At 66.0% G+C, this 57,671-nt stretch carries 45 protein-coding genes and 3 pseudogenes (1 of these 48 running past the window's edge); 26 read left to right on the top strand and 22 right to left on the bottom strand.

Annotated elements, in window-relative coordinates:
* From ACPCJR_RS24125 to ACPCJR_RS24105, 5 genes are all read right to left on the bottom strand, one after another.
* Positions 1–731: the beginning of a sodium:solute symporter family protein gene (locus ACPCJR_RS24125; protein WP_391515492.1), read on the bottom strand. 784 nt of this gene lie to the left of the window's left edge; only the first 731 of its 1,515 coding nucleotides appear in the window; its start codon is at positions 729–731; its stop codon lies beyond the left edge, outside the window.
* Complete coding sequence (locus ACPCJR_RS24120; protein WP_391515490.1) at positions 728–964, bottom strand: hypothetical protein; 237 nt, start codon at positions 962–964, stop codon at positions 728–730. Before ACPCJR_RS24120 ends, ACPCJR_RS24125 begins: the two co-directional genes overlap by 4 nt.
* A 21-nt stretch (positions 965–985) precedes the next feature.
* Entirely contained in the window at positions 986–1,432 is a 447-nt protein-coding gene (locus ACPCJR_RS24115; RefSeq protein WP_391515489.1) for an SRPBCC family protein, read from the bottom strand.
* Positions 1,419–1,763, bottom strand: a complete 345-nt coding sequence (locus tag ACPCJR_RS24110) for an ArsR/SmtB family transcription factor (RefSeq protein ID WP_391515487.1) — start codon at positions 1,761–1,763, stop codon at positions 1,419–1,421. Before ACPCJR_RS24110 ends, ACPCJR_RS24115 begins: the two co-directional genes overlap by 14 nt.
* Before the next feature lie 331 nt (positions 1,764–2,094).
* The gene (locus ACPCJR_RS24105) at positions 2,095–2,343 is read right to left on the bottom strand and encodes a hypothetical protein (protein ID WP_391515485.1); all 249 of its coding nucleotides are present in this window, start codon (positions 2,341–2,343) and stop codon (positions 2,095–2,097) included.
* Between the two features lie 119 nt (positions 2,344–2,462).
* On the opposite strand from ACPCJR_RS24105, the gene ACPCJR_RS24100 reads away from it, so the two are divergent.
* Positions 2,463–2,693, top strand: coding sequence for a hypothetical protein (locus ACPCJR_RS24100; RefSeq protein ID WP_391515483.1), 231 nt, complete (start codon positions 2,463–2,465; stop codon positions 2,691–2,693).
* Positions 2,694–2,725: 32 nt separating this feature from the next.
* Positions 2,726–4,216, top strand: coding sequence for a carbohydrate porin (locus ACPCJR_RS24095; RefSeq protein WP_391515482.1), 1,491 nt, complete (start codon positions 2,726–2,728; stop codon positions 4,214–4,216).
* Between the two features lie 19 nt (positions 4,217–4,235).
* Here ACPCJR_RS24095 and ACPCJR_RS24090 read toward each other — a convergent pair whose 3' ends face one another.
* Both ACPCJR_RS24090 and ACPCJR_RS24085 read right to left on the bottom strand, forming a co-directional pair.
* A complete protein-coding gene (locus ACPCJR_RS24090) occupies positions 4,236–5,279 on the bottom strand; it encodes a transporter (protein ID WP_391515480.1) in 1,044 nt (347 codons plus the stop codon).
* A 5-nt stretch (positions 5,280–5,284) separates the two neighbouring features.
* Positions 5,285–6,913, bottom strand: a complete 1,629-nt coding sequence (locus ACPCJR_RS24085) for an inorganic phosphate transporter (RefSeq protein ID WP_391515478.1) — start codon at positions 6,911–6,913, stop codon at positions 5,285–5,287.
* Positions 6,914–7,141: 228 nt separating this feature from the next.
* Here ACPCJR_RS24085 and ACPCJR_RS24080 point away from each other — a divergent pair, with 228 nt between their 5' ends.
* Positions 7,142–7,495: a hypothetical protein gene (locus tag ACPCJR_RS24080; RefSeq protein WP_391515476.1), complete on the top strand. Its 354-nt coding sequence runs from the start codon at positions 7,142–7,144 to the stop codon at positions 7,493–7,495.
* Between the two features lie 45 nt (positions 7,496–7,540).
* Positions 7,541–8,464 (top strand): alpha/beta hydrolase family esterase, encoded by a 924-nt coding sequence (locus ACPCJR_RS24075; protein ID WP_391515474.1) that lies wholly within the window; start codon positions 7,541–7,543, stop codon positions 8,462–8,464.
* 132 nt (positions 8,465–8,596) lie between these two features.
* Here ACPCJR_RS24075 and ACPCJR_RS24070 read toward each other — a convergent pair whose 3' ends face one another.
* The 3 genes from ACPCJR_RS24070 to ACPCJR_RS24060 all read right to left on the bottom strand — a co-directional run bounded on the left by ACPCJR_RS24070 (position 8,597) and on the right by ACPCJR_RS24060 (position 11,395).
* Positions 8,597–8,875, bottom strand: coding sequence for a DsbA family protein (locus ACPCJR_RS24070; protein ID WP_391515472.1), 279 nt, complete (start codon positions 8,873–8,875; stop codon positions 8,597–8,599).
* 868 nt (positions 8,876–9,743) lie between these two features.
* Positions 9,744–10,733, bottom strand: a complete 990-nt coding sequence (locus ACPCJR_RS24065) for a zinc-dependent alcohol dehydrogenase family protein (protein ID WP_391515470.1) — start codon at positions 10,731–10,733, stop codon at positions 9,744–9,746.
* Positions 10,734–10,765: 32 nt separating this feature from the next.
* Entirely contained in the window at positions 10,766–11,395 is a 630-nt protein-coding gene (locus ACPCJR_RS24060) for an NADPH-dependent F420 reductase (RefSeq protein WP_391515468.1), read from the bottom strand.
* A 114-nt stretch (positions 11,396–11,509) separates the two neighbouring features.
* Between ACPCJR_RS24060 and ACPCJR_RS24055 the strand changes: the two genes are divergently transcribed.
* Positions 11,510–12,391, top strand: coding sequence for a LysR family transcriptional regulator (locus tag ACPCJR_RS24055; RefSeq protein ID WP_391515466.1), 882 nt, complete (start codon positions 11,510–11,512; stop codon positions 12,389–12,391).
* Between the two features lie 121 nt (positions 12,392–12,512).
* Here ACPCJR_RS24055 and ACPCJR_RS24050 read toward each other — a convergent pair whose 3' ends face one another.
* The gene (locus tag ACPCJR_RS24050) at positions 12,513–13,676 is read right to left on the bottom strand and encodes an NADH:flavin oxidoreductase/NADH oxidase (protein WP_391515464.1); all 1,164 of its coding nucleotides are present in this window, start codon (positions 13,674–13,676) and stop codon (positions 12,513–12,515) included.
* A gap of 165 nt (positions 13,677–13,841) precedes the next feature.
* On the opposite strand from ACPCJR_RS24050, the gene ACPCJR_RS24045 reads away from it, so the two are divergent.
* Entirely contained in the window at positions 13,842–14,456 is a 615-nt protein-coding gene (locus ACPCJR_RS24045) for a TetR/AcrR family transcriptional regulator (protein WP_238508358.1), read from the top strand.
* Positions 14,457–14,472: 16 nt separating this feature from the next.
* Here the strand turns inward: ACPCJR_RS24045 and ACPCJR_RS24040 are convergent, their stop codons facing one another.
* Positions 14,473–14,826 (bottom strand): hypothetical protein, encoded by a 354-nt coding sequence (locus ACPCJR_RS24040; RefSeq protein WP_238508357.1) that lies wholly within the window; start codon positions 14,824–14,826, stop codon positions 14,473–14,475.
* A gap of 102 nt (positions 14,827–14,928) precedes the next feature.
* Here ACPCJR_RS24040 and ACPCJR_RS24035 point away from each other — a divergent pair, with 102 nt between their 5' ends.
* Entirely contained in the window at positions 14,929–15,861 is a 933-nt protein-coding gene (locus ACPCJR_RS24035; protein ID WP_238508356.1) for a LysR family transcriptional regulator, read from the top strand.
* Between the two features lie 21 nt (positions 15,862–15,882).
* On the opposite strand, the gene ACPCJR_RS24030 is transcribed toward ACPCJR_RS24035, so the two are convergent.
* The 5 genes from ACPCJR_RS24030 to ACPCJR_RS24010 all read right to left on the bottom strand — a co-directional run bounded on the left by ACPCJR_RS24030 (position 15,883) and on the right by ACPCJR_RS24010 (position 22,355).
* Complete coding sequence (locus tag ACPCJR_RS24030; RefSeq protein WP_391515462.1) at positions 15,883–18,996, bottom strand: efflux RND transporter permease subunit; 3,114 nt, start codon at positions 18,994–18,996, stop codon at positions 15,883–15,885.
* Entirely contained in the window at positions 18,993–20,120 is a 1,128-nt protein-coding gene (locus tag ACPCJR_RS24025) for an efflux RND transporter periplasmic adaptor subunit (protein ID WP_391515460.1), read from the bottom strand. Before ACPCJR_RS24025 ends, ACPCJR_RS24030 begins: the two co-directional genes overlap by 4 nt.
* Before the next feature lie 49 nt (positions 20,121–20,169).
* Complete coding sequence (locus tag ACPCJR_RS24020; protein ID WP_238508353.1) at positions 20,170–20,733, bottom strand: TetR/AcrR family transcriptional regulator; 564 nt, start codon at positions 20,731–20,733, stop codon at positions 20,170–20,172.
* A gap of 1 nt (position 20,734) precedes the next feature.
* Positions 20,735–21,079: a DMT family transporter gene (locus tag ACPCJR_RS24015; RefSeq protein ID WP_238508352.1), complete on the bottom strand. Its 345-nt coding sequence runs from the start codon at positions 21,077–21,079 to the stop codon at positions 20,735–20,737.
* A 370-nt stretch (positions 21,080–21,449) separates the two neighbouring features.
* On the bottom strand, positions 21,450–22,355 hold the full coding sequence (locus ACPCJR_RS24010; protein WP_391515457.1) for a LysR family transcriptional regulator: 906 nt from the start codon (positions 22,353–22,355) through the stop codon (positions 21,450–21,452).
* A gap of 105 nt (positions 22,356–22,460) precedes the next feature.
* Here ACPCJR_RS24010 and ACPCJR_RS24005 point away from each other — a divergent pair, with 105 nt between their 5' ends.
* The 8 genes from ACPCJR_RS24005 to ACPCJR_RS23970 all read left to right on the top strand — a co-directional run bounded on the left by ACPCJR_RS24005 (position 22,461) and on the right by ACPCJR_RS23970 (position 32,087).
* Positions 22,461–23,561 carry a tRNA-dihydrouridine synthase gene (locus ACPCJR_RS24005; RefSeq protein ID WP_391515455.1) on the top strand — a complete coding sequence of 367 codons (1,101 nt, stop codon included), beginning with the start codon at positions 22,461–22,463 and terminating at the stop codon, positions 23,559–23,561.
* A gap of 73 nt (positions 23,562–23,634) precedes the next feature.
* Positions 23,635–24,261 carry a DsbA family oxidoreductase gene (locus tag ACPCJR_RS24000; RefSeq protein WP_391515453.1) on the top strand — a complete coding sequence of 209 codons (627 nt, stop codon included), beginning with the start codon at positions 23,635–23,637 and terminating at the stop codon, positions 24,259–24,261.
* Between the two features lie 56 nt (positions 24,262–24,317).
* Positions 24,318–25,199 carry a polysaccharide deacetylase family protein gene (locus ACPCJR_RS23995; RefSeq protein ID WP_391515451.1) on the top strand — a complete coding sequence of 294 codons (882 nt, stop codon included), beginning with the start codon at positions 24,318–24,320 and terminating at the stop codon, positions 25,197–25,199.
* Between the two features lie 53 nt (positions 25,200–25,252).
* Positions 25,253–25,579, top strand: coding sequence for a hypothetical protein (locus ACPCJR_RS23990; RefSeq protein WP_391515449.1), 327 nt, complete (start codon positions 25,253–25,255; stop codon positions 25,577–25,579).
* Positions 25,576–26,577, top strand: coding sequence for a CobW family GTP-binding protein (locus ACPCJR_RS23985; RefSeq protein WP_391515447.1), 1,002 nt, complete (start codon positions 25,576–25,578; stop codon positions 26,575–26,577). Before ACPCJR_RS23990 ends, ACPCJR_RS23985 begins: the two co-directional genes overlap by 4 nt.
* 1,124 nt (positions 26,578–27,701) lie before the next feature.
* The gene (locus tag ACPCJR_RS23980) at positions 27,702–29,393 is read left to right on the top strand and encodes a methyl-accepting chemotaxis protein (RefSeq protein WP_391515445.1); all 1,692 of its coding nucleotides are present in this window, start codon (positions 27,702–27,704) and stop codon (positions 29,391–29,393) included.
* A gap of 65 nt (positions 29,394–29,458) precedes the next feature.
* Complete coding sequence (locus tag ACPCJR_RS23975) at positions 29,459–30,529, top strand: HD-GYP domain-containing protein (RefSeq protein ID WP_391515443.1); 1,071 nt, start codon at positions 29,459–29,461, stop codon at positions 30,527–30,529.
* A gap of 529 nt (positions 30,530–31,058) precedes the next feature.
* Positions 31,059–32,087: a helix-turn-helix domain-containing protein gene (locus ACPCJR_RS23970; RefSeq protein WP_391515441.1), complete on the top strand. Its 1,029-nt coding sequence runs from the start codon at positions 31,059–31,061 to the stop codon at positions 32,085–32,087.
* 256 nt (positions 32,088–32,343) lie between these two features.
* On the opposite strand, the gene ACPCJR_RS23965 is transcribed toward ACPCJR_RS23970, so the two are convergent.
* Positions 32,344–32,733, bottom strand: coding sequence for a hypothetical protein (locus tag ACPCJR_RS23965; RefSeq protein ID WP_391515439.1), 390 nt, complete (start codon positions 32,731–32,733; stop codon positions 32,344–32,346).
* 1,533 nt (positions 32,734–34,266) lie between these two features.
* On the opposite strand from ACPCJR_RS23965, the gene ACPCJR_RS23960 reads away from it, so the two are divergent.
* From ACPCJR_RS23960 to ACPCJR_RS23935, 6 genes and pseudogenes are all read left to right on the top strand, one after another.
* Positions 34,267–34,524, top strand: a complete 258-nt coding sequence (locus ACPCJR_RS23960) for a hypothetical protein (RefSeq protein ID WP_391515437.1) — start codon at positions 34,267–34,269, stop codon at positions 34,522–34,524.
* Between the two features lie 387 nt (positions 34,525–34,911).
* Positions 34,912–35,352, top strand: a complete 441-nt coding sequence (locus tag ACPCJR_RS23955; protein ID WP_391515435.1) for a hypothetical protein — start codon at positions 34,912–34,914, stop codon at positions 35,350–35,352.
* 211 nt (positions 35,353–35,563) lie between these two features.
* On the top strand, positions 35,564–36,985 hold the full coding sequence (locus ACPCJR_RS23950) for a TAXI family TRAP transporter solute-binding subunit (protein ID WP_391515523.1): 1,422 nt from the start codon (positions 35,564–35,566) through the stop codon (positions 36,983–36,985).
* 96 nt (positions 36,986–37,081) lie between these two features.
* Positions 37,082–37,231 (top strand): annotated as a pseudogene (locus tag ACPCJR_RS23945) (arsenic transporter); the annotation flags it as partial.
* A gap of 178 nt (positions 37,232–37,409) precedes the next feature.
* Positions 37,410–37,658 carry a hypothetical protein gene (locus ACPCJR_RS23940; RefSeq protein ID WP_391515433.1) on the top strand — a complete coding sequence of 83 codons (249 nt, stop codon included), beginning with the start codon at positions 37,410–37,412 and terminating at the stop codon, positions 37,656–37,658.
* 186 nt (positions 37,659–37,844) lie between these two features.
* Positions 37,845–38,711 (top strand): acid phosphatase, encoded by an 867-nt coding sequence (locus ACPCJR_RS23935; protein WP_391515431.1) that lies wholly within the window; start codon positions 37,845–37,847, stop codon positions 38,709–38,711.
* 285 nt (positions 38,712–38,996) lie between these two features.
* Here the strand turns inward: ACPCJR_RS23935 and ACPCJR_RS23930 are convergent, their stop codons facing one another.
* The gene (locus ACPCJR_RS23930) at positions 38,997–39,257 is read right to left on the bottom strand and encodes a hypothetical protein (protein ID WP_391515429.1); all 261 of its coding nucleotides are present in this window, start codon (positions 39,255–39,257) and stop codon (positions 38,997–38,999) included.
* 601 nt (positions 39,258–39,858) lie between these two features.
* On the opposite strand from ACPCJR_RS23930, the gene ACPCJR_RS23925 reads away from it, so the two are divergent.
* From ACPCJR_RS23925 to ACPCJR_RS23915, 3 genes and pseudogenes are all read left to right on the top strand, one after another.
* Positions 39,859–41,550 (top strand): methyl-accepting chemotaxis protein, encoded by a 1,692-nt coding sequence (locus ACPCJR_RS23925; protein ID WP_391515427.1) that lies wholly within the window; start codon positions 39,859–39,861, stop codon positions 41,548–41,550.
* Positions 41,551–41,668: 118 nt separating this feature from the next.
* On the top strand, positions 41,669–41,866 hold the full coding sequence (locus ACPCJR_RS23920; RefSeq protein ID WP_391515525.1) for a hypothetical protein: 198 nt from the start codon (positions 41,669–41,671) through the stop codon (positions 41,864–41,866).
* Positions 41,811–42,095: pseudogene (locus ACPCJR_RS23915) on the top strand (hypothetical protein); the annotation flags it as partial. The gene ACPCJR_RS23920 and the pseudogene ACPCJR_RS23915, both read left to right, overlap by 56 nt.
* Positions 42,096–42,340: 245 nt before the next feature.
* Here the strand turns inward: ACPCJR_RS23915 and ACPCJR_RS23910 are convergent.
* On the bottom strand, positions 42,341–45,754 hold the full coding sequence (locus ACPCJR_RS23910; protein ID WP_391515425.1) for a PAS domain S-box protein: 3,414 nt from the start codon (positions 45,752–45,754) through the stop codon (positions 42,341–42,343).
* Complete coding sequence (locus ACPCJR_RS23905; protein WP_391515521.1) at positions 45,741–45,971, bottom strand: ribbon-helix-helix domain-containing protein; 231 nt, start codon at positions 45,969–45,971, stop codon at positions 45,741–45,743. The genes ACPCJR_RS23910 and ACPCJR_RS23905 overlap by 14 nt, the downstream gene beginning before the upstream one ends.
* Before the next feature lie 180 nt (positions 45,972–46,151).
* Between ACPCJR_RS23905 and ACPCJR_RS23900 the strand changes: the two genes are divergently transcribed.
* The gene (locus tag ACPCJR_RS23900; RefSeq protein WP_391515423.1) at positions 46,152–46,565 is read left to right on the top strand and encodes an anti-sigma factor domain-containing protein; all 414 of its coding nucleotides are present in this window, start codon (positions 46,152–46,154) and stop codon (positions 46,563–46,565) included.
* On the opposite strand, the gene ACPCJR_RS23895 is transcribed toward ACPCJR_RS23900, so the two are convergent.
* Positions 46,528–54,948 (bottom strand): ExeM/NucH family extracellular endonuclease, encoded by an 8,421-nt coding sequence (locus ACPCJR_RS23895; protein WP_391515421.1) that lies wholly within the window; start codon positions 54,946–54,948, stop codon positions 46,528–46,530. The genes ACPCJR_RS23900 and ACPCJR_RS23895 overlap by 38 nt on opposite strands.
* An 881-nt stretch (positions 54,949–55,829) precedes the next feature.
* On the opposite strand from ACPCJR_RS23895, the pseudogene ACPCJR_RS23890 reads away from it, so the two are divergent.
* Positions 55,830–57,352, top strand: a pseudogene (locus ACPCJR_RS23890) (carbohydrate porin).
* Positions 57,353–57,671: the final 319 nt, after the last annotated feature.

Raw genomic sequence — 57,671 nt, 5'->3', positions numbered from 1 at the left:
CCGGTGAACATCAGCGCGAACAGGTACAGCGGGCCTTCCTTGGAGCCGAAGCTTGGGATCGCGAACATCTTTGGATCGAGGGTGGTGAGCGTGCTGCCCTTGACGACCACGAGCCAGACGATCAGTCCAATGAGCATCAGGCCGCCGCCGATATAGGCCACGATGCCCTGTAGGTAGTCGGAGATCACCACGCCGCGCATGCCCATGCGCACGGTCCAGATCTGACGGATCGCGATGACGAGGACGCCCACGACGACGGAGCTGGAGAACGACAGCGCACCCAGCGACATCGCCTCGAAGAGGTTGCCCAGGGCCTGCATCCCGAGAACAAGCCAGGGTAGGCCGGACACGATGCCGATGAGCGCCGCCACCGTCCTGATGTGGCGGGAGCCGTAGCGCAGCGCGAACAGGTCGCCCTGCGTGCGCAGGTCGTAGGCCTTGCCCCAGATCCAGACCGGCCGGGCCAGGACGAAGAGCAGCACGACGGTCAGGAGCGAGTAGGACAGGACGTAGAAAGACATTACGCCGGCCGTCACTGAGAGGGCGCCGAAGGCGGTGAACATCGAGCCCGGATACCAGGTGTTGAGGAACGACATCGCCTGATAGCGGGCTCCGAACGAGCGGCCACCCACGGCGTAGTCGGTGAAGGACTGATCGACTGTGCGGTTGCGCTGGAGCACCCAGACGACGGCGGCGAAGAACAAGACGAGTAGGCCGAAGGTGATGATCATGCCGCGCTCCCCTGGTCAGCTTCGTCGAGCAGATACGCGGCGACTAGGCTCACGGTGATGCACAGACTGACGGCCAGGAAGTAGAACAACGCGGTTGGGATCCCGGCGATCGGGGCCGTGCGGCCGTCGGCCGCCCAGTAGAGTGGCGGGGCCAGCGCGACGACGACGTCGAGCGCGAACCACAGTTTGACGATCCCGCGCCGGAGTGGCGCAGGTGAACCTTGTTTCAGCATGGCGTTTCCTCGTTTTGATTTTTAGTGAAGCACGGGTTCGAGCTTGTCGAAGCAGCTCGGCCAATCCTCCCTGTAGGCCTCGCGGATGTCCGCACGGGCGATCCGCCTATGGGTTAGGCGCATCTCACTGGTACCGTCATCTCGTGGGATGAAGTCGATCTGCAGAAGCGTCTCCTCCCCGCGCAGGAGATCGAGGGGCCCGTCGTAGATCCACGTCTGGACGATGCGCCGGCCCGGTTGAAGGTCCCGGTAGCAGCCGCTGATGCGGTGCTCCGCCCCGTCGGGCCCGCGGGTCGCCAACCGGAAGTGGCCGCCGAGGCGAAGATCGGTCTCGGCCTGCTCGACCACGTTCGGGCCGGGCGCGAGCCAACGCTGGATCATCTTTGGGTCGGTCCAGGCCCGGTAGAGCTTGTCGCAGGTCGCCCGAAACGTCCGGACGAGGACGACGGCGGGCTCAGTGTCGGTCATCATCGTCCTCGGTGTTCAGCAGATCCTCAAGAGCATCAAGCCGCTCGTTCCAGAAGGTCGTGTAGGTGCGCAGCCAGGACAGCGCCTGAACGAGGGGCTGACGCTCAAGCGAGCAGCGATGCACCCGACCTTCAATCGTGCGGCTTAGAAGGCCGGCATTTTCGAGAACACGGACATGCTTGGAGGCAGCAGCCAGCGACATGGCGTGGGGCGCGGCGAGTTCGGAAACCGTGCGCTCACCGGACGCGAGTTGATTGACCATGGCTCTACGGGTTCGATCCGCGAGGGCATGGAAGACGCCATCCAGGGCCAAGGGCAAATGCTCAACCATTTGGTTGATAATTACAGGATGGTCCTGCTAGCGCAAGAGGCCGGCACGCATTCGTATGCGCGGCCTGAGGAGTGAGGTCTGCTTCGGTGGTTTTTTCGCTTAGAACCTGACGGGCTACTGTTCACCCAACACGGTCGTACCCTCCTTCCCGCCAAGTGGCCCGAAACCGGGCCTGCCAAGGGCCGGAAGCAGCCGCTCGTCGCCGGGACCAAGCGTCAGGTTTCGACCGCTGGAATCATCGGGGCGTGGCCGGCAAGGTTTTTGGGGAAAGATGGACCAGAGAACGGGCACTCTGCCGTGACCGACGGACGGGGCGGGACGGGATTGGCGGTCAATCTCGTTCGGGTACCGCCAACATGACCGCCGCCCGTACGGCGGCCCGCCGGAGTTCATCCACGGCCCAGGACTGGCGCATCAGGGTGCCGGCGAAAGGGTGCTCGGCGACGGCCGACGCCGGATCGATCCGATACCCCTCGCCGAACCGGACGGTGCCGCACGACGGATCGGCCAGGTAAGTGTCCACCACCGCCGTCACATCGTCATCCACGATCCTTAAGGTCACCAGCAGGTCCAGCGTCATCGGTCCGGGCATTGCATCGCCTTAGGGCGCCTCGGCGACGCCTGTAAGTCGGTCCGCCTCGCCAAGCCGGACCGTGGTCCGACCGCCCGGGTGATGGGTCCGCAGGAGACGAACGCATCATGCCAGTCGATCAGACAGCGCCGTTGGAGGTAGGGATCGAAGCGGCCGGGGATGGGGTCCAGCGTTGGGCCTGGGCCATCCATCGCGAAGCCAACCGTTGCCTCATCGTTCGCTCCCGTCCCGAGTACCGGGATCGGGCCGAAGCGCTGGAGGCCGGTCTGAAGGCCGCCGGCGGGGTGGGGGCCCGGTTGGGTGCCGAGGTCGTGGTGCGCGACGGTGTCCCGACCTGACCGTCGGCCTCCCACCTGGATCGGAGACCGAGGTGCGTTCCCCTTCCCGCACCATCCTCGTCACCCTCGTCGCGCTCGCCCTATGGCCGCAGCCAAGCCTCGTCGCGGCCCAGGCCGAGGACCGCGAGGCGCAGGCCACGGCCGCAAGGGTCGCGGCCGAAGGCATCGCCATCGGCTCGCCGACAGGCGCGGGCGGCGATCCGCAGACCTCGGTGGCCCAGCCGGTCTTCTCGGCGGGCCGGGCGGCAGAGGTGACGACCTCGTTCCAACCCCTGCTGGGACCAGCGGGCGACCCCGGCGGATACCGCGCGTTCCTGGAACGCCACGGGATCACCTTCGGGCTGATCACGGTGGGGGAGACCTACCGCAACCTGCGCGGCGGCCTGCGTCGGGGCTCCACGGGCCTGACGCTGCTCGACCTCGACGTCGACGTCGATCTCGACACCCTGGCCGGGTGGAAGGGGGCGAGCGCCCACGCCACGGTCTACCAGGTCCAGGGCAGCGGCACCTCGCGCTCCCGCGTCGGTAACCTCATGACCATCAGCGAGATCGAGGCCCTGCCTGCCTCGCGTCTCTCGGAACTTTGGCTGGAACAGAGCCTGTTCGACGACCGCCTTTTACTCCGCGTCGGCCAACTCTCCGCCGACACCGAATACATGGTCAGCCAGACCAGCATCCTTTTCACCAACGGCACCTTCGGCTGGCCGGCGATCTTCGCTGCAAACATGACCGACGGGGGACCGGCCTACCCGCTCTCGGCGCCGACCGTCCGCCTGAAGTACGTGCCGGCCCGGGAGCTCTCGTTCCAGGCCAGCCTGATCGACGGCACGCCCGGCGGAGGCAATCCGCGCTCAGGGGTCGATCCGCAGCGGCGCAACCCGAACGGCACCCGCTTTCCAGTCTCCGATCCGCCGCTCGCCATCGCCGAGGTCTCCTACGCCTACAACGTTCGCCCCGGCGACACGGGCCTGCCCGGCACCGTGACGTTCGGGGGCTGGCACCGGTTCGGCCGCGTCGATGCCCTCATGCCCGACCCCGTGGGCGGACTCGGCCGACGAGTTTCTGGCGATTCAGGAATCTACGGGGTGATCGACCAGACGATCTACCAGGAGCCGAACGATCCCAACGACGGAGCCAGCGTGTTCCTGCGGGCCTCGGCCTCTCCCGGCGACCGCAACCTCGTGGACCTCTACCTCGACGGCGGCATCGCCTATCGTGGCCTGTTTTCCGGACGCTCGGACGACACCCTCGGGTTCGGCGTCGGCGTCACGCACATCTCCCCCGTGGCGCGGCGGCTCGATGCGATGGCCGCCCTCCAAGGCACGGCACCCACCCCTCGCCGGAGCGCCGAGCTCTTGCTGGAGGCGACGTACCAAGCGGTGCTCGCCCCCGGCATCGCCCTGCAGCCGACCGTGCAGTACGTCGTCCATCCGGGGGGCGGGATCTCCAACCCCCGCGATCCCGACGGCAGCCGGGTGCGCAACGCCTTGGTGTTCGGCCTTCGCGCCATCACCCGCTACTGAGCCGGACGCGCTACCTTGCTCAATCCCGAGGCGGACGGATGCCCAGGACGCGGATCAGCGCATAGGCGACGACCGCCGAGAGGCAGGCGATGGCAATGGCCACGGTGGAGCCGGCTTCGTTCTCCGCGAGCGGCAGGCCCTTGGTGTTCATCCCGAACAGCCCGGTCACGAGCGTCGGCGGTAGGAACAGCGCGGTGAGCACCGACAGCATGTAGAGCTGCTGGTTCGAGGCCTGCGCGATATAGGAGGACAGCTCCTCCTGCATCAGCCGGCTGCGGTCGGCGAGCAGGACCATGTCCCGGTCGAGCGCGTCGAGCCTCTGCGCGATCCGCGTGGCGGCGGCGATGGCCGTATGCGGGACCTCCTCGTCCACCCCGGCGTTCTCAAGGCGATGGAAGACCGCGCGCAGGCCGAGCAACTGCCGGTGCAGCCGGACCGCGTCCCGGCGGATCGGCCCGAGCCGCCGCCGCTCGCCGCGTACGCGCTCATCGAGGATGTGGTCCTCGATCTCGTCGAGCTCGTCGGCCAGGCGGGCGCCGGTCTCGGCCATCGAGGTCACGACCCACTCGACGATGACGTCGAGCAGCTGGATCGGCGCCAGGATGCCGCGACCGTCGACGGCGGCGTCACGGGCCAGGTCCGGTCCGAGGACGGGATGCCGCCGGCCGCTCGCGAGCAGACGCGGGCCCATGACGAAATGCAGGCGCCCGCCGGCGTCGATCCTCGGGCTCTCGCCGGTCCCCCGGACGAGGTCGGCCACGACGCCGCCGATATGGCCAGACTCGACAACGAGGCGCTGGTGCGGGTCGCTGGCGAAGGCTGCGGTTGCGAGGCGAGGTGGGCCGAGGCGCCCTTCCTCGATCACGGCCGGCAGGCGCGCGTCGTTCAGGTTGAAGTGCAGCCAGGTGAACGCCTCGCCGAAGCTCCCCGGGGCGGGCAGTGCCTCCCCGTGGTCGACGAGGTGACCGCAGCCGCTCTCGTCGAAGCGCATCGCCCAGAGCAGACCCGGAAGCGCCGCCTCGTCGCACAGACGACGAGGGGGGGACGCGGTGGCGGCCTCCATCCGGTTCAGAACACGTGGCGCAGGATGAAGAACAACGTCCCGGCGATCAGGATGGCGGCCGGCAGCGTCATGATCCAGGCCAGCGCCATGTTGCGCACGGTCGACACCTGCAGGCCGGAGCCGTTGGCCGCCATGGTGCCGGCGACGCCCGACGACAGGATGTGCGTGGTCGAGACCGGCAGGCCGTAAAGCTCGGCCAGCCCGATGGTGCCGGCCGCGACGATCTCGGCCGAGGCGCCTTGGGCGTAGGTGAGGTGAGTCTTGCCGATCTTCTCGCCGACCGTGACGACGATGCGCTTCCAGCCGACCATGGTGCCGAGCCCGAGCGCCAGGGCGACGCAGACCTTCACCCAGCCCGGGATGTAGCGGGTGCCTTCGTTGAGGAGCTCGGTGTACCCTTTCAGCGTCTTGGCATCGCCTTCGGTCAGGGGCGCGCCGGACTTCGGCAGCAGCCGGATCGCGTCGGAGGCGAGGTACATGTCGTTGCGCACGTTCGAGGTCGCCCCCGCCGGGACCTGCTGGAGCGAGCCGTAGCCCTTCACCGAGGCGGCGATGTCGGTCGAGAGGGCCGACAGGGCACCGAAAACCTCCGGCTTGTTGAGCTCCTTCGTCTTGAGCGCGTCGGCCACCGTCTTGCGGGCCTGGGCGGCGTCGGGCCGTGCCGTCCCGCCGGCGTAGTTCGAGAACACCTTGCTGGCGGCCTCGGAGGTCTGGACGAAGGCCGGTGTTGCGTCGGCGTTCATGGTGCGGTTCAGGGCGTAGGCGGTCGGCGCGGCGCCGATGAGGATCAACATGATCAGGCCCATGCCCTTCTGGCCGTCGTTGCCGCCGTGGAAGAACGACACCAGGGTGCAGGTCAGGATCAGGACGCCGCGGATCCAGAGCGGGGGCGGCGCGTCCCCCTTGGGCGCCTCGTACAGGTCCTTGCGGCGCACGGCGAACTTGAGGGCGAGAAGCAGTAGGGCAGCCGCGACGAAGCCGCAGATCGGGCTGAAGGCGAGCGCCTTGAACACGCCGAGCGCCTGGTTCCAGTCGACGCCGGAGGTGCCGTCCTGGCCGCCCATGAGCTGGTTGGCGATGCCAACGCCGAGCACGGACCCGATCAGGGCGTGCGAGGAGGAGTTCGGCAGGCCGAGCGCCCAGGTCCCGAGGTTCCAAAGGATGGCCGCGATGAGCAGGGAGAAGATCATCGCGTAGCCGGCGCCCGACCCGACCTGCAGGATGAGCTCGACGGGAAGAAGGGTGACGATGGCGTAGGCTACCGCGCCCGAGGACAGCAGCACGCCGAGGAAGTTGAAGGTCCCGGACCAGATCACTGCGACCAGCGGCGGCATCGAGTGGGTGTAGATCACGGTCGCCACGGCGTTGGCGGTATCGTGAAAACCGTTCACGAACTCGAAGCCCAGGGCGATCAGCAGCGCGAGGCCGAGGAGGGCGAAGGCGCCGAGCGCCAGGGGCTCCTGGTGGACGGCGTTCATGTCCGCGATCAGGCTGAAGACGGCGTAGCAGAGGCCGGCGACGAGGACGAGCAGGAAGGCGATGATGCCCCCGGGATGGATGCCGTGGTCGAGCTTCGGCTTGCCGGCGGTTGCATGTCCGACCGTGCCGGTCGGTGCCAGGATCGCGTCGGACATGGTCGCTTTCTATAATTTGTATGGTTGTCCGAGGATTAAAACGTCTCGATGACGGACAAGTGACAATCTCCGAGGGATCTCAAACCCTTATTCGGATATCGCGATGCAACATTGGCCCGCATCCGGGGTTGATAGGTCGCTACCCTTGCATCGCTGCGTGAGGGACGGCCTAGGGTCATGCGCTCGTCGAGCGGAGCCGCGATGCTGCCATCTCCCGAGAGTCTCCCGATGCGCATCGTGCAAGCCCTCGCCACCATGGGTTTCGCCTTCGCGCCGTTGCCGGCGGCGGCCTCCTCCTGCGCCGAGCAGATCGGTACCATCGAGCGCCGCCTCGACAGCGCAGGTGCCGTCCAGGTCGCTGGCCTGCGGGCGGGCCACGCGCTCCGCACCGGATCGCCCCGCGGCGTGACCGTCGTCCGCCTGGATGGCCCGAGCGACCCGGACATGGTCTCCACGGCGGACCATGTCGCGCTCGCACGGGATCTCATCGGACGTGCGGGCGAAGAGGATCGGCGGGGCGACAAGCGTGCCTGCGAGCTCACCATGACCGAGGCCGAGGGCTTGATCGGCGCCCTGCCGTAGCCCTTTGCGCCCAACCCTTACGTCCCCGCACGAGAAGGCATCGCGATGACCGGATACCTTGGCGTCGGCCCGGCACGACCGCGGGGACGGCCCATCGGGCGACTCGATGCGCTGGAGCGTCGGTTCGGCAATCGAGCCGGCAGCAGGGCGTACGACCTGTTCGTCCCGTCGAGGCAGGGAGGGGGCGTCCAGCTTCCGCTCGTGGTGATGCTGCACGGTTGCTCGCAGACGTCGCGCGATTTCGCCATCGGCACCCGGATGGACGAGTTGGCCGAGGAACAGGGCTTACTCGTCGCCTATCCGGACCAGCCGAGGTCGGCGAACATGGGAAAGAGCTGGAACTGGTTCAGGGACGGCGACCAGTGGCGGGACCGGGGGGAGCCGTCGATCCTCGCGGGGCTGACGCGTCAGGTCATGCAGGACTTCGACGTTGATCCCGCGAGGGTCTACGTCGCTGGCCTGTCCTCGGGCGGTGCGGCCGCGGCCGTCCTGGCGATGGCCTACCCGGATCTCTATGCCGCGGTCGGTATTCATTCCGGATTAGCCTGCGGCTCCGCCACGTCGATGGCAGCGGCCCTCATGGCGATGCGCCGGGGCGCCCTTCTTCAGCCGCGGCGGGCGACGCATCCGATGCCGACCATCGTCTTCCATGGCGACCGCGACAGGACCGTGTCGCCGGTCAACGGCGATCAGGCCATCGCGCAATGCCTGCCCGTTGTGGATCTGGTCACGGCCATCTTCAACGGACGTTCCGACGGCGGGATGGAATATACTCGTACTGTCCTCACCGAACGGCAGGGGACCTGGTCGTCGGAGCAATGGGTCCTGCACGGTGGCGGCCACGCCTGGTCCGGCGGCCATCCGTCCGGCTCCCACACCGATTCGGTCGGTCCCGATGCCAGTCGCGAGATGCTGCGCTTCTTCGGGTCCCACGCGAGGTCGGACGGCCCGCACTTCGGGGGCCCGTGACCGGGGGATTTCCTGGCGCTTCAGGTCCAGCCCATCGCCATCGAGCAGGAGGATGTCCGTGGCCGCGTGGTCGCCACACGGCCATGGCCGCAGACGGTGCCTGATGCCGAGGTCGCACCCTGGAGGCAGGCTTCAGCCCGGTCTCCGTTCCAGGGCTCGCCCGATGATGTCGCCGAGCGCGTCCGCCGTCAGCGCGCCCTCGTGTCGGTCGTCGTTCACGAACAGGGTCGGCGTGCTGTGGACGCCCAGGGCCGAGGTCGCCTGCGCGAAGACGCCCTGCACGCCGTCGTAGAGGGCTTGGTCGCGCAGGATGGTATCGAACCGGCCGCCGTCGATTCCCGCCTGCCGCATCAGTTCCCGCAATAGGGCTTGCTCAACGGAACGGTCACGTTGGAAAATGGGCGCTGGCACTGCCCTGGTACGTACCCCGTTCGCATAAGCGGGTGTATGTAACCATTCACATTACGGCAAATTCTTTGTCGCTTTGCCGTAGCTATATGCCATATACATCACGTAAACTTGAATTCCAATTAGGATAGAAAATAGAAAAATCGATAAATACATCTCTTCGTAAGCATACGAGATGGCTGCAGCTAGCATTACTGCGCAGTTTAGCATCTCAAGCGAAGCTCTGTATGCGGAAACTACGCTTATATGGGCGTTTCCACTAACTACCCAAGCGTGAATACTTTCACTTTTTATGATAATCCTTCTTTTAAACGACCTATTTACAATCAAAAATTCCTTGACAGAAAGTATTATTGAAATAAAAACTCCAGATATTCCAATATAAATCCAGATCATATGTCCCCAACTCACTGCTTACCAATCGAACTCTCTGACCATATCAGGCACCTCCCTAAGGAGCGATTTGCCGCTCATCCATTCGCACAACTTCCAATATGGAGCCGCCTAGCCTCCGCTTTCCACCCTCAGCGGCCCTTCCGCTGCCGACCCCTTGCCGACCCTCGGAAGGTCCGCTTCGCGGCAGCTTGGTGGAAGACGCCCCGCGTCCGGATCGGGTGGTTTCTAGCCCGTCCGCTTCCAGGGAGCGGATGCATCAAAGCGGACATAGCCGAGGGGACCGCTACCGACCCAACCCGGCCACCCAGACCGTCATTGGCGCTTCTCCAGAGCGGTCGTTCGTCAACTGTCGGGTAACTTCGGCTCGGGGTGGGTATCGGACCGTGGTCATTGATCCGGAAGCAGACACACCTCGAAAGCAGATCGACCTCGCTCAGGCGAGGCAGATCCCGTCCATCGATGAGGTGACGCCCACTCAGACCGTGACGACGATCTTCCCGACCTGTTCGTTGCTCTCCATGAAGCGGTGAGCCTCGACGATCTGGTCGAGCTTGAACGTTTTGGCGACCACTGGCTTCAGCGCGCCAGAGGCGAGCCCCTTCACGATGTAGTCCTTGGCCTTTTCCAGACGGGCTGGGTCCTTGGTGATCTCGAACAGCTGGTAGCCGCGTACCGTGAGGTCTTTGCCAAGCAGCGGCATCACCGGCACCGCGAGCGGAGCCGTGTCCAGCGCCCCGTACTGGAAGAAGATGCCGAGGTAGCCGAGCGCCTCTAGGATCTTGGCGACCTCCGGGCCGCCGACCGGATCGAAGGCGACGTTCGCGCCCTTGCCGTCGGTGATGCGCGCCACCTCGGCGACGAGGTCCTGCTCCTCGGTCGCGATGACGTGGGCGGCCCCGTGCCGCAGGAGTTCGTCGCGCTTGTTGCTCCGACGCGTCAGGGCGACGGGCACGGCGCCGAGGGACTTTGTGATCTGAATGGCGGCTAGCCCCACGCTGCTGGACGCGGCGCGGATGAGCACCGTCTGGCCGGCCTGGACGTCCGCGATGTCCACGAGCGCGCCGTAGGCGGTCGTGAACATCATCCAGGTGGCGGCCGCCTCCTCCCACGACAGGTTGTCCGGATGCTTCACCACCCCGAAGGCCGGCGCGTTCACGAGCTCGCCGTGCAGGCCGTACTCGCCGAGCAGGAAGCAGGGCACGACGCTGACGGCATCGCCGACCGCGAAGCCCTCCACGTCCTGTCCGAGCGCCTCGACGGTGCCGGCCGCCTCGTAGCCGATGATGGCCGGGAAGGTCGGCTCGGTCACGTACTGGCCGGTCCGGAACATGACCTCGGCCCGGTTGAGGCCCATCGCCCTGACCCGGATCTGGACCTCGCCGGACTTCGGCGCCGGCACGGGGACGTCCTCGACCTTGAGGACCTCGGGACCGCCGATCCCATGGAATCGTACGACGCGTGTCATGATGTTCTCCTTGTCCGATGAGGGGGGGCCGTTCAGGCCGCCTTGAGCCAGGCCGGGGCCGCGGAGGTGCCCCAGCCGAGGAAGAACCCGAAGTGGATGTTGATCTCGCCGACCGGCTCCAGGTAGCGGGCGTTGCTCAGCGGACCCGCGTCGACCGGAGCGAACCCGACGGACGAGGCCAGCCCGGAGACGGCCTTCTTCGCCGCCTCGTCGTCGCCGGCCACGAAGACCTGGACCTCGCGGCCCTCGCGCGCCTCGGACGGCAGCAGCTGGGCGAAGATCGTGTTGAACGCCTTCACGACCCTCGCGCCCAGGACGAGCTTCTGGATCTCCTCCGCCGCGGACGTCGTGTGCCCCACGACGAGCGCCTTGTAGTCCGGGGTGATGGGGTTCGAGATGTCGACGACGATTTTGCCGGTCAAGTCGCCAGCCCCCTTCAGGGCCGACTCGGCGGTCCCGTAGTTCACCGCCAGGATGACGATGTCGGCGAGCCTCGCCGCCGCCTCGGAGCCGCCGCCCTGGGCGCGGGGGCCGATCTCACCCGCGAGCGCGGCGGCCTTGGCCGGGTCGCGGTGGCCGATGGCCACGTCGATGCCCTTCGAGGCGAGAAGCCTGGCGATGCCGCTTCCCATGTTGCCGGTGCCGATGATCGCGATGGTCATGTTCGTAACTCCCGAATTGGCCCTGTCGTGGGGTGCGTGGTGAGTTGTGCACTTCCATCACGGAGGGATAAATCGCTGCTCAGCATGCACACTTGAACCAACGGGTTTCAAATCATGGATCGTCTCGCCAGCATGGCCGTCTTCGCCAAGGCCGTGGAGGCGGGCTCGTTCTCGGCCGCGGCCGACGCGCTCTCGATGTCATCGCAGATGGTCGGCAAGCACGTCCGGACGCTTGAGGACCATCTCGGGGTCAGGCTCATCAATCGGACCACCCGCCGCCAGGGCGTCACCGAGATGGGACGGGCCTTCCACGACCGGGTCCGCACCATCCTGGCCGAGGTCGAGGCCGCCGAGGCCCTGGCGGCGGAGAGCCGGGCGGTGCCGCGCGGACGGATCCGGGTGAACGCCCCGGTCACCTTCGGCGCCCACGAGCTCGCCCGGGTGCTGCCCGCGTACCTCGACGCCAACCCCGAGGTCGACGTCGACCTGACGCTGGCTGACCGGACGGTCGACCTCGTGGACGAAGGCTACGACGCGGTGTTCCGCGTCGGTACGCTCGGCGACAGCGGCCTGATCGCGCGGGCGTTGCGTCCCCTGGAGATGGTCCTGTGCGCGGCGCCCGCCTACGTCGACTCGCGCGGCGCGCCGGCGACGCCCGAAGACCTGCGCGGGCACGAGTGCCTCGGGTTCGCCTACGGGACCACGCGCCACCGTTGGTCCTTCGCGGGGCCGGACGGCGTCGTGATGGTCGAGGTGTCCTGCCGCCACGTCGTGAACAACGGGCAGGCGCTGCTGACCCTGGCCCTGGCGGGGATGGGCATCGTCCTCCAGCCGGCGTCGCTGGTCCGGGACGACCTTTCGTCGGGCCGCCTCGTCCATCTCCTGCCGGACCACGAGCCCCCGACCCATCCCATGCATATCCTCTACGCCCCGGACCGTCGGATCACGCCGAAGCTCCGGTCCTTCATCGATTTCGCCGTGGGACGCCTGGGGTGACCATCATGCTGCGCCGGGGCCGTCCGATGACGTGACCGGCCTGCCCGACAAGGCTCCGCCCATGGTCGGTGCGGAGGTGCCATGGCATGGCGCCCCCCCCAAGGTCCGGCCTCTGCATGCCTCAAGCGGCGACGTCCTCGCCGCCCGACCACGCGCCGAGACGACGGATCTTGCGTTCGCGCCCGTTCAGCCACCAGCCGATCTGCGGCACCCAGCTTCCGTACGGCGCGTCCTTCGATGCCACCCCGAGGGCTTGTTCGGCGTTCAGCGCGAAGTTCGGATCCCGCAGCGCCTCGCGCCCGATGGCCACGAGGTCGGCGTGGTCGCCCGCGACCACCCGCTCGGCCTGGACCGGATCGACGATCATGCCGACCGCCATCGTCCGCAGGCCGGTGTCCCGCCGGATGCGGTCGGCGTATGGCACCTGGTGGCCGTAGCCGCTCGGATGCTCGTAGGTGGTCCCGACGCCGCCCGACGAGCAGTCGATCACGTCGACGCCGACCGCCTTCAGCGCCTCGGCGAAGGCGACGCTGTCCTCGATGGTCACGCCGGTCCTCAGGCCATCGACGGCGGAGACCCGGACGAACAGCGGCTTGTCGGCGGGCCAGATCGCGCGAAGCTCGCTGGCGATCTCCAAGGGCAGCCGCATCCGATTCCCGCGGCTTCCCCCGTAGGCGTCGCTCCGGTGGTTGGTGAGGGGCGAGAGGAAGGCGTTCAGGAGGTAGCCGTGGGCGCAGTGCAGTTCCACGACCTCGAACCCGGCCTTGAGGGCGCGCCGGGCCGCGGCGGCGAAATCGGCCTTCACCTTCCCGATGCCCGAGGCGTCGAGCGCCTCCGGCACCAGCCAACCCGCGTCGACGGGCTGCGCGCTCGCCGAGACGATGTCCCAGGGCCGGTCGCCCCGGTCCATGTCGACTTGGGTCAGCGGGCCGTCGCCGCCATAGGGCCGCTGCATGCTGGCCTTGGGGCCGGCATGGGCGAGCTGGATGCCCGGCACGGCGCCCTGGGCCCTCATGAACCGGGCGATCCCGGCAAGACCCTCGATTTGCTCGTCGCGCCACAGGCCGACGTCGCCATGGGTGATGCGCCCTTCCGGGGAGACCGCGGTCGCCTCGACGATGACGAGGCCGAAACCGCCGAGCGCGAGCTTGCCGTAGTGGACGGTATGGTAGGTCGTCACGAACCCGTCCTCGGCCTGGTACTGGCACATGGGCGAGACGGCGAGACGGTTGCGCAGGGTGACCTCGCGCAGGGCGAGGGGCTCGAACAGCTTGGCCATGGACAAGGGTCTCCGTCGCGCCGGACCCGGGGTCGCGGCGCCGATGTCTTCGATGGGATTCGATTGTTGTAACGGCCGCTACTGACGCTATATCTGTAACGTCTGCTACAGACCGTCAAGCCCCGGTCGCCATCGGTGGGTGCCGTTGCGCGGGGAGACACCGAGGACGCGATGACCGCGATCACGACGCACAGAAGCAAGGGCCGACCGCGAACCTTCGACCGTGACCGGGCACTCCACCGCGCCCTTGAGGTGTTCTGGAAGCGTGGCTACGAGCCGGCGACGATGGGGGAACTCTGCTCGGCCATGGGCATCAACCCACCGAGCCTCTACGCGGCCTTCGGCAACAAGGCTTCGCTGTTCATGGAGGCGGTCAGGCATTACGAGACGACCTACTGGGCGGCCCCCTGGCGGCTGCTCGACGAGGAGCCGGACCTGCGCAAGGCGATGGAGCGTTTCCTGCTCGATGCCGCCGCGGTGCTGTCCTCACTCGAAGCGCCGTGCGGCTGCATGGTGGTGCTCGCCACCGCGAACGTCTCGCCGGAATCCGAGGATGTCCACGAGGCGATGAAGGGGCTCCGGGGGATCAGCCGCGCGAACTTCCTGAGGCGTCTGGAGCGGGCCCGGGAAGCCGGCGACCTGCCGGACGGGACCGACGTCGAGGCGCTGGCGTCGGCATTCAACACCCTGCTGCAGGGCCTGTCGATCCAGGCGCGGGACGGGGCCTCGCGCGGGGAACTGGAGCGCGTCGCCAGGGCGTCCCTGGCGATGCTGCCCGGCAGATGATGTCCATACGGGCACCTCATCGCGCGGTGGCGGTCCGTACCAGCGGGACGACCGAGATGCGGCCGCCGGCGCGGCGGATCTCGATCCCGTCCGCGCCGGACCCGAGTTCGGCGGGGACTGACATCGAGACCCGTTGCTCGCCCGAGAGGAGGGTCTCGAAGCGCACCGGCCTGATCCCGTCGGGTCGCGCGAGGGTCACGACCACGCGGTCGCCCTCGGCTCCGGGCACGTAATACGCGATGCCCGTCACGTCCCCGAAATCGAGGCTGGCGCCGTGCAGGGGCTTCAGGGGCTCGGCCGCGGCCGGGACGGCCAGGGTCAGGGTGGCGGCGAGGATCATCGCAGTTTTCGACAAGGCGATCATGGACATGGCAGGCTCTCTCCGATGCGGGATTTCCGGGCGATCCGATCTTCGCCCCTGCGTTGAAAGCTGGCTTGCCGCACCGCAGCATGCAAACCGACGAGGTCGGTTGTGACCATTGACCATGGCAATCTCACCGCCATCGACCTGAACCTGCTGGTGGCGCTCGATGCCCTGCTGACCGAACAGGGCGTGACGCGGGCGGCAAGCCGGCTCGGGCTCAAGCAGTCGGCGATGAGCAGCAACCTCGGCCGCATCCGGCGGCTCCTGGACGACGAGATCCTGACGCGGTCGGGCGACGGGATGCACCTGACGCCCCGGGCCATGGCCCTGGTCGGGCCCGTGCGGACGGCGCTGCGGCAGATCCAGTGCATCGTCAACCGCGGCGAGGCGTTCGAGCCGGGCGTCGCGGAGCGCACCTTCGGGATCGCCCTGCCTGGAAGCATGGAGGCGTTGCTCGGCCCCCGTCTCCTGTCGCTGGTGGCCTCGGAGGCCCCGAACGTCCGGATCGTCCTCCAGTCCCTCGATTACGGACAGGTCCTCCCGAACATCGATGCCGACCGGATCGACATCGCCGTGGGCGTCTTCGACAGCGGACAGATGCACCATAAGGTCCGGCCGCTCTACCGCGACGGGTATCTCTGCCTGTTCAACGAGACGCTCCTGAAGGTCCGCGCCCCGCTGTCACTGGACGACTACCTCCGATATCCGCACGTGATGACCACCCTGACCGGGACCGGACCCGGCGTCGTGGACGAGGCGCTCACCCGGATCGGTCGGCAACGGAAGCTGCTGGCGACCACGCCGCGGTTCGCGACGGTGCCGTTCCTGGTCCAGGCATCCCCGGTCCTGACGACCATGGTCGCGGCGCTCGCCACGCGGTTCGCGGGCATGATGGACCTGGCGACCAGCCCCGTCCCGGTCGAGCTCAAGGACTTCACCGTCTCGATGCTCTGGCACTCGTCCTACGACCACGATCCGGCGCACCGGTGGCTCCGCGACCTGCTCCTGCGTGCGTCCAGGGGGCCTGCCGGCCCGGGCTGATCCCGCCCCGCCCGATCCGTTTCAGGAGGAGCTTGCGAACGACCGATCCGCGACATCCGTTTCGGTCACGGACGCCCGCCGTCCCTCCCACCGCAACAGGAGCGAGATCGCGCACGGCAGCACGGTCAGCGTCAGGATGGTCGCGACGGTCAGCCCGCCGACGATGGCGTAGGCCATCGGTCCCCAGAACACCTGCGGCGCGATGGGGATCATGCCGAGCACGGCCGCGCAGGCCGTCAGCATGATTGGGCGCGCCCGGTGCGTCGCGGCGTGCACAACGGCCCTGTCGGCGTCCTCGCCGGCGGCGACGTTGGTATCGACCTCCTCGATGAGGATGACCGCATTGCGGATGATCATGCCGGCAAGCGCGATGACGCCGAGCTGGGCGACGAAGCCCATCGGGATTCCGGTCGGCAGCATCGCCGCGACCACGCCGATGAGGCCGAACGGGGCCATCGCGAGCGCGAGGAACATCCGGGAGAAGCTGCGCAGCTGCACCATGAGCAGCACCAGCATCACCAGCAGCGTCATCGGCAGGACCGCGACGATGGACGCGTTGCCCTTGGCCGCTTCCTCGACCGCGCCTCCGACCTCGATGCGGTAGCCGGTCGGCAGGCCAGCGCCGTACTCGGTCACCGCCGTGCTAAGGGCGTTGACGACGGTCGTCGGCTGCACACCCTCGGGGATGTCGGCCTGCACGGTGATCAGCGCCAGGCGCTGGCGGCGCCAGAAGATGGGATCCTGAACGCCGTAGCGAAGGTCAGCGATCTGGCGCAGAGGCACGCTTCGTCCCTCCGGTCCGCGGATCTGGAGGTTGGCCAGCGTCGCGAGGTCGGTCCGTTCGCCGATGGCCGCCCTGGCGACGACGTCGATCAGCCGGTCCTGGTCGCGAACAGTGGTGACGGTCACCCCAGAGAAGACGGTCGCCATGGCGCTGGCGACGTCCTGGGAAGACAGACTGAGCGCCCGCGCCTGGGTCTGGTCGATCCGGACCTCCACGCTCCGCTCCGGCTCGCCAGCGTTCAGGTGCACGTCCCGGGTGTCGGGATTGCCGGCCACGATGTTGGCAAGCCGCCCCGCGATGTCCCGGACCCTCGCCGGGTCCGGGCCGGTCACGCGATACTTGAGCGGCCAGCCCACCGGGGGGCCGAGTTCGAGCGGCGTCGCGCGGGCGATCAGGTGCGGGAAGTCCGTCCGAAAAGCTTCTTCGAGCCGGGCCCGCAACGCATCGCGTGCCTTCAGGTCCTTGGCGACCACGACGGCCTGCGTCACGTTCTCGTTCTGCAGAAGTACGTCCATCGGCAGGTAGAAGCGGATTGCGCCGGCACCGACATAGGTCGAGTATCGCACGATGCCCGGATCGTCCTTCAACAGCGCTTCGAGTTTCGAGGCCTCGCGCTGGGTCGCTTCCAGGGAGGCGTTCTGCGGCAGCGTTAGGCTTACGAGGAGGTCGGGCCGGTCGGAGGGCGGGAAGAACTGCTCCTCCAGAAAGGCGGAGGCCCAGACCGAGATGCCCAGGGTCGCCAGGGCGACCGCCAGCGTGGTCCGACGATGGCCGAGGACCCACGACAGGACAGTCTCGTAGGCCCGCATGACCCGACCCTTGCCGTGGCCATGGCCGGGCATCGTCTTCGGCAGCATCAGGGTGCCGAGCAGCGGCGAGAACAGGACGGCGACGATCCATGAGGCCGACAGCGAGATCAGCACCACCATGAACATCGAGTAGCAATACTCGCCCGAACTCGACTGGGCGAAGCCGATGGGAATGAATCCGGCGATCATCACGAGGGTGCCGGTCAGCATCGGGAAGGCCGTCGATTCGTAGGCGAAACTTGCGGCGCGTCTCCGGCTCCAGCCCTCCTCCAGCTTGCCGACCATCGCCTCGACGGTGATCATCGCGTCGTCGACAAGCAAGCCGAGGGCGATGATCAGCGCGCCGAGGGAGATGCGTTGCAGGCCGATGCCGGTCAGCTCCATCCCGATGAAGGTCATCGCCAGGACGAAGGGGATGGAGACGCTGACCACGAGACCCGCGCGCACTCCGAGCGAGAGGAAGGAAACCCCCAGCACGATGGCGATGGCTTCGAGGAGCACTTTGACAAAGCTGCCGACGGCCTCGGTCACGACGGCCGATTGATCGGCGACCTGCGTGACCTCGATGCCGTATGGCAGCGTGTTCTCGATCTCGGCCATGCGTGCCTTCACGGCCTCGCCGACGGTGAGCAGGTTGCCAGTCGGAGCCATCGAGATCGCCAGCCCCAACGCCTTCTGGCCGTCGACGCGAAACAGCGGGGTCGGCGGATCGACCGGGCCCCGGCGGATCGTGGCGAGCTCGGTCAGCGGCACGAAGCGGTTGTTGGCGCGCAGCGTCACCGCCCTCAGCGCCTCCTCCGATGCGAACGCGCCGCTGACCCGCAGCGAGATCTTCTCGTCGGGCAGGCGTACGGTGCCCGACGGCTCGACCGCGTTCTGCGCCTTGAGGGCCTGCAGGACCGCCTGCTCGTCGAGGCCGTAGGCGGCAAGCCGCCCTGGGGAGAATTCGACCCGGATCTGTTCTTCCTGAACGCCAAGAAGCTGGACCTTCCCCACATCCGGCACGCGTAGGATCTCGGCGCGGACCCGGTCGAGGTGGTCGCGCAGCTCGCGCTCGGAGAAGCCTTCGGCGGTGAACCCGTAGATGATGCCGAAGGTGTCGCCGAACTCGTCGTCGAAGAACGGGCCCTGCACGCCGCCCGGCAGCGTCGCGGCGATGTCGGCGGATTTCTTGCGGACCTGGTACCAGGCGTCGGCAACGACGCGCGCAGGCGCGTCGTCACGCAGGTTGACCATGATGACGGTCTCGCCGGCGCGGGTGTAGCTGTCGAGGCGGTCGAGGTAGGGCACCTCCTCAAGCTTGCGCTCCAGCCGGTCGGTGAGGAGCTTGGCCGTGTCCGCCACCGTGGCACCCGGCCAGAGGGCGGAGACGACCATGGTCTTGATGGTGAAGGGCGGATCCTCGTTGCGGCTGAGGCGGGTGTAGCTCATGACGCCGCCGACCAGGGTCAGCAGCATCAGGAAGAACACCAGCGGCCTCTGGCCGAGCGCCCAGGCGGAGAGGTTGAAGCCGCCGTCGGAGGAAGATGCATGCGGGCTCATCGGGCGGCGCCTTCCTCGGCGCCCCCGAAGGCGACCTTCTGCCCGGGGCGAAGCTTGCTGACGCCGGCCGTAACCACGTGGTCGCCGTCGGCCAGCCCCGAGGCGACCATCACCTGCGCCGAGCCGTAGCGGGCGACCTCGACAGGCTTGCGCACCAGCTCCTGCCTGGCGGGATCGACGACAAAAACCGCCGGGTGCCCGGCCTCGCCGGTCATGGCCGAGGCGGGGAGCGCGATCAGGGGTGCGCCCGGGATGACGATGCGCCCGGTGACGGTGGCGCCGAAGGCCATTGCCGGCGGCGCGTCCGGTAGGGCGATGCGGACGCGGTAGGTCCGGGTCGTGGCATCGGCGGTCGGGCTGACGTCACGGATCGGGCCGACGACCTTCACCTCGGGATTCGAGGTGAGGCTGACCTCGACCCTGGCGTCCTCCGGGGCGACGTTGATCAATCGTTCGGAGACGTTGAACACGGCGTCCCTCTCCCGGGTCGAGGCGAGCCTCACGGCCATCTGGCCCGCATTGACGACCTGTCCGGCGTTCACGCCGATGGCGCTGACGATCCCGTCGTCGGGCGCGCGCAGCTCCGTGTAGGCGAGCTTGTTGCGGGCGTTCTCCAGGTTCGACCGGACCGCGATGCGACGGGCGTTGGCGCTACGCCAGTTGGCCTCGACCTCCTCGACCCTGGCCAGCGCCGCGATCTGTTTCTCGAATAGGATGCGCTGTCGGTCGAGGCCGGACCTGGCCAGGATCTCGGCCGCCTCGGCGCTCCTCAGGTCGGCCTCGGCGGCCTGGACCTCGTTGCGGACGTCGTCGGGATAGAGCGTCGCGAGGATCTCCCCCTTCCTCACGGCCCTGCCCACCTCGGCCAGGCGGGTCGCGACCCGGCCCTCGATGCGGAAGCCGAGATCCGTCTCGATATGCGGCTGCACCTCGCCGGTCTGGGCGACCTCCTCGCCGATGAAGCCCGGCTTGGCGACGACCGTGCGGACCGGACGTGGCCGTTCGGCCTTGTGCTCCCGCTCCTGGCATCCACCGAGCGCGGCCAACGCCATGAGGGCGCCGCCGCAGGACAGCATCAGACGGGGCCGGCGAGCGGGCATGCGGAAGGGTTCACGCCGAGGCATGGGATCGGAGTCCGGTTCTGGAGGGCGGGTCGGTCGGTTCGAGCGTGCGTCAGGGACCGTGGGTCATGGCCAGGAGCCGGGACCTGAGCTCGACGAGGTCCGGCGTCGGGCAGCCGTCGTCGCGCATCAGCTGCGCGAGCCAGGCGCCGTCGGCGGCGAGGCGCACCGTCGCCAGCGTGGGGCCGTCGTCCGTCGCGCGGTGCCGGTCCATCCGGCCGGCGTACCACTCCGCCCAGAGCCGACGCAGTCCTGGCTCGACGATCATCGAGAGGTAGAGCGCGGTCCACCGGCTGCCCGGACCCATCGCGGGATCGGTGAAGGTCGTCTCGACGTAGGCCCGCGTGAAGCGGCCGCGCGGGACGGGATCCCTTGCCATGATCGCGTCGATCTCCGCGTCGATCCGCTCGATCAGGTCGGCGGCGACGCCCTCGACCAGGGCCTGCTTGCTCGGGAAGTGGTGGAACAGGCCGCCCTTGGTCACGCCAGCGGCCGCCGAGACCGCCTGGACCGTGACGCCGGCGAGCCCCTGTTCCAGGGCGAGCGTCGCGGCGCAGTCGAGGAGCGCACGCCGGATCAGTTCCGGCTGCTTCCTGCGGTTGTAGGCGCTGGCCATGTCAGTGCGACACCGAGGTCGACAGCGTCTGGACGACGACGACGCCGCCGACGATCATGCCGATCCCGACGAGCGCCGCCGCATCGAGGGTCTGCCGGAACAACACCACGCCGATGGCGGCGGTCAGGACGATGCCGAGGCCGCCCCAGATCGCGTAGGCGACGCCGAGCGGCAGGCTCCTCAGCGCCTGCGACAGGAAGTAGAAGGACCCAATGTAGGCCGTGACCATGACCAGCGATGGAACGAGGCGTGTGAACTGCTCGGACTTTTGCAGGAAGGTCGTGCCGACGACCTCGCAGACGATGGCGAGGCCTAGCGCTCCATAGGCGATGAAGATCGAGTTCATAAGCTATCCACCGAGTTATGTTCTTAAGATACCTACCGGTAGGTATCTTTCAAGGGGGATGCTAAGGTTTTTGTGCGGTTGTGCGCCCAAGACCGACTGACCGGTCCCTACTCGCCCTAGAGGTAGGTCATTCTCGGCCAACCTAACGCGAAGCGGATTTGTTGAAGGCCCAAAATGGGTCGCGAGAAGGCTCACCGCCGATGTCTGCTTTTGGGCATCGGCGCCCAGAAGCGGACTGGCTGAAAACCACCCAGTTAGGTCGTCGACCAAACCGGCAGGTGTCGACCCGTTTCAGGCGTAGGAACCGCCATCAGCGCTTCCCGTAAGCGGCCATTTGTCGGCCGTTCGGCAACATCGCGGTGCTTGATCGTCATGGCCGCGCCTGGGCTGGAATGGACACCATCAACGCGGACTTGAGCCCGTCGATGAAGCGACGCACGCGCGGCGGCATGTGCTGCCGGGTCGGGAGAACCGCCCAGATGGCCAACTGCTCCGGCTCGACGTCGTCGAGCGTGACGGTCGTGAGAGTGCCGTCGGCGAGGTCCTGCGCCACGTCCCAATAGGTCAGCAACGCGAGTCCGGCGCCCGCGACGCATGCGGCGTGCACCGTATCGACGCTGCTGGCCGCCAGCCTGCCCTTGATGCGCTTGGCGACAGGATGTCCGCCATGGGCGAATGTCCATGCGTCCATCGCATGCAGCGTCAGGCAGGCGTGCGCATCGAGGTCCTCAAGGCTTCCGGGGCAACCGTACGCCGCGAGGTAGGCCGGCGCGGCGCACAGGATGCGCGGGTTGTCCGCGACCCGCACGGCGACCAGCTCGGAGGCCGGCAGGGTCGCCACCCTGATCGCCACGTCGATCCCCGCGGCCACGATGTCCACGATCCCGTCCGAGAAGGTCAGGTCCACGGTGAGGCGCGGGTTCTCCGCCATCAGCCGGACGACCAGGGGCACGACGAGGGCTCGGCCGATGCGGTGGGGCGCAGTCACGCGCAAGATGCCGCTCAGGCCCTCGTGATGTTCGGAAAAGGCCGCGCTCGCCGCCTCCCGCGCTTCCAGCATCGTCTGCGCGAGCGGCAGGAACGTCTCGCCGTCCGCCGTCAGCGCGACGGACCGCGTGGTGCGGTGGATCAGGCGCACCCCCAGCTCAAGTTCCAGCGCCGCCAGGCGCCGACTGACCGCCATCGGGGAGAGTCCCGCCTGCCGCCCCGCGGCCGAGAGGCTGCCGGTCGTGACGATGGCGCAGAACAGGGCCACATCCGAGAGGTTCATCGGCATATCATTGGGCGATAAAATGCTTATCGTCCATCCTGGCTACCGAGTGGATGTCCCGGCGGATAATTTGCTCTCAATCGAGCGAAGAGAGCGGGTCGGAGGTCAGACATGAGCGCGAACACGGACAGCCTTTTCACGGCGACGGATATAAATGGCGTCTCGCTGCGCAACCGCTTCGCGGTCGCCCCGATGACCCGCGTGAGCGCCTCAGAGGACGGCACCGCCACGGAGACGATGGCCCGCTACTACGAGCGGTTCGCCCGCGGCGGCTTCGGGCTCGTGGTCACCGAGGGCATCTACACCGACCAGGCGTTCGCCCAGGGCTACCTCAACCAACCTGGCATCACCGACGACGGCCAGGCCCATGCCTGGCGGCCGGTGGTCGACGCCGTGCATCGGCACGGCGCCCGCTTCGTCGCTCAGCTCATGCATGCCGGTGCGATCAGCCAGGGCAACCGTTTTCGCGATGCCACCGTCGGTCCCTCGGCCGTGCAGCCCAAGGGCCACCAGATGGAGTTCTACTACGGCAAGGGCGTCTACCCGATGCCCGCAGCCATGACCGAGGAGCAGATCGCCGACGCGGTCGAGGGCTTCGCCGTATCGGCGGCACGGGCCGTGTCGGCCGGGTTCGACGGCGTCGAGATTCACGGCGCGAACGGCTACCTCATCGACCAGTTCCTGACCGACTACGCCAACCGGCGCGACGACCGGTGGGGTGGCGACACGCGCCGGCGCACCACGCTCGTGCGCACCGTGTTCGAGGCCGTGCGGGCCAGGGTCGGGGCCAACGTGCCGGTCGGCGTGCGCATCTCCCAGGGCAAGGTCAACGACTTCGTCCACAAGTGGGCGGGCCGCGATCAGGACGCAGAAGCCATCTTCGGCACGCTCGCCGAAGCCGGGGCCAGCTACATCCACGTCACCGAGCACAAGGTGTGGGAGCCTGCCTTCGAGGGCGGTCGCGACAGCCTCGTCGCGCTGGCCCGCCGCTACGCGCCGCATGTCCCGCTGATCGCCAACGGCGGCGTGCAGGATGCGGCGCGGGCGCAGGAGGTCATGGCCGCCGGGGCGGATATCGTGGCCCTCGGCAAGGCCGCGCTCGCCAACCCGGACTTCCCGAACCGTGTCAGGGCGGAGCGGGAGGTGGCCGCGTTCGACCCCGCCATCCTCGGGCCCATCGCCAACATCAAGCCGAGCGAGTTGGCCGCCTAAGGGGTGCAAAACGAAAGGGCGCGGAAAGCCGACAGGCCCCCCGTGCCGTAGCGGCGAACGTGGAGCATGAACCATGAGCGATGATCTTGGCACGGCGACCGTGAAGCCTGCCCGCACGAAGATCCACGTCTGGATCGACTTCGTCTGTCCGTACTGCCTCCTGGGGGAGCAGCTCATCCGGGCCGCCACCGACGGGCTCGACGTCGACATCGTCTGGATGCCGTTCGAGTTGCGCCCCTATCCCACTCCGACGCTGCGGCCCGAGGACGACTACCTGCCCGCGGCCTGGAAACAGGGTGTTCACCCCACCGCCGAACGATTGGGCGTCCCGATCCGCCTTCCGACCATCTCGCCGCAGCCGTACACCCGCAAGGCGTTCCTGGGTCTCCAGTATGCCGTCGAGCACGGGCGGGGCGATGCCTACGTGGACGCGGTCCTGCGCGCCTTCTTCCAGGATGATCGCGACATCGGCGACACCGACGTGCTCAGGACGATCATCCAAGGCCTTGGCCTCGATCCTGCTGGCCTCGATGCGGTGCTCGCCTCGCCCCTCCACGGCGAACGCCATGAGGCGGCATTGCTGGAGGCGCGAAGGGTCGGCATCCGCGCCGTCCCATCGGTGGCCGTCGGCGACCGCCTGTTCTCGGGCACGCCGGAGCCTGAGGCGTTGCGCGCCGAGATTCTGCACCGGGTCACGTAGCCAAAGGCAGCGGCCGGAAACAAGGTCAGCACCATTCGAGGAGGAGGAAACGCATCATGGCAAAGGAAATCCTGGTCGGGTTCGGTGTCGACGTCGACGCGGTGGCGGGTTGGCTCGGTTCCTACGGAGGCGAGGACTCCCCCGACGACATCTCCCGGGGCCTTTTCGCCGGGGAGGTCGGAGCGCCGCGCCTGCTGAAACTCTTCGAGAGGTGGGGCATCAAGACCACCTGGTTCATCCCGGGTCATTCGGCCGAGACGTTCCCGAAGGAGATGAGGGCTGTGGCCGAGTCCGGCCACGAGATCGGCATCCACGGGTACTCGCACGAGAACCCGATCGCCATGACGCCGGAGCAGGAAGAGGAAGTCCTCGACAAGTGCATCGCCTTGATCGAGGACCTGTCGGGGCGGCGCCCGACCGGTTACGTCGCGCCGTGGTGGGAGTTCTCCAACGTCACCAACGAGCTCCTGCTCAAGAAGGGCATCAAGTACGACCACTCGTTGATGCACAACGACTTCACGCCCTACTACGTGCGGGTCGGCGACACGTGGACGAAGATCGACTACGCGGGCAAGCCGTCCGATTGGATGCGCCCGCTTGAGCGGGGCGAGGAGACCGACCTCATCGAGATCCCGGCGAACTGGTACCTCGACGACCTGCCGCCGATGATGTTCATCAAGAAGTCCCCGAACAGCCACGGCTTCGTCAACCCACGGCACCTCGAAGAGATGTGGCGCGACCAGTTCGACTGGGTCTACCGAGAGATGGACTACGCGGTGTTCCCGATCACCATCCACCCCGACGTCTCCGGGCGCCCGCAGGTGCTCCTGATGCTGGAGCGGCTCTACGAGTACATGAAGGAGCACGCCGGGGTGCGTTTCGTGACCATGGACGAGATGGCGGAAGATTTCGCGCGGCGCCATCCCCGCCGCAAATGAACCACGGCGGGCGGGCCCCGTCCGCCTAGCCCGATGACGGGGGGCCTTGCGCCATGTGCTCACTCTGCGGCGTTCTCGGATGCGATGACCACTGGACGAGTGCGGTGGCTCGGCCGGGCGTCTACACGCACAACACCGACCGCATCGCCCGACGGCGCGAGGCCGCGCGGCGCCTCGCCGTCGCCAACGCCCTCCTGTCCACGCGCCGGCTTCGCCTGTCCGAGTGGCAGGGGCGGTCCTACGTCCTGGCCTCGCCGACGGGCAGCACCCGGATCTTCGATGCCCTCTCGCATCTCTGGTCCGAGGCGGGGGCGCTGGCGGGACGTCCCTTCGACCCCCTCGATCCCGACTTCGTCGCGTCGGTCGAGGCCATCCGATGAGCGGGCCGACACCCGTCCATCTCCTCACGGGGTTCCTCGGCTCCGGCAAGACGACGCTCCTGCGCCGCATGCTCGCCGATCCCGCGATGGCCAGGGCCGCCGTGCTCGTCAACGAGTTCGGCGAGATCGGGCTCGACCACGAGCTGCTGGAGCGCGTCGACGACACCGTCGTCCTGCTGAAGTCGGGCTGCCTCTGCTGCACGGTGCGCGGGGAGCTCGCGGAAGCCCTGCTCGCCCTTCACTCACGACGCGCCCGCGGCGAGGTGCCGTTCTTCGACCGCGTGGCAATCGAGACCACGGGCATGGCCGACCCCTATCCGGCCCTGTCGACGGTCCGGTCCCATCCGGTGCTGCGCAACCACTACCGAAACGCCGGAGTCGTGACGACGGTCGACGCGGTGAACGCCCCGGGCCTGCTCGACACGCGGCTGGAAGCTCTGCGCCAGATCGGGGCGGCGGACCTGCTGGTGCTGACCAAGACCGACTTGGCCATGTCCGGCAGGGTCTCGGACCTGGTTGCCCGCCTCGCGTCGGTGAACCCATCCGCCCGGGTGGTGACGGCGTCCGAGGCAACCGCCGCGGACTTCCTCGCCGAGGCCGGCGACACGCCGGCCGCACCAGTCGACGCGCTTCCGCATCACCGTGACGGGAGGTTCCGTGCCGAGTCGCCCGTGACCTCCTTCTCCCTGGAGATCGAGGAGCCCGTCGACTGGACGGGGTTCGGCCTCTGGCTGACCATGCTCCTCGACCGGCACGGGGAGAACGTCTTCCGCGTGAAGGGTATCCTGAACCTCCAGGGCGAGGAGCGCCCGGTAGCCGTGCACGGCGTCCAGCGTCTGGTCCACTCGCCGGTCCATCTGGAGCGCTGGCCGGACGGGCGCAGGGCGTCGCGCCTCGTCTTCATCGTCCATGGGCTGGACCACACGAGGATCGAGGCATCTTTCCGCGCCTTTGACGCGATGTCCCGCCGGGTCACTGCCCGCGGAAGCGCTGCTTGAGCGATAGCCCTCGCGAGCGGGCGCGACGGCAGTGTCTGCTTCTGCCAACTCCCATCCCGAAGCGGACCTGCTGAAATCCATCCACTCTGGACATGGGACCCCCTCGATTATGCTACTGGAGAGCGGACCTTCGAGGGTCTGAAAAGGGTCGATAGCAACCTGAACGATGGGTCGGATATCCGAACGAATATCCGACAGTGTCGAGCTATGCGTGGGGTGCACGTATGGGACAGCAGGCTTGGCGATGCCAGTGCTTCATTCGGCAGAGGAATGGCCGAAGTTGATCACCTGTATGACTGCCCCAAGCTGTTGCTGAATGCTCGCTATAGCTCCATCGATGTGCCCGGGTCGATAGCGTCAGCCCTGGTTCTACGAACACGGAACTAGCGCAGTAAACCGGGATCGCGCGTTACCTTGGCGCTAGAACGTAGTTTGACTGGGTCATCTCGTTTTTTGAGGTATATTAGCAGAGTTCTCACGATTGCGTGAGGCCGACGCAACCTCCTTCACTTGCGAAAGTCTTTAATGCATCTGGCGCTCATGACGCGCCTGGAATTTGCCCTGATTTTTACCCTACTCATATGCGGAGCTATGGTCATCATACATGCGCTCTTCTCACCCTAACTATCTTCCTACGTTACTTCAGAGTCGTACCAGAAGTGTGCGTCGTCAGACTGATATGGGAACGGACAGTCCTCCAGGCTCGATCCATCGTCAAAGGCGTACAGCTCCTGCCAAAATGGGTTGGAAGACGGTTCCATAGCGACCTGCGAGCGATAGGTATTGGACGAGGCAATGTCTGTGCCCAGGAAGCCAGCGCCCATATTTCAAACGCTCGGCTCCGTTGAGGAATGGACCACGCGCGACACTTCGCCGAGTAGGACAGCACAGGGATTTGGCGAAGGCGGGCCGTAACGAGTTAGGAGGGCGGTACAAGCATCCCTCGCAACCCACCCTGGAAATTAGCATAGATTAATACTTCATTTTGCTCACGGAATCGTGCTTAGAAATATTTTTTCGCGTAAACGGATTAGAATCACTCTGCCGTCAAACCTTGCCGAAGTCCCTGAAAGCTTTGTTGTTTCGGCATTGAGACAACTCCAGGGCGTTTCGCCGAGGCCCTCATGCACGCCAACCTCTCCATCAAGACCGCACTGGCCACCGCGTTCGGTGCGCTCGCTCTGATCAGTGCCGCACAGGGCGGTCTATCCATCGCGAAGCTCACCTCCGTCCGCCATGGCATCACGGAGGTCACCACCAACTGGCTGCCATCCGTTATCGCGATCAATGACATCAAGGCGGCAGCCGCAGAGGTTCGGATCAAGCAGCTGCGGCTGCTGGCCTTGTCGGCAACGCCAGCCCAGTTGGCAGAGAACGAGGCGCAGCTAGCGACGACGCAGGCCAAGGTCGTAGAAGCGCGCAAGATTTATGAGCCCATGATTGCGACCCCCGAAGAGCGCAAGCTGTATGAGACCTTCAGCGTCGAATGGAGCCGGTACGAGGCCATTTCTAGCGAAGCCGCTCGTCTGGTGGTAGCCAATCAGCGAGACGATGCCCTCGCACTGATCGGCAAGTCGGAAAACGTCAGGCTTTATAACGATATCCGGGACTCGCTCGCGCGGGACGTGGCTTTGAATGAGCGAGGCGCGCGTCAGGAAGCGGATGCCGTTGGCGCCGACGCTGATAGCGCAAAACTTGCCGCCTACCTCGCCGTCGTTCTCGCCGTCGCGGCTGCCCTCGGCGCGATGGCGTTCAGCTGGCTGCGGGTATCCCGTCCCATTCAGACGATGACGGATGCCATGGCCCGGCTCGCCGAGGGCGATGCGACGATCATCGTGCCTGGGGTGGCCCGCAAAGACGAGATCGGAGCGATGGCCGGCACCGTCCAGGTCTTCAAAGACAACCTCATCCGAACGCGTCAACTGGAAGCCGAAACGGCGCAGGCTCGGCTTGCGGCCGAGGAACAGCGCAAGGCCGGCATGCACCAGATGGCTGACAGCTTCGAGGCGGCGGTTGGCGGCATCATCGGAATGGTGTCGTCGTCCGCCACCGAGCTGCAGGCCACCGCCCAGACCATGACCGCCACGGCGACGGAGACCGCCTCGCAGTCCACGACCGTCGCTGCTGCGGCCGAGGAGGCTTCCTCGAACGTCAACACCGTCGCCGTCGCTGCCGAGGAGCTCGGCTCGTCCGTTCAGGAGATTGGTCGTCAGGTCAACGGCTCCGCGACACTGGCGCAGAGTGCCGTGGCTGAGGCCGATCATACCGCCTCCCTGGTGCAGGAGCTGAGCGGTGCCGTCGCGAAGATCGGAGACGTGGTGACGATGATCTCGACGATCGCCGGTCAGACCAACCTTCTGGCGCTGAACGCCACCATCGAGGCGGCGCGTGCCGGCGAGGCCGGCAGGGGCTTCGCGGTGGTGGCCGCCGAGGTCAAGGAGCTGGCCAATCAGACGGCCAGGGCAACCGCTGAAATCGGACAGCAGATCACCCAGATCCAGGGGGCGACGGGCCAGGCAGTCCAGGCCATCGGCGGCATCACGATGCGCATCCAGGAGATCAGCAGCGTGGCCACGTCGATCGCTGCGGCGGTCGAGGAACAGGGGGCGGCGACCCAGGAGATCGTGCGCAACGTGGCGCAGGCCGCAACCGGAACCGGTGAGGTCACCAGCAACATCACGGGGGTTGCCCGGGCCGCCGAGGATACGGGCGCTGCCGCCTCTCAAGTGTTGGGTGCTGCCGGTGAGCTGTCCCGACAGTCCGAGTACCTGAATGTGGAAGTGGCACGCTTCCTCCAGACTGTTCGTGCCGCGTAGAACGAACGGAGTCAGTCAAAAAGACCCAGGGGATTGGTACTAGCTCATATTATGCGAGATCTGCCATGGGCGAACTGATGCTTATCAGCGACGACCTGTATCGCACGGAACGACTGCTGCGCGATCTAAAGCTGTCAATTCCGTCGACGATATACGATCTCTACGACTACACGCCGCCTGCAAATCCCCCTGCTATCGTCCTGAGTGATGTTAGGGAGTTGACGTCCGATGCCATCGCCCGGCTGAAGCAGCTTTTCAGCCGAGCCGGCATCGGCAAGAGACCCCATGTCTTCGTCGTGCACGAGGAAGGCCCGCGGACTCAGGCTCACGTTCAGATGCTCGGGGTGACCGCGATGGTCACCGCTGCGGCCCTCTCTACACTGCCGCGTGTCATCGAACGCGTCGTGGTCCAGGCCGGGATGGTGCCTTCGTCGGCACAGAAGCACGCGAGCCGGGCGCGGCAGTTTCTGCGCGACACCATCATGGTTGGCGTGCTGACACCAGCCGAGGTCGCAAACGGGACGGAGATCGTTGCGACGGCCATCGGCGCCCACGGGATCTACGATTGGATCCGCGCGGTGCGTGACTTCGATGATGCCACGCACCAGCATATCCTGCTCGTGGCGGGATTGGCGGCCGCCTTCGCCGGCACCCTCGGAATGTCGAGGGCTGATCGACATCGATTGGCTCAGGCGGCCCTTCTTCACGACGTCGGTAAGACCAGGATCCCTGTTGCCATCCTGAACAAGCCAGGCAAGCTCGACGCGTCCGAGATGGCCGTGATGCGAACGCACGCCGTCGAGGGCTATCGCATGCTTGTCGGGCTAGGGTTCGAGGAGGCCATGCTGAGCGTTGTTCGGTCTCACCATGAGATGCTGGATGGATCTGGCTATCCAGACGGGCTGTCGGGGGCGGCCATTCCCGACCTTGTCCGGCTGGTCACGGTCTGCGACGTCTATGGCGCCTTGATCGAAGAACGGCCTTACAGGGCGCCAATGGCTGCATCGGAGGCGTACCCGATCCTCGAAGGTATGAAGGGCCGGTTGGACCCCGATCTGGTGCATGCTTTCAGGCCCGTCGTAATGACTCCCGCCGCCAATGCCGATCCTTCCAAGCCCCTGAAACCGTCTCATTGATCTTATGCGGATACTAAGATTTCACTTGTATTTCAGGCAGGCACGAAGCGTCTTAACAGAACCTGGCCCAAAGTCACGATGAATATACAGTTGCTCGCCCGAGCAATCAGGCACGGAACGTCGTCTGCGTCGAAGTGAAGACCCGCAAGCTTTAGCTGCCAATCCTTAGTCCGATGAAGCGGACACCCCCGCTGAGTAGGCAGAACGGTCATATCCCTGACATTTTACGCCGTCTGCTTTCGACCCGACCCAGTCATTCGGGATCACCGCTGCGATGTCTATGAGCGGTCGTTGATCGAGCCACCCCTGTACGGCTGAAGCTGGCTGAAAGCCGTTGGTCCGTTCTATAGCGAACGATTGCACGAAGCAGACCTTGCAGTTCGCGAGAGCATTTTACCGACACCTGAAAAGCCAGCACGCTTTCCCGAACGTCGGGCGACGAGGGCGCGACGCGATCTGTTCAATTCGGGTGACACCTACTACAATCGGCAAAGCATCCCCTCGGTTATGTCAGGCCAATGCAGGCAGAATGGACCGAGTTCAGCTCCCCCTATTGACGAGATCGGGAAAGTATCGAGAAATGCGGACGATATTCTCAACTTTAGATTATAGTCCGCAAATTAGATTTGATCGATGGCGCGAAATACTGTTCGATCGGATGGGTCCCCTCGATCAAAGTTTGATCGACGACGGACCCTTTTCTGGCCTGATCGAGACAGCTGATATCGGCGGGCTGCTGTTCACCCGTGTTTGTGAAAGTTCGTTACGAACGGCAGTGACGCCTCAGACTCTGCGTCGACGCGAACGGTCCGAGCAGGTCTTCGTCCTGATCCAGATTGCGGGCAAGTCAGCCACAGTGCAAGACGGTCGAGAGGCCGTTCAGGAGCCTGGCGACATCCTTCTCCTGGCGAATCGACCAAACGTGCATATTTCGGGCCCTGGCAATCAGTCGCTCGTTCTGGAACTTCCACGCGCGCCGCTTGAGCGTATGTTGGGCTCGACCCAGCAGTACACAGCCCTGACGTTGAAGCGTGGCAGTGCTTCAGTTGAGCTGGTGACCACGTTCCTCGGTGAGCTGGTCAACGTTCACGAAAGGCTAAGTGCCGAGAGCGCTACCCGGATTGCGGCGATCGGCGTCGATCTGATCATGGCCAGCATCTCCGAGAGGCTGGCGCAGGACGTACCCCAGTCCGTGTACGGCAATGCCGTGGTCCAGCGCGCCAAGGCCTATGTCGAGGCCAACTTTAGCGACCCAACCCTCAACCCATCCCAGCTCGCCGCCGCCGTCGGCGTGTCGTTGCGCCGGCTCCAGCAGCTATTCCAAGAGCGCGGTCAGTACATCTCTGACTGGATCTGGCACCGCCGACTCGCCGTCGCGGTGGCGCAGCTAGCAGATCCTGGCTGCGCACATCTATCGATCGGCACGCTGGCCTACAGCTGCGGCTTCTCCGACCAAGCCCACTTTTCCCGTCGTTTCAAGGCGCAGTACGGCATGACACCGAGCGAGTACCGGTGCGCGGCTCTTGTGGGTGTCGCGCAGGAGGCTGTCCCTATTTAATAGTTCAACTGCCCGCCTTGAAAGCGAACTTTCATATCGATGGCCCTTACTTCCGAGTTCAACTCAACCCGGAAATTTGAATCGGGCACCACGCTTTCTCACCAAGGGTGCATTCACGTTTGGTTTGTGCAGCCAATCTTGGATCGGCTTGGGACGATGGGAATATCGTTTCCAGGGCCAGAGGTTGGGTCCGCTTCCCACCCGTTGCAGACTCGCAGGCGGGTACCAAGCGTCAGAGTTGGAGTACTAGGTACGCCTAGACCTGCGCCCGAACCACCCACTCATCATGCATGGCGCGAAGGAATATATTAATAAAGCCACCATCACACGGAGCGCGCTCGGTGCAGAACCAACGCGAGCCGTCGATAAGGGTAATTTCTATATAATCGGTGATACCAGCTTCGCGTTTATAGTCTGTAAAAATGTCAATCTTGAAAAGCTTTTCTACAGTTGCCGTATCAAAACATGGCGTACGGCCAAGTAAACGGCTTCGGCTAGATTTGTCACTAACTACCGGTATTTTCTCGCCCTCACGATACCATCTCAACGCCGGATAGTGTGGGTAAGGTCGCTCTGGAATCCAATATATGTATAGATGGGCTCCGATCCTAATCTTGTCCTCCGAGGAAAGCATCTCAAAAGACACGAATTCCTCCTGATTTTTAGTGCAATTATGAACGCAGCTTGCGCCGCATCGGCAGATACAACGCTGACATAAAGTACGCATCTCACAAAGTCACAAAGGCTTTCATCGGCCCTTCTCGGACCTGGGGTCCGCACCGACTTGCGTCAAGTAAACGACCGGATATCCGACATCACCGAGCTATGTGCTTGGCGCATACATAAATATCTACAAATCGTGACTTTGAAGATGTCGCTCTTGATAGATGTGTGAGGTAAACGGTAAACATCTCATTCCGTAAGCTCCGCACATGCGAAATCTCGATGGTACCGAGGATAAAAGCTCCGTCGCGCTGCTTGTAGGCTTCGTTGGTGCGCTAGTCATTTTGATGATCGTAGGCCGGCTCATCTGGGCCGTTGCAACTGTACCGACGACCGCCGACGCCCTCCGTCTCTCGCTTCAGGCGATCCAAGATAAATCCTTGTCAGCCGCAATAGCCTCTAAACCTAACGCATGCTCGATCAAGGGCACTCCCGGGTTCGGTTGGTCTGTCGAGTGTATCGACATTGAATTCACTTCGGGTTCTGGATGCCGCTCCGTTTCTTGGGACATAGATCCGTGGGGTGCACCATCCAATGGGATGGCAGGTCGCTTTGAGTCGTGGGAGGACAAATGTCGGGTAATTCGTTAAATACTCGATGCATTGATTATTTATGCGCTCGAAGATATAATGTGTACCGCGATATATATTGAATTATTCTATGATGCTGATAATACGACTTTTCAACTACCTCGTGCTTGGTCCCTGCATTGGGCTACTCCTTTTTGTAGCGTCGATCTCAGGTAATATTCCACTCAGTGCACTATATAATAAGGACTTTATGTTGGGCGCTTACCTGCTAGGGATAGTTCCTGCACTGATCAGCCTCTTGTCGGTGCAATTTCTACAGTCGAGAGGATTTAGTTACTCACGCATCCTCGCTCTGACCCCGGTGGTGGGTGCCATTTCAGTGTTGTTGCCGGTCCTGATCACCCATTTACTATTGCGGGCGATATCCAATAATTGGAAAATGTACGGCCCAATCGCTATCCTCGGACTGCTCACCTGCCTCATATGTGAAGTGCTTACTGCTGTAATCGCGCGACTTGCGCGAAAGAGTGATGGTGAAAAGCACGAAATGTAGTGAAAACGTCCGGATATCAGACAGATCGTTCAGGTTGCTATCGCCCCCTCGAGGAACTCGGGAAGGTCCGCTCTCCGGCTCTCGCAGAGGAGCGTTGGATGACTGGGCTGGGTGGATTTCCGCTGGTCCGCTTCGAAAGATAAGTCCGAGACAGCGGTCATTGGTTTTCGAGACTCTGATCCGAGATGTTGCGTCAGGCGACGACCACACGCTGCAGCGACAGGCCGACCCATACGGAACTTCGGAGCTGGCGCGGGACCTGTTTTGAACGGATATCGCGCTTGTGAAGCCGGGAGACGGAAACGCGACGAGGGCGATCTGCTTATCTCCGGTCGTCCGCGAAGGCGCAGACGCCGGATTGAGGTCCTCCTCCATGAAAACGCTTCTCCTGGCCGGTCTGGCCACCCTGATGCTGTCCCCGGCCATGGCACAAAGCGGCGGGGTTCCTCGCCAGCCCGGCACCGCCGGCGCGACCGTCGTGCGCGAACCCAACAGCACCGGCAACGATCGAGATGTTGTCATCTCGCGCGGCGGGACAGGCGCCGACACGATCGAGACGGACTCGGCCGCCGGCGGCAATGCCGGCCGTCCCGAGCAGGCCATCCCGAACAGCAGCGCTGGCGGGCGTTAAGCCCTGGCCGGTGCGGCACCGCCGGCTCCGACCGGCGGGCCGAACGCGGGCCTGCACGCACGTGCGTCGAGCAGCTCATGTTTTCTGAGCCTTCCGCGCTCCGTTCCCGGCGCCTTCGACGCTCGGTGCGATGCCGCGGCGGGTCATGTCTGATGCGGAAGGGCGAAGAGCGATCCGCGCCCCGTCCGCGGCGTCGCCACGCTTTGCGCTTCCCTAATGGGAGCTGAACGCACCGGTTCAGGATGGGTTGGCAGCTTCGGCCTAGGAAGGCCGCAGCCCCGGCGAAGGCCGGCGCCCGTCCCGTTCGGCAACGCCGGCCAATGCCCGTCCGGGTACGGCGCGCGTCTCGCGTCCCAGGCCGGCAAACGACTTCCAGGAAGATCGCACATGACCGACATGCAGACCATCACCGGCACCGTCTGGGCCGTCTTCGGCCACCGCTTCGCCCTCTCGGGCCAGGACGGACGATACCTTGCCGATTTGGGGCCGAAGGGCTCCGAGACCATCAAGATCGCCCAGGGCGACACGGTCACCATCAAGGGCGAGCGGAAGCCGTCGGAGATCAAGGTGTCCGCCATCACCCTTGCGAACGGCACGACGTGCGACGTCGCGTGGCCGAAGAAGCCCCATGAGGACGATGGCCGGCACGGACCGGCGGATCCGGCCTCCGCTCTCGCCGCGGTCGAGGCTCAGGGCTATGCCGTCGAAGGAAGGCCCGAGCGCAAGCCGAAGCATTTCGAGATCGTCGGCGTTAAGGACGGGGTCCGTCATGCGATCCACGTCGAACTCGACGGCAAGGTTCGGCACACCAAGCCTATCGCCGCCTAGGCGAAATCGTTCCAGCGTGACCGCATGCGGTCCCGCCGGGCGTCGACCTGCCGGACACGGGCCCGACTGGCTGAGCCGATCGGCCCGGCACCCCTGTCGGATGAGCCCATCACGTTCCCTCGATGACGGCAAGAATGTCGCACCATGGCGGAGCCGACGGGATCGCCGGTCGTTGCATGGCCGAACAGCATTCAGAGGATCATCGTCGGCGATGCCGAAGCTTCCCCAATGGCTGTTCGGCCGCGCCGCCCTGGCCGTCGGCGCCATCGCCATCATTCTCGGTGCCGGCGCGCTCGCGATCTACCTTGCGCAGGCCACCACGCTCGTGATCGCGGTCGCTCCGCGCGACGGCACCGAGCCGGCGCTGATCAAGGCCTATGCCGATGCCCTCGACTCCGGCGGTGAGAACGTCCGCCTCAAGATCCTGTCGTTCGACGACGTCAGGGAAAGTGCCGCCGCTCTTCAGGATGGGCGCGCCGACCTTGCCGTCGTTCGGCCGGACGTCGATCTGCCGGCCAACGGTCTCACCCTCGCGATCCTGCGGGACCAGGCCATGGTCATCGTCTCGCCGGAGACGACGGGCATCGACGATTTCCCAAAGCTCGGCGGTCGGCGACTTGGCATTGCCGCGCACAAGGATGCCGACTTCTCCCTCCTGAAGAACATCCTCGGCTACTACGGCTTGACCTTGGAGACGGACGCACCCGGTGCCAAAGTCCCGGCCAAGGCGGTGCTGCTGGTGCCGGTCGACGCCGCCCAGGTCGGCCCCGCAATCCAGGCCAGGAAGATCGACGCCTTCGTCAGCATCATCGCCCCGTCCGCCCCGAAGGCCCTGGCCCTCGTCGAGGCGGTCAAGGGCGTCAGCAAGGGCGGCAAGGTCAACTTCGTCGGGGTGCCCGACGACGGCGCCGTGATTGAGCGCTTCCCGCGCCTTCAGGCCGTGACGATTCCCGGAGGGTTGTTCGGCGGGCATCCCAAACTGCCGGACGACGACGTCAAGACAGTGGGTGCCTCCTACCGGTTGATGGCCCGCTCGTCTCTGAGCCGGGTGGTCGCCGCGGACGTCACCCAGCACCTGTTCGAGATGCGCACGGCCGCCGCGAAGACCAGCGACGCGGCCGAGTACGTGCTGGCGCCGGCCTACGACACCACCGCCGCTGCGACCAGCGCCCGCATCCCAATCCACCCCGGCGCCATCGACTACTACGAACGCGAGCAGCACAGCTTCGTCGACCGCTACGGCGACACCCTGTATCTGCTCGCGGCTCTGGCTGGCGGCCTAGCCTCCGCCGTCGCCTGGCTGCGCCAGAGGTTAGCCGGCGCCCGACGCGAGCGCATCGACGAGGTCACGGATCGATTGTTGGAGATCATCGAAGAGGCTCGGACCCTGCGTGAGCCGGAGGCAATCGAAGCCCTGAACATCGAGATCGACCGGCTCGCCACGGATGTCGTCCGTTATGCCCGCGAGCGCCAACCGGAGATGAAGACCATGGTGGCGGTCGGCATCGCCATCGAGACGGCCAAGGCAACGGTGGCAGACTGTCGGAATACCGCGTCCGGCGGAGAAAGTCCCGGCCCCAAGCCGATCCCGAGGCCCCGGCTCCATCTCGCGGGCGACGGCTTTGCCCCCTGAGGCCGAACGCCCGCGCTCGAGCCGCCCCCATCCGATGGGCAACGAAGCCCGGAACTGCACACCTGACCAAAAGCAATCTGACAGGACGATCCGCGAATGGGTGCGCTGACGCTGACCCCGAACCTCGTCACATGGGCAATCGCCGCCGTGGCCACCCTGGGGGTGATCACCCGTCCGTTTTCCTGGCCGGAGGCGATATGGGCGGTACTCGGGGCCGCGGCCCTCGTGGTGTTCGGCCTGATGCCGGCCGGGTCCGTGACGTCAGTTCGGACGTATCAACGGAGCGGGTCGGTCTGAAGCCATGATGCACTGTGCTCCAACTGACTCCCCCGGCAGCGAGCCTGAACCGTTTCTGCTCACCCTCCGCGGCTGCCATACGCCTGTCGCCGACCCGCGCTATGAGCGGCGCGCAATGCCCAGACCAATGACCCTCGAACTGCTCGAAACCCTACGCATCGTCGACGACGATGTGACGGAGGTCGTGAACGCTTACATGGCCGATCCAGAGCGCGGACCTGTGGTGATCGGCGAAGGCTATCGGATCGATCCCGCCCCGGCCGTCGCCGGGCATCCGTTTGCCAGCACGCTGATGCGCCAGCCCTGGGCGAGCGACGAACTCCGGCGGGCCGCGGTGCGGGCTGCGATCCTGATGGCCGAACCTGAACGAGCCTGACCCGTCGCCCTCACGTCGCTCCGCGAAAGAGCACCGGCCGTATCCGCAACCGATGAAACCGGGCTCGTCCGTCGAGCATCGAGGACGAAGGCGTGGGTATCGGAGCAGGAGTGCCATAGGCCTGTCGTGTCAGGGTCTTAGATCGCATGGGTATCCACATCCGCCCGATCCCACGCCGAGATCCCCATGGTCCGCCTATCACTCCTTCTCGTGCTCCTCGCGGCTGCGCCGGCGCAAGTTCTTGCTGCATCGGCACCTGAGCCGATGCAGGATGCCACTCAGAAGCCCGTCGCGACCCCGGATGTATCCGTCTCGTCCTTGATGCCGGGTAAGCCGGCACACGCGCCTTACCTCTCCCAGGCCCAGGCTCCCGACACGCTGGCGATCCTGCGCGCGCCGCCTCAAGGGCAGTCGGCAACCCTGGCGTCCGACAAGGCGACCTTCGTGTCCACCCGATCCTTGAAGGGAACGCCGCGCTGGGCCCTGGCCACCACCGACGTGACTGATAGCCCCTCCGCGATCCTCGACACCTTCGCCTGCATCATCGGTCAGCGCATCGAGCCGTCCCGCGTGCCCACCCTGGTGACCCTTCTCGAACGAACCCGTCTCGACGTCGCCCAGGCGACGCAGGGGCCCAAGCTGCATCATCGCCGCCTGCGACCCTTCGTTGGCAACGAGGCGGAGATCTGCGTGATGCGCACCGCCGACCTCGGCAACGCTTTCAGCTTTCCGTCGAGCCACGCGACGCAGGCCTGGACCTATGCGGCGATTATGGCGGCGCTCGTGCCCGAGAAGGCAACGCGCTTCTTCATCCGTGCCCGCTCCTATGGCGAGAGCCGCGTCGTCTGCGGCTTGCACTGGGCCAGTGATGTCGAGGCGGGGCGCACCGCCGCTGGTGCGGTCTTTGCGGCCCTGCAGGGTGACCCCGGCTTCCGAGCCGATCTGGAGAAGGCCAGGGCCGAGCTCGGCCAGCTCGTCTCATCCGGGGGATCCGCACCGGATCAAGGGATCTGCCTGCGCGAGAGTGAGGCCGCTCGCAAATTCGTTCTCTGAGACCGCTTTGAGATTGGGGCGGCCGGTAGAAGAAGCTTGCGCTTGGAATCCTTCTCCGGCCGCGGCGCCCGGCAATTGAGCGCGAAGCCCTGTAGCGCCGGTGTACGACGAAGACACGACGCGAAGGGCGCAGGATGAATGAAAAACGGCGCAACCCCGAAAGGTGCGCCGCAGAGTGGGGTTCCGGGTCTCGGGAAGGAACCATGCCATCCAACTACACGATCTGGATTCCCTAAGGCGTTGTCGATCGGATACAATCCCCTGTTGGAGCGTGTCACGGAACCGTCATGCGCGGCGGCGATTGCATCGGATCTGGCGACGCTCGATCGAGACCCGAATGAGCCGGGCAGTGGGCGTTCGATGAACGGAGGACCGGCGACGGTCAAACTCAGAGAAGACCCGCTCCAAAGCGATGATCCGGTCACTCGGATGTGCGTAGGCCGCTTCGAGCTCGTCGAGCGCATCCGAGACCTTTGCGATCACGGTCGAGTCGGTGATCTGTGCGGCATCATTGACCTTCCGCAGACAGATGTCCGTCGGCTCCATGTTTTGGCTCCATTGCTGTCGCAGACGTGAGGCCATATGGCACGGGCGCTCCTTTGGAACCAAGGCGCTCGTCCAAGCTGAATGACGGAAAAGTCAGATCGTTCCCGTTGGCCCTCCCATGTTCATTACGGCGACGGGCTTGGGAAGGCCCGCCCGAAGCGCCGTTCAATCCGGACCGTTTCCTGTTGTTACAGCACGCAGTGCATCATTCTCCTCCTGCCGGAGTGCGAAGGCGGCTCGTTCCTGGAGCGTTTGCAAGACATGGCATCCACACTCTTTCAGGGTTCAGGATGCTGGAAAAACACGTGCTCAGCGCTGAATAGTTTGCTGGATCAGGTTCAGTATGACTCGCGATGCTTGAAAGCAGGTGACAGTTTACAATCGTGCGCCGCCATGACTGGTGGGTTCAGCAACGAAAAATCGGCGAAGATGGGAATCATGGCACTGCTACCTTGCCAAAAATCTCGAGATGGCTGTTCAAGTTCAAGAAATCGTCAAGAAAGAAAGATTCTCCGTCATAATGGGGCGAATTAGTGTTGGGAAAATGACCGAAGCTTAATAGGCTCGGGCTTAAATGGGGATCAACTTAACAGGTGCCCCCATGCTCGCGCTGTCCAACATCAAGATCCTGCCGAAGCTGGCGATGGTCATCGCTCTCATCGCCCTCATCGTCGGCGGCTGCGTCTGGTTTGCACAATCCCGCATGACCCAGATCGGCGACGCCTACTCGCAGTTCGTCCACCGCGACGCAAAGGCGGTCGCGTCTGCGCGCCGAACGAACCGGTTGATCTTCGAGCTCAACTACTGGGTCTATCGTGTCATCGCCGAGACCGAGGATGGCCAGATCAAAGCCGCCAACGACGGCTTCGAAGCCACGCTCCCCCACATGAAGAAGGCCCTCGCGGACCTGCGCGAGCAGGCCCCCGGCTTTGCCGAACGCATCGACAAGCAGACGGACCGCGTGAACACCTTTCTTCAGGAAGTAGCGGAGGCCCGCCGCCTTGGGACGACCAACCAGAACGCTGAGGCTCTGACACGGGTGCACCGATCGATCGACCCGACCTTCGCCGCCATGGTGGAGGAAGGCACGAAGCTTGGGAATGACATCAACACGGCGATGGAGAAGGGCTCGGACGAGCTGATCGGCCAGACCAACGCCACACGCCATAGCCTGATGCTGTTTAGTGCCCTCGGCATGCTGGCCGGCCTCGTGGCAGCCGCCCTTGTATCGATCATCGGCATCACCCGGCCCCTCGGGCGGTTGGTCGGCGTTTTGCAGCGGATGGCCCAGGGCGATATCAGCGCCGAGATCCGGGAAGCCGCGCGCGGCGACGAGGTCGGTGCCGTCGGGCGAGCGGTCGAGGGCATCAAGGCGATGGTGGCCCAGAAGGCCGCCGAGCAGGCCGAAATCAAGCGCATCGCCGACGCGGCCGCCGCCTCGGAGCGCAAGCGCACGATGGCGGAACTCGCCGACGGCTTCGAGCGCGCCGTGGGCGGCATCGTCGGCCTGGTCTCGTCCTCGGCGACGGAGCTGCAGGCGACGGCGCAGCAGATGACCGCGACGGCCCAGGAAACGGCCACCCAGTCGACGACCGTCGCGGCGGCCGCCGAAGAGGCGGCCTCGAACGTCGGCACAGTAGCGGTAGCCGCGGAGGAACTCGGCGCTTCGGTCCAGGAGATCGGTCGCCAGGTCCAGGGCTCGGCGGGGCTCGCCCAGGCTGCCGTGGGCGAGGCGGACCAGACCGGCCATCTCGTTCAGGCCCTGCGGACCACCTCGGCCCGCATCGGCGACATGGTCGGACTGGTCTCGAACATCGCCAGCCAGACAAACCTTCTGGCCCTCAACGCCACCATCGAGGCCGCCCGCGCTGGCGAAGCGGGCCGGGGCTTTGCCGTGGTCGCCACCGAGGTCAAGGAACTGGCCGGGCAGACCGCCCGGGCCACCGAGGAGATTGCGCGCCAGATCGGCGAGATCCAGGGCGTCACCGATCAAGCGGTCTCGGCCATCGCAGGCATCACCGGCCGCATCCGCGAGATCGACGGGATGGCGACGGGCATCGCTGCCGCCGTCGAGGAGCAGGGGGCGGCCACCCAGGAGATCGTGCGCAATGTCGCCCAGGCGGCGCAGGGTACGAGCGCGGTGACGAGCAACATCTCGGGCGTGGCCAGGGCCTCGGAGGAGACGGGTGCGGCCGCCTCCCAGGTTCTGGCCTCGGCTTCGGAGCTGTCGCGTCAGTCCGAGCACCTCGCATCCGAGGTGCGCCTGTTCCTCTCGACCGTTCGGACGGCGTGAGGCCTACTATGGCGGACATACACATCCTCTCCGCGCGCAACCCTTCCGGGGCTGCCATGCGACGCCTGACGGAGCAGCTGATGCAGGCGCACGAGGCCGGTGCCGAACTAGCTCCCGTGTGCCGCACATCCATGCGGCGGCTCCGGTCTGTCGCGATAAGGTCCATAAGCAGCGCCAGGCCGCGCAGGAACTGCACCCAAGCAACTCTGCGCATAAACTCTTCGATGCAGCGGCCGAGGAGATCCTGCTGAGCCTTGCTGATGCCATCGAGCGACTGGCCGACTTGGCCGCAGATTTCCCTCAGCAGAACCAGTAACGCCATGATTTTCAGCGGACGCAGAAACGCAGCGCTGGTCGAGGCGCTGGACCGCTCCCTGGCGGTGATCGAGCTCGGTCTGGATGGCACCATCCTGACGGCCAACGCCAACTTCCTCGCCGCCGTCGGCTACGACCTGGCCGAGATCGTTGGACGGCATCACCGCCTGTTCGTCGATCCGGCCATGCAGGAGGGAGCGCAGTACCGCGCCTTCTGGGCGGCTCTAGCACGTGGCGAGTTCAGGATGCCCGAAAAACTTGCGCTCAGCGCGGACCAGTTTGCTGGGTCAGGGTCACTCCACGTCGAATGGATGCAACCGCCCGGGGATCGCGGACCTGCGACGCCGGTCCGAACCTCGATACCGGCGCCCGGCCCATGGTCAGGTCAAGGCGAGGAGCGGGGAGGCCTGTCATGGGGCGGGTTCAGACGGTTGGATAAGGCGAACTGTCTTTCTGGTGAGGCCGGTGGGGCGTCCTATTCCGCCGCCGGTCCGCGTCGCCGCCGTTTCGAGGCCGCCAGGCGCAGGATGCGGGACAGAGCCTCGACCGAGTACGGCTTCTGCAGGAGCTCGAAGCCATGGTCACTTTCCTGCGCGAGAACGTGGCTGTACCCGCTGGTGAGTACCACCGGCAGGCCGGGATGGCGGCGCCCGATCTCGCGTCCGAGCTCGACCCCGTTGGTGCCGGGCATGATCACGTCCGAGAACACCACGTCGTAGGCGTCGGGCTCGGCGGCCAGGGCCGCGAGCGCCTCGTCGGCGTTCCCGACCCAGTGCGTGCCGTAGCCGAGCTCCTGGAGGGTCTGGGTCGAGAAGGTGCCGACGTCCCGGTTGTCCTCGACCACCAGGACGCGGGTGCCCCGGCCGTCGACGACGGCGTCGCCGTCCACGGCCTCGTCAATCCTTATGTCGTCAGCGATGACGCGCGGGAGATAGAGCGCGAAGGTGGTGCCGTGCTCGACCTCGCTCTCGACTAGGACCTCGCCGCCCGATTGCTTGGCGAAGCCGAACACCTGGCTGAGACCGAGGCCCGTGCCCTGCCCGACGCCCTTGGTCGTGAAGAACGGCTCGAAGATTCGGTCGACCTGGTCGGCCGGGATGCCGGAACCGGTGTCGGTCAGAGCGATCCTGACGAAATCCCCGAACTGCGCGGGATGCGAACGCAACGCGGGGACGCCCTCCACGGCGTCGACCGACATGTCGAGCCGTCCCTCGCCGTCCATCGCGTCACGGGCGTTGACCGCCATGTTCACCAGGGCGGTGTCGAACTGGCTTGGGTCGGCGCGGATGTGGCAAGGCTCGTCGCCGACGTGGATCGACACCGCGATCCGGGCCCCGGTGAGGGTGCCGACCATCTCGCCGATGGCCCTCACGCTCCGGCCGACGTCGAATACCTCGGGCCGCAACGCCTGGCGCCTGGCGAAGGCCAGGAGCTGGCCCGTGAGCTTGGCCGCCCGGTCGACCGTGTCCGAGATCGCGCCGATGTACCGGCCCCGCCGTTCCTCGGAGAGGTCGGGGCGCTTGAGCAGGTCGGTGGACGACTTTATCACCGTCAGCAGGTTGTTGAAGTCGTGCGCGACGCCCCCGGTCAACTGCCCGACGGCCTCCAGCTTCTGCGACTGCCGCAGGGCCTCCTCGGCCTGGAGCAGGCTGGCGGCGCGCTCCTTCTCCCGGGTGACGTCGCGGGAGACGCAGTACAGCATCCCCTCGACCGGGACGGCCGTCCAGGACAGCGTGCGGTAGCCGCCGTCCCGCGCCCGGAAGCGGTTCTCGAACGCCAGGGTCAGGCCGCCGGCGGCGAGGCGGTCTACCTCGGCGCGCGTCCTGTCCCGGTCATCGGGATGTTCGAGCCACTCGGAGGTCTTGCCGATGATCTCGTGGGCCTCCCATCCCAGGATGCGCCGCCAGGCCGGGTTGATGCTAACCCAGACGCCGTTCGCGTCGGCGACGCCGAGCATGTCCTGGCTCACCTGCCAGATCCGGTCGCGCTCTTTCGTGCGCTCGGCGACCTGGGCTGCCAGGCTCTCGTTCAACGCCCGCAGAGAACCCTGCGCACGTACGCGCTCGACCGCGTCCCAGATCCGTGCGGCGACCTCTTCGACCAGTGAGACCTCGTCCGCCGTCCAGGCCCGCGGTTCGCGCTGGTTCACGTAGACGACCGAGCGCAGGCGCCCCTCGTGGACCTGGGGGACGGCGACGATGGCGGCGATGCCGAAGGCGCCCATCCCCAGGCCGGCGGTGTCCGGATCGGCCTCGACGTCGGCATAGACCGAAGTGCGGCCCGCCTTGAGATTGGCGATATTGCCGGGTCCGAACGCATCGAGGAGGTATGTATCGGCCAGCGCGGAGACGCCGTCGACGTACTCGGTGCCGAGGGTGACGGACATGCCGTCCTCCCCGACGAAGCCGTAGCCGACCCGGCTGGCGCCGATGTGGCGCCCAAGGGCGTCCACCGCCGCCTGCATCCGGCCACGCGGGCCGCCCTGTTCGCGCAACGTGTCGGTGAGCGCGAGCAGGAAGCGCTGCCGCGCCTCGGCCGCATGCCGTTCGGCGACGCGCATCTCAAGTTCGGCGTTCATCTCAAGAAGGCGTCGCTCGTCCTGCCTGCGGCCGGTGACGTCCGAGACCGTCAGGACGGCCCCGGTCAGGTTCCCGCCCTCGAAGACGGGGGCGTTCGAGCAGACCACCTCGACCGGCGTGCCATCCTGGCGGAAGAAGGTCGCGTCGCGCTGCCGGAGGGTCGATCCTTCCCGGATCGCTTCGACGAAACCGCATTCGGATGCGGGGAACGGGCGCCCGTCCGGATGGTGGTGGTGAGCGGCCTCGTGCAGGTCTTGCCCGAGCAGGCTCCCGTCCCCCCACCCCAGCAGGGCGTGCGCGGTCCGGTTGGCGAAAGTGACGATTCCGTCGAGGTCGAGCTGGAACACGGCCTCGCTGACGTGGTCCGTGACGGTCCTAAGTAGGTCCGTCTGCCGCTGCAGCGCCTCCGCCGCCAGGCGCTGGCTGGTCCTGTCCCGGAGGATCTTAAGGTAGCCGACGTGCCCGCCGTCGTCTGCGTACAGCGGCATCATCTCGCCGAGCGCGAAGAACCGCGAGCCATCCTTGCGAACGTGCCAGCGCTCGTCGTTGCCGCGGCCTGCCTCGCGGGCGGCCCTTATCTCGCGCTCGGGGACGCCCGCAGCGACGTCCTCCTCGGTGAAGAACACCCGGGCGGGCTTGCCGCACATCTCCGCCTCGGACCAGCCGAGGATCGCCTCGGCCCCGGCGCTCCAACCGGTGACGAGACCGTCGAGGTCCATGGTCACCATCGCGTAGTCTATGGCGCTGTCGAGGATCTGCCGATGCCGGGTGTCCGCCTCCCGGGCGCTGCGAAGGGCGTCGTCGCGGGCAGCCATCGACCGGCGCAACTCCATCTGCGCCATGACTTGGCGGGCCAGCGCCTCAAGGGCCTCGGCCTGGTCCGGGGTCAGCCCTTCGGGTCGGGGCTTCCCGTCGATAACGCAAAGCGTCCCGAGCGCGACGCCCTCCGGGGTCTCCAGGCGGGCGCCGGCATAGAACCGCAGGTGGGGCTCGCCGGTGACCAGGGTGTTGCCGCGGGTCCGCGGGTCGGCGGTCAGGTCCGGGATCACCAGCAGGCCCGGTCGCTCGAGAGCGTGCGCGCAGACTGATTGCGACAGGGGGGTCTGGCAGGGGTCGAACCCGACTCGGGCCTTGAACCATTGCCGGTCCCCGGCGACGAGGCTGACCAGGGCCACCGGGGTCGAACAGATCCGCGAGGCGAGCAGGACGATATCGTCGAAACCCTGCTCTGCCTGCGTGTCGAGGATGCCGTAATTGTCGAGGGCCCCGAGCCGGATCGAGTCGCGGGCGTCCTCGTCAGACGCGCTCATGGACGGCCTCGGGTTTGGCGGTTCCTCGGAGGGCCTTCGCATCCTCACGTTCGATCATCTGGCGGAGGGCCGTCCTGACGACCTCGCTGATCGAGGTGTACTCTCCCTTGGAGACCTGAGCTCGACGTACGCGATCAGCGGCTCGGTGAAGGCGATGTGTCGGGAATGTTTCGCGGCCATACGGAGCCCGTAGCAGCTCCCAGGACTGGTGTCGCACAAGCGACACCGGTCTCTCTCAGTCGTGTCGTCGCAGCCTCGATCATTGCCCGTCCCCCGGGAGCGCCGCCATCCGTTCCAAGATCTGGCCCAACGTAACCTGCCGCTAGTCCCAACAATCGACCCCGACGTCGAGGCTCGTCCGGGTTGCAAGGATGGCGCCTTGGAAATGGCCGTAGCCGTGAAGGTCGTCGTGCCAGGATGGCTCATCCAATTTGCCCAGAACGGCACCGTCCAGTCCCTGCCGCTGGCTGACGTGCTGGCAGGAAGCGGGCGCGCGCTGCAACTCTGGACCCTGTGGGATCAGGCACCAGGTCCGGTCTCCCTCGGCGTGTTGCCTCCGGGCGGAGCGATCCGCCTGCCGCCGGATCGGCTCGAAGCCATTGGCGACGGGCAGCTCTTCGAGATCACCCTGGAGCCCGAGGCGGCCTCGCCGATCGGTCGCCCGACCGGCCGCATCCTGTTCATCGGCCGCGCCAGGGAAGCGCTACTCAGACTTTGTGACGAGACAATACGGCCAGGGTTTCCCCCGGCCGCGTTCATTTTGGAAAGTGACCCTACCCAACCAAGCCGGCGCCAAAGGTTCCGTCGTTAAGCACAACACGATTCTCAACAAGGCCAAATTGCAGGAAGTGCTGCATTGGGTCGACACCCGCCTGGGCCACGTCCGGATTGGCCTGGAGGTAGGCCGAGGTGTCGAAGTCAGTCGCCGGATCGCGACCTTCCTTGAAGCCGATGCCGTCGTAGTGAGCTAACGGGTTTACGCCTGCCTCTGCCACGTCCGTGTAGGCCGCGAGGTAGCCCTTGGTGTCAAAGATCGCATTGGGATCGCGACCTTCCTTCCAGCCCAGGTTGTTGAAGTGCTGGAGGGCGAAGGCGAAGGTGTCGCCGCCGACCGTCGAGGCCGCGGCAGCCACGTCCGCGTTGGCGAGAAGGTAGTACTCCGCGTCGAAGCCGCCCTTGATGTCGGTAGGCCGGCCCACCGCCGCAAATATGGCTCGCCCTTCCGACTGACCGAACTCGAGGTAGTGCGCCAGCGGGTTGACGCCGGCCGCCTTCACGTCGGGATTGCGAGCGAGGTAGGCTTCATTGTCGAATGCGGCACCCGGATCGCGACCCTCCTTCCAGCCGGTTTGCGCGTACTGCGTCAGCGGATTGGCCCCGGTCGCGGCGACATCCGGATTGGCGGCGAGGTAGCCTTTCGTCGAGAAGAACGCGTTCGGGTCGCGGCCCTCCCGGGCTCCGAACTGGGCGAAGTGGTCGTCCGCGTCCATGCCGGACGCCAGCACGTCCTTGTACCGGGCGAGGTAGTAGAGGTCGTTCACCAGGGGATTGCCGTCGTTGAGGACGATGGTCGTGTCCGAGAACAGGATGCGCTCGAAGCCGCCGATCGTGTCGCGCCCCTCTGGCCCGGCGACGATGGTGAGATTGCCGTCTTGCGTCACCTGCGCGTCGGCGAGGCGGGACTGGAAGATCAGGGTGTCGTTGCCGACCGCGCCGGCCCTGCCACCACCCATCAGGACATCGTCGCCGAGGCTGTTGAAGATGATGTCGTCGCCTGCGCCGCCCTGCAGCACATCGCCGAAGGGTGTGCCCTGTAGGGTGTCCCCACCATCCGTGCCGGTCTTCACGACTCCCCGCTGAAACACCGTGTCGGCCCGGGCGGAGAGGTTCTGGATGCGCAGGTCGCCGGCTGGTCCGGTATCAGCGGTGCCGTAGGGTGTGATAGCGTGGAAGGCCTTCAGGTACTCGGCCAGGGCATCCTGCTCGGAGCCCTGAACCGCGAAGGTCTCGGTGTCGGGCAAGGAGACCGGATTGGCGGTGGTTAGGGTGAGCTTGTTCTCGCCGTAGGCCGGGAAGGGATAGTTATCGCCGCCGAGGCCCGGCGCCGAGGCGGTGCCGGTGGCGAGGAAGTCGAGGGTCACCACCTTGATGGCGCGATTGGCGTCGCCCACGATCTGGCCGTTCTGCACCAGGGTGTCGAGGACGCGGCCATTCTCGTCGATGATCGCCGCATTGACGATGCGCTGGCCCTCGCGGGTGACCGCGCCGTTCACGTCGAGGGTCTGGGCCTGCCTCTGGGCATCGAAGCTGTAGGAGATGCCGCCGACCTGGGCGAACTGGCCCGGGGTCGCTCCCGGCGCCACCGCGGCGACGCCGTGCTCGAGGATGCGCTCGAGTTCGGTGGCCGTGACGGTGGTGATCGCCAGGTTGTTGTTGAAGCGCAGGGAGTTGGTAACGTCGAGCTGCGAGATATCGCCGGCCTGCTTGCCCGCGGAGGGATTGGCCGCCGGGGGCAGCTCGGCGGTGGTTCCGCCCGCGGTCGAGAAGGAGCCGATCGAGTCGCGGATGCCGCCGCCGTTCTTGATCGAGACCGTGACGCCGGCATCGAACTGCTTGGCGTACCAGAGGTTCGCGTCCGACGAGAGGTCGCCGAGGTTGGTCTCCTCGGTGCGGACCTCGCCGCGCCGGCCCTCCAGATAAACGCTGGTGCGGCCGAGGATATTGCCGTCTTGGCTGCGGATCACGTCGGCGATGCCAGCGGTCTCCTGGACGCCGTCGTTGTTGGCGTCGAGCCCCTCGATCACCTCGCGGACGAGGAAGCCCTTGCTGCCGGGGGTGAAGGCGGCGGCGGTCGAGCCATAGAGCTGTGCCACGGTGGTGTCGTCCACCGCCACGGCACCGCTGGTGGCCGGGTTCACCGAGTCGCGGATGATGTTGCCTTGATTGTCGAAGGTGACGGTCAGGCGGCCGACATACGAATACTCGGAGGCGGTGTTCACCAGGGCGAGGGTCTGGCCGCTGGCATTGGTGAAGAATTGCGGGTAGCCGCCAGCGGCTGTGTCGCCGGGCAGCAGGCGGTCGTCGCCATCGGCGAGCAGGGTGTGCGAGCCGCCGCCGATGAGCACGTCGACGTTGCGCAGGAGCGGCGCCAGGGCCTGCTCGTTGGCAAGCTGCTGCAGGTGGGTCCCGACGATGACCTTGTTTACGTCCGGATTGGCGGCGAGCACCCGGTCGATCTCAGCGTTGATCTGCTGGGCGAGCAGGGCGATGTTGTCCTGGCCGGTGAAGCCGTCCAGCGTGACGTTGCCGAGGGTCGTCAGCAGCGGCTCGAGCTGGGTGGTCGCGCCCACGAAGGCGATCTTCTCGCCGTTCTCCACGAGGATCGTGGATTTGGCGATCTTGTCCGCCCCGGTGCCGGTTTGAGTCGAGTTCGGGCCGGTCTGCGCGAAGGTGGCGTTCGAGACGTTCAGGTTGACGAGGCCCGCGAGCGCGGCCTCGCGCGAGAAGTTCAGGTTGGTCGAGAGGTAGGGGAACTGGGCGCCGACCCAGGTGTCGTCGGCCGCGCCCGCCGCCGTGCCGAGATTGGCGCCGATGATGTTGGCGACCTCCGTGGGCCCGGAGTCGAATTCGTGGTTGCCGAACACCGCCGCCTGGACGCCGATGATATTCTGGATGGTGATGTCGGCCCGGCCCACCGAGGCCGCGAGCTTCGTGTAGGCCGCCGACCCAGTAAGCCCGTAGAGCTGGTTGTAGACGCCGTTATAGGTCGCAGAGAGCTGCGGATCGGCGCCCGCGATGAAGAACGGGCTCGGGATCCAGCCGTCGCCGGTGGAGAGGGTGATCGAGTTCGGGGTCGAATCCTCGAGCTTGTCGACGATGGCGGCAAAGTTCGCCGCGCGCTGCGTGGCAAGGAGGCCGGCCTCCCAGTCGGAGGCGTGCAGGATCTGAAGCGTGTAAGTCATGGCCGGCGGGATCTCCGTCGTGAAGTCGAGCTGGTCCTGGGGGATGCCGGCAAAGGTGTTGCCGGCGCTATCGAGGAGGGTGCCCGCCGGGACGATCACGTCGTAGGCGGTGCCGGCCTTCAAATCGGCGGCCGGATTGATCGTCACCGTGGTGCCGCTGATCGAGACCTGGGAAGTGTCGCTCACCGCGATGGCGCGGGTGTCGCCCGCCCCGTCCGTGATCGTGATCGTGCCGCTGCCGGCTTTCACCGCCTCGCTGAGGGTCAGGACGATGCTGGCGCCCACCGCCACCTTGAGAGCATTGTCGGCCGGCGTCGCGGCGACGAGACGCGGCGCAGTCTGGTCGAGGCGCAGGCCGACCAGGATCGGGTCGTGGTCGGATTCACGGGCGGGGACGAGCCCGTTGAAATAGGCGCCGGAGCGTCCAAAATCGAGGTTGTAGTCGAGGGCGTCCGCCTCGTCGGCGTTGATGTGCCATTCGGTGACGCCGGTGACCTGCCGGTTCAGACTTGCATTGGCCAGGGCATGGTCGAGAGCACCGTAGGCCCCGTCGAAGACGTAGGAATACGGGTCGGCGAGCCGGTCCTCGGCGAGGTTGGTGAAGCCGCCTGCCTTGAGGACGTCGAGGGCATCCTCCTTGATGTAGGCGTTGAAGTCGCCGAGCAGGACCACGTCGCCGTCCTGCGTCCCCGTCGGCTTGAGGGCGAGCCATTCCTTGAGGGCGGTGGCCGCCAGCTCCCGCTGCTGCTGCCAGCCGCCCTGGCCGTCGCCCTGGTCGGCATCGGCCCCGGTGCCAGCGCCGCTCTTCGACTTCAGGTGGTTGATGACCGCCGTGAATTCCTCGCCCGTGGCGGTCTCGCGGAAGGTCACCGCCAGAGAGGCGCGGCTGGTGTTGGCGCCGTTGAAGATGTGGCCGATCGTGCTCTGCTGGAGCAGGGCGGGATCGAAGGCCTGGACGTCCGAGTCATCGAGCGTCTCGATGGTGGTGTTCAGCGCCACCGAGACCTTGCTCGGCTTGTAGACGAAGCCCACCGCGATGGCGTCGCCGCCGAGGAACTGGCCCTGGTCGAGCTGAGCGCCGGGCCGGATCCAGTCGTAGGTGCCGGCGCCCGCGCGGGCATTGAGCTGGCCCACGAGGTATTCCAGCGCGTTGCCGGGGTTGCCGGGCTGGAACTGGTTCTCGAGTTCGGTGAGGCCGAACACGTCGGCCCCGGAGGCGATCACCGTGGTAACGAGCTTCTGGGTTTGTCTGTCGAACTCGGCCGTGGTGTTGGCCCCGCGCGGATCGAGGCCGATGGCGGTCTTCACGCCCGAAGCAGACCCGTCGCCGTCGAGGGTGCGGAAGTAGTTCAGCACGTTGAGGCTGCCGACCTTCAGGCTGCCGCCGACATCGTCGGGAGCGGCCGGGCGCAGGTTGGCCTGCACAAAGGCGTTGTCGCCGTCGTCGATCGCCCGGACCCGGTAGGCGTTGGCCGGGCCGTAGCCGAGGACGCCCGTGAGCCCTGTCACCGTGTCGCCCATCCGGGGCGCGGTGGCGGTGGAATAGGTCGGGCCGAAGCCGTCGAGGAGGTCGACTGGCTGGTTCTGGACGTTGAGCCCGTCATCGTAGGTGATCGAGCGGGCCGCGACCTGCGCCAGATAGGCCGCGTAGGCGGCGCCGTCGGGCTCGAACGCGTTGGTGAAGGTCTCCGGCCGTCCCCCGGCCGCGAGGCGGATCTCGTTAAAGCGGTCGAGATTGAACTGCTCGGTGATGGTCAGCGCCTGGCCGAAGCGGACGAGCATGCCCTCGTAGCGCTCGAGGTCGGGCTGCGCCGTGGTGCCGGTACCGATCGTGGCTCCGGCGGGTAGGTCGACCGGGGCGGCGGCGGCCTTCAGGGCGGCGGCCGAGATCGCGCCGGCCTGGACGATCTGGATCTGGCTGGCGTCGGTGACCGTGATCTGGGTCTCGCCGCTGAACTCGCCGACGGTGCCGGTAATCCGAACACGATCGCCTTCCTGGAGGTCCTTCAGGAGGTTGCCGGCGCCCTCGTAGACGAACACGCCTTCGGAGGTCAGCGGGTTGCCGTCCTGGTCGGTCGCCTCCTCCTGCACGTAGAAGCCGCCGAGGTTGCGCTGGGCGTCGCCGTCGCCGGTCTGGAAGTCGCCGACGACGATCGCCTCCACCATGACGGTGCGCCCGGCGAGCGGGCTCGCGCTCCCCGAGCCCTGCACGGCGGAGATCAGGGAGACGTCGTCGTTGAGGATGGTGCCGGCGGCGACCGTCCCGGTCGTGCCCAGGGAGGCGGTGACGCTGCTCTGGCCCGCCGTGGCGCTCTTGAGCGTCACCGTGAAACCCTCGTTGGCCTCCGGCACCACATCGCCCTGGACCGTGACGGTGACAACGGCCGAGGTCGCACCCGCCGGGATGGTGCCGGAGAGGCTCGCCGGCAGGGTAGGACCGCCGGAGAAGTCCGCGCCGTCCGCGCCCGTGCCGACGAGTTCCGCGGTGAAGTCGAGATTTCCCAGCGTGCCGCCCGTGCGCTCCACCGTGAAGGCGAAGGTAGTAGTGCCGGTATCGCCCTCGGCCTTGGCCAGGGCGAGGGAGCCCGGCTGGAAGGCGAGGGTTTGGGTGTAGCCCTGGGGCAGGGCAGCGTAGAGGGTCGCGCCGCCGCCGGCCTCGTTGGCGGTGACGAGGAGCGGCGTACCAGTGGGATTGCGGTCGGCAGCGATGAAGGTCAGCACTTCCGGCCCGAGATCGGCGGAAACGCCGGGCAGGGGCGGCACGTAGGAGACGTAGGCGGCGGTCTCGGGCGTGGTGACGTCGTAGACGATGACGCCGCTCTGGCGCTCCAGGCCGACGAAGGCGTAGGTGCGACCGTTGACGGTGCCGATGGTGACACCCTCGGGCTCGGGCCCCTTGTTGTCGGAGCGATCGTCGGGGGTGTTGGCCACGACCTGATCGTTGTTGAAGCGCTGCGGATCCAGGCTCGCGAAGATCTTTTCGAACTCGCCTCCGGTCTCGCGCACCTTGGTCAGCCCGCCATCGGCCTCCTGACGGAAGATCGAGATGCCGCGGCCGCCGAGGGTGTGGAGCTGGTCGATGACGCCGTCGTTGTCGGTGTCGCCCGTGCGCAGCAGGACGTTGAGGCGGGCATAGGCCGGGTCGGCCTTCAGCGCCTGCAACGCCGGCGTGAGGCGGCTGTTGGCGATGCTGGAGAGGCGAGCCACGTCCGCCGAGTCGTCGGCACCCCCGATGACGCGCTGGTCGCCCTCGTTGGCGGTGACCACGTAGGTCACCCCATTCACGGCGAAGCTCGCTGCGGCATCGGGCTGGAGCAGGCCGTAGATCGGTGCGTTGGCGGGCGTGTTGGCGATACGGATCGAGGCCGTGCCCCCCGTGCCGTCGCGGTCGGAGGCGTCGAACTCGTTGCCGGGCAGCGAATGGTTGACGGACCCCAGTGGCTGGACCGCGATCGGAGCGGTGCCGGGATTGGCGAGGTCGATCACCGCGATGCCGTTGACCTCCTGCAGGGTCACGTAGGCGAAGCGGTTGTCGGGGGAGAGGGCGATGTATTCGGGCTCGATGTCGGCGGCAGCACTTTTGCCCGCGGTGATCGCGAAGCCCTTGGCGCGTAGAGTCGCCTCGCTGCCATCGAGGGCACCGAAGCCCACGGTGGCGCTGACGCTGGCATTGGCCGCCCCCCCGGAGAGATCGAGGATCGAGACGCTGCCGACAGGGTTGTTAGCGCCCGTAAACTGTTCGCCCTCGTAGGCGACGAGAAGCTTCGTACCGTCGCTCGTGAACACGATTTGGTCCGGCCCGACGCCGACAGTCACCGACTTGAGCAGGGTGCCGGCTCCGTCGAACAGGGCGACGCGGCCAGGCTGGTCGCCGGCGGCATTGGCGTAGGCTACAGCGATGAGACCGTTGGAGACCGCTACCGAGTTCACCGAGCCGTACTGGTCGAGACCGGCAAGCCGGATCTCGCCGGACTTCGTCATCGCCCCATCGGCGCCGATGGCGACGATCTCGATCCGGTTCTCGTTGGTGTTCTGGATGTAGAGGCTGCCGGTGGTCCGATCGTAGGCCACTACTTCAGCATTGGCCGTGGCGCTGGTCGCCGGGTCGTTGGTGGTGGCGTAGCTGCCCAGGCGTACGAGCTGAAGGGCGCCGGTGGGTGACGGGGGAGTCGTCGCGGTCGCCCCCTGGAAGCCCTGGAGCGAGGCCGCCGGATCGAACACCGCGACGCCGTTGATCACGGTGGCGGCATCGTCGTTGACGATGGTTCCGACCGCCGCGCCATCGGCGACGGTGGCGCCGACGACGTTGGTCACCCGCAGCGCGAAGGTCTCGCCGGCCTCGAAAAGCCGGTCTCCGATCACCGGCACGGTGATCGTGGTGGACGTGGCACCGGCCGCGATGGTCTGTCCTGTCAGGGCCGTGGCGACGTAGTCGGAGCCGGCTTGGGCGCTGCCATCGGCGGTGGCGAGGTCGAAGGTCACGCCGCCGGCCGGGGCGGGGGCGCTAAGGGACACCGTGAAGGTCAGGTCGGTCGTGCCCGTCTGGCCCTCGATCACTTGCGCATCGGCGATCGACAGGGCCGGCTGGGTGAGGGCCGCGCTCTGGCTCGAGACCGCGATGTCGTCGATACCGATCCACTCATCGTTGCCGGCTGCGTTGGCCGTAAGGATGCGGACCTGGAGACCTGGGGCGCCGTCGGCATCCGCCGGAAGGGTGACACTGACGGGCGTCACCTGCGTGGCGCTGCCCGAGGTGGTGGCGTCGGTCACGAAGGCGGCCGGCAGGTTTTTCCAGGTGCCGCCATCGGTCCGGTACTGCACGGCGAGGGGCTGCACAGCGTCGTCGGCCGAGCCGTCGATGTCGCGGGCGTTGAAGGCGACCGTCACATCCCGGCGCCCGGTGGCATCGAGGTAGATCACGAGGCTTGGCGCATCCGCCGTGCCTGAGCCCTGGAGAGCGATGGTCGGGTCGGCGAGCTCGAACTCGGCGACGCCGCCCGTGCTCAGAGTGTTGGGATTGGTCTGGTTGGCGATGACGTCCGCATCGTTCGGCAAAGCCGAGTCCGCAGTCACAGTCTGGGGATCGACGCCCGTAGCATTGGTGAGGTCCTGGCCCAGATACCCGACGATGGCGGGCACCCGGCTCCAATCGTCGTTCGTCGTGATCGCACCGGTATCCGTCCAGTCCTGGAGCAGGGAACCGTTCGCGAGGACGTGCGGCGTCGTGGTCATGCGGTCACTCTGCGGAGGGGGAGACGCCGTCGATCGGCAACCTATTCGCGAGCCCGCAAGACTGCTCGAAGGAGTAGAGAGGCTTGCTCAGCGATGCATCCGAAGCACCGAAAGGGGGCACCACTCAACTTCAACAGAACAGCTACGGCTCACACCGCGGATAGATCGGCTACATGACAAACAGATGAATAGGTTATTAAACTATTTCTGAAACTTCGCTGTTGTCGCGGCTAAATATCAGCAAGCGACACGCGAAGAATGCTTGGACTCGATTTAATCCTTGTTCGCAAAAATTGTTTCCGATGCCACGTCTCGCAGGGGCCGAACAGCCTCGCTGTCGCGTGCATCAGACTGGCAGGGTTAAGAGGGCAACCGGATGCTAAGTCCGGAACAAACGATTCGGACGCCCGCTGTCTTCTCCGAGCTTGTGCACGAGAGCCTCGCCTATGGAAGGTGTCGACGCTACGCAGGATTTGGTCGCGCCACTTCTACCTGCCTCGTCTATATAAAGCCGCCTATGACTGCTGTACTCGGACATTGATCGCCTTTATTATGGATATGAAAGATACGGGAAAACGATCAGATATTCGATATCGACTTGAGTCGAATGGGTGTCGCGCTTTGATGGGATGCGGCCTATCTATTTAAGGGGGATAGTGCGGCAGGGTGGTCTCATCTCCCGCAAAGGCAACACTTCCGACGAACTGCACGAGGTCCAACATTGGAGCCAGCAGCCAGTAGCCTGGATGTACGGATGCCCAAGGTGATGTCGGTGCGGTCCTGCTCACGAGCCATCGCGGTCTTCGTACGCCACATACAGTCCAACCAGGTATCATTCTCCGCAATCGCGACCGTCGCCGAACGGTAATGAGGCCGTGTTGATGTTTAGCCTCCTACTCGGATCGGAGATCGAGGTGCGTTTCTCCTGCAGCACCAGCCTCGTCACCCTCGTCGCGCTCGCCCTCTGGCTACAGCCAAGCCTCGTTGAGGCACAGAACGAGGCAGGCGAAGCGCAAGCTACGGCCGCACGGATCGCGGCCGAAGGCATCGCAATTGGCTCGCAGTCCGGTGCGGGCGGCGATCCTCAGACCTCGATCGCCCAACCTGTTTTCTCGGCGGGCCGGGCGGCGGAGGTGACGACCTCGTTTCAGCCCCTGCTAGGGGCGGCAGGCGACCCCGGTGGGTATCGCACCTTCCTGGAGCGACACGGAATCACGTTCGGATTGATTGCGGTGGCGGAGACCTACAGCGATGTTCGTGGCGGCCTGCGGCGTGGCTCGACGGGCCTGACGTTGCTCGACCTCGACGTCGACATCGATCTCGAAACCCTGGCCGGGTGGAAAGGGGCGGCAGCGCACGCAACAGTCTACCAGATCCAGGGCAGTGGCGCCTCTCGCAGCCGCGTCGGCAACCTGATGACGGTTAGCGAGATCGAAGCCCTGCCCGCCTCACGCCTTTCGGAACTATGGTTGGAACAGAGCCTGTTCGACGAGCAACTGTTCCTCCGCGTCGGCCAGCTCTCCGCCGACACCGAGTACATGGTGAGCCAAACCAGTATCCTGTTCACCAACGGCACCTTCGGCTGGCCGGCGATCTTTGCCGCGAACATGACCGACGGGGGACCGGCTTACCCGCTGTCTGCACCGACCGTCCGCCTGAAGTACGTGCCAACCCGGGAGCTTTCGTTTCAGGCAAGTTTGATCGACGGTACGCCTGGGGGCGGCAACCCGCGCTCTGGGGTCGACCCGCAGCGCCGTAACCCGAATGGCACCCGCTTTCCGCTTTCGGATCCTCCCCTCGCCATCGCTGAAATCTCCTACGCCTACAACGTCCGCCCCGGCGACACTGGGCTACCCGGCACCGTGACGTTTGGGGGCTGGCATCGGTTTGGCCTCGTCGATGCTCTCATGCCCGACCCGGTGAGCGGATTCGGCCGAAGGGTGACCGGCAATTCTGGTATCTACGGATTGATCGATCAGACGATCTATCAGGAGCCGAACGATCCCAACGACGGTGCCAGCGTGTTCCTGAGGGCCTCCGCCTCACCAGGGGACCGCAACCTCGTGGACCTCTACCTCGACAGTGGTATCGCCTATCGCGGCCTTTTCCCTGGTCGCTCGGACGACACACTCGGGTTCGGTGTCGGCGTCGCGCATATCTCTCCCACGGCGCGGCGGCTCGATGCGATTGCCGCGCTTCAGAGTTCGTCATCCCCCCTCGCCGCAGCGTCGAGACCTTGCTCGAGGCGACCTACCAAGCCGTTCTTGCGCCCGGCATCGCTCTGCAACCGACCCTGCAGTACGTCGTCCATCCGGGGGGCGGGATCGCCAATCCCCGCGATCCCGACGGTAAGAGGGTGCGTAACGCGACCGTGTTCGGCCTCCGCGCCATCGCCCGCTACTGAGACAGGCGCGATCCCCCGCTCAATCCTGCGGTTGCTGGATGCCCAGGTCGCCGATCAGCACGAAGGCCACGATCGCTAAAAGATCCGCGATGGTGATGGCCACGTCCAGGACCTGCTTGTCCTCACAGCGGTTTCCGATCCTGGCGCTGAGAGGTAGGGCGCGTCACCCTTGGTGTTCACGCCCCAAGTTCGTTCCCGGGTCTCGGAATGGGGACAGCGCGGCCCTAGAGCTGCATCCGATCAGGTTGGATCAAAGGCATCGTAGCCTGCGGCCATCAGGTAGTTGCGGCATTCGACTGGTGTGAAGCGCTCGAAGGCT

The organism is Methylobacterium sp. NPDC097929 (assembly GCF_049543375.1).
GTDB lineage: Bacteria > Pseudomonadota > Alphaproteobacteria > Rhizobiales > Beijerinckiaceae > Methylobacterium.
Note: the sequence above shows the minus strand (reverse complement) of the source record. Positions and strands in the feature narration are given on the sequence as shown.

Excerpts from the sequence above, each read along its gene's own strand:
- ACPCJR_RS24080 (WP_391515476.1), top strand. The coding sequence starts at position 7,142 with ATGCGCATCGTGCAAGCCCTCGCCACCATGGGTTTCGCCTTCGCGCCG.
- ACPCJR_RS24055 (WP_391515466.1), top strand. The coding sequence starts at position 11,510 with ATGGATCGTCTCGCCAGCATGGCCGTCTTCGCCAAGGCCGTGGAGGCG.
- ACPCJR_RS23960 (WP_391515437.1), top strand. The coding sequence starts at position 34,267 with ATGAAAACGCTTCTCCTGGCCGGTCTGGCCACCCTGATGCTGTCCCCG.
- ACPCJR_RS23940 (WP_391515433.1), top strand. The coding sequence starts at position 37,410 with ATGACCCTCGAACTGCTCGAAACCCTACGCATCGTCGACGACGATGTG.
- ACPCJR_RS23895 (WP_391515421.1), bottom strand. The coding sequence starts at position 54,948 with ATGACCACGACGCCGCACGTCCTCGCGAACGGTTCCCTGCTCCAGGAC.
- ACPCJR_RS24020 (WP_238508353.1), bottom strand. The coding sequence starts at position 20,733 with ATGGCCAGCGCCTACAACCGCAGGAAGCAGCCGGAACTGATCCGGCGT.
- ACPCJR_RS24025 (WP_391515460.1), bottom strand. The coding sequence starts at position 20,120 with ATGCCTCGGCGTGAACCCTTCCGCATGCCCGCTCGCCGGCCCCGTCTG.
- ACPCJR_RS24060 (WP_391515468.1), bottom strand. The coding sequence starts at position 11,395 with ATGACCATCGCGATCATCGGCACCGGCAACATGGGAAGCGGCATCGCC.
- ACPCJR_RS23990 (WP_391515449.1), top strand. The coding sequence starts at position 25,253 with ATGTGCTCACTCTGCGGCGTTCTCGGATGCGATGACCACTGGACGAGT.
- ACPCJR_RS24110 (WP_391515487.1), bottom strand. The coding sequence starts at position 1,763 with ATGGTTGAGCATTTGCCCTTGGCCCTGGATGGCGTCTTCCATGCCCTC.
- ACPCJR_RS23995 (WP_391515451.1), top strand. The coding sequence starts at position 24,318 with ATGGCAAAGGAAATCCTGGTCGGGTTCGGTGTCGACGTCGACGCGGTG.
- ACPCJR_RS24085 (WP_391515478.1), bottom strand. The coding sequence starts at position 6,913 with ATGTCCGACGCGATCCTGGCACCGACCGGCACGGTCGGACATGCAACC.
- ACPCJR_RS24105 (WP_391515485.1), bottom strand. The coding sequence starts at position 2,343 with ATGACGCTGGACCTGCTGGTGACCTTAAGGATCGTGGATGACGATGTG.
- ACPCJR_RS24065 (WP_391515470.1), bottom strand. The coding sequence starts at position 10,733 with ATGACACGCGTCGTACGATTCCATGGGATCGGCGGTCCCGAGGTCCTC.
- ACPCJR_RS24090 (WP_391515480.1), bottom strand. The coding sequence starts at position 5,279 with ATGGAGGCCGCCACCGCGTCCCCCCCTCGTCGTCTGTGCGACGAGGCG.
- ACPCJR_RS24040 (WP_238508357.1), bottom strand. The coding sequence starts at position 14,826 with ATGTCCATGATCGCCTTGTCGAAAACTGCGATGATCCTCGCCGCCACC.
- ACPCJR_RS24115 (WP_391515489.1), bottom strand. The coding sequence starts at position 1,432 with ATGACCGACACTGAGCCCGCCGTCGTCCTCGTCCGGACGTTTCGGGCG.
- ACPCJR_RS23955 (WP_391515435.1), top strand. The coding sequence starts at position 34,912 with ATGACCGACATGCAGACCATCACCGGCACCGTCTGGGCCGTCTTCGGC.
- ACPCJR_RS24030 (WP_391515462.1), bottom strand. The coding sequence starts at position 18,996 with ATGAGCCCGCATGCATCTTCCTCCGACGGCGGCTTCAACCTCTCCGCC.
- ACPCJR_RS24120 (WP_391515490.1), bottom strand. The coding sequence starts at position 964 with ATGCTGAAACAAGGTTCACCTGCGCCACTCCGGCGCGGGATCGTCAAA.
- ACPCJR_RS24010 (WP_391515457.1), bottom strand. The coding sequence starts at position 22,355 with ATGCCGATGAACCTCTCGGATGTGGCCCTGTTCTGCGCCATCGTCACG.
- ACPCJR_RS24075 (WP_391515474.1), top strand. The coding sequence starts at position 7,541 with ATGACCGGATACCTTGGCGTCGGCCCGGCACGACCGCGGGGACGGCCC.
- ACPCJR_RS23975 (WP_391515443.1), top strand. The coding sequence starts at position 29,459 with ATGGGCGAACTGATGCTTATCAGCGACGACCTGTATCGCACGGAACGA.
- ACPCJR_RS24100 (WP_391515483.1), top strand. The coding sequence starts at position 2,463 with ATGCCAGTCGATCAGACAGCGCCGTTGGAGGTAGGGATCGAAGCGGCC.
- ACPCJR_RS23970 (WP_391515441.1), top strand. The coding sequence starts at position 31,059 with ATGGACCGAGTTCAGCTCCCCCTATTGACGAGATCGGGAAAGTATCGA.
- ACPCJR_RS23910 (WP_391515425.1), bottom strand. The coding sequence starts at position 45,754 with ATGAGCGCGTCTGACGAGGACGCCCGCGACTCGATCCGGCTCGGGGCC.
- ACPCJR_RS24015 (WP_238508352.1), bottom strand. The coding sequence starts at position 21,079 with ATGAACTCGATCTTCATCGCCTATGGAGCGCTAGGCCTCGCCATCGTC.
- ACPCJR_RS24045 (WP_238508358.1), top strand. The coding sequence starts at position 13,842 with ATGACCGCGATCACGACGCACAGAAGCAAGGGCCGACCGCGAACCTTC.
- ACPCJR_RS23985 (WP_391515447.1), top strand. The coding sequence starts at position 25,576 with ATGAGCGGGCCGACACCCGTCCATCTCCTCACGGGGTTCCTCGGCTCC.
- ACPCJR_RS23935 (WP_391515431.1), top strand. The coding sequence starts at position 37,845 with ATGGTCCGCCTATCACTCCTTCTCGTGCTCCTCGCGGCTGCGCCGGCG.
- ACPCJR_RS23930 (WP_391515429.1), bottom strand. The coding sequence starts at position 39,257 with ATGGAGCCGACGGACATCTGTCTGCGGAAGGTCAATGATGCCGCACAG.
- ACPCJR_RS23980 (WP_391515445.1), top strand. The coding sequence starts at position 27,702 with ATGCACGCCAACCTCTCCATCAAGACCGCACTGGCCACCGCGTTCGGT.
- ACPCJR_RS24005 (WP_391515455.1), top strand. The coding sequence starts at position 22,461 with ATGAGCGCGAACACGGACAGCCTTTTCACGGCGACGGATATAAATGGC.
- ACPCJR_RS23950 (WP_391515523.1), top strand. The coding sequence starts at position 35,564 with ATGCCGAAGCTTCCCCAATGGCTGTTCGGCCGCGCCGCCCTGGCCGTC.
- ACPCJR_RS23925 (WP_391515427.1), top strand. The coding sequence starts at position 39,859 with ATGCTCGCGCTGTCCAACATCAAGATCCTGCCGAAGCTGGCGATGGTC.
- ACPCJR_RS24000 (WP_391515453.1), top strand. The coding sequence starts at position 23,635 with ATGAGCGATGATCTTGGCACGGCGACCGTGAAGCCTGCCCGCACGAAG.